This is a genomic window from Candidatus Rickettsia mendelii (genome assembly GCF_057543435.1).
Map to the genome: position 1 here is coordinate 57,672 of NZ_BTGX01000006.1, position 57,103 is coordinate 114,774.

Sequence of the window (57,103 nt, forward strand, 5' to 3'; positions counted from 1 at the left end):
TAATGTTGAACAGGTAAGAGTTAAAGAGAAAATTTGCTCTGATATTTCAGCTAGTATTTGTGAGGCTTTGGCTGATAGTGCCATTAGAGCAGTATTGCAAGCAAATCCTATTGAAAATCTTGATCCTGCACGCTTTAATCATTGGAAGGAAATTAATTTTAACTTTGATCCTAGTAAGTTATAAATTTTGTATAGCTTTTTGTTGTGTGATGTTCATATAAAGTGGAAATAACATAAAAATTGTATTATAACGCTAAAATATTTGTTCACTAGAAATTTTATTTTGAGTGATCTTTTAAAGAAGATTAATAAGATTTTTGAAGGCATAACTACTCCTCATATTCCAAAAAAATTTTATAATTTATAGCAAAAAAGAACTAAAATTAAATTAAGTAGAAAGAGATAAAACATAGAGTATAACAGCATTTTAAAAGTTTTTATGTAACATATAAATCACAAGATCAGGATAGATAGCTTAAGATTTAAACAATTTCTTAAAAGTGAAATATAACAAATAGTCAATATAAAATATTCTACAAAGCAAATCAAAAATTATCATGATATTGAATCTAAATTAGATGTAATTGTGTAAGCTATAAGAAAATGAAAATATGGTTATAACTGAGCAAGACCAAAATGATCCAAGCTTCATTATTATTAATATAAAAGAGGAAAATTAGAAAAAAATAAATTATTGGGAGAAATAGATAAAGATATAAAACAAGAACAGGAATATAGTAATATGATAGAAAAGAAGAGAGGGGGAAAAAAAATAGTATATTATACTTTATGGATTTTAAAATTGGCTACATCATCATAAGAAGAAACCAATAAAATAATTAATATAGTTGGGAGATTTTATGAAAGATATAGATTGTTGGGAAAAAAAATTTAAAAACTGTAAGTATTCTGATAAATTAATTGAAAGACTGTTATTTTTAAATACACAAGTAAAAAAACCTATTGATATTAGGGAAGTTAAGAAAGGCATTTATTATGCTCGCAAATACCATGGGATTCAAATGCGTCAATCAGGCGACCCTTATTATTCTCATCCAATCGCAGTAGCAATTATGGTAGCAGAATTTGTAGCAAAAGAAGCTCCTAAGCTTTTTACTTCTATAATGCTGCAAGCTGCTTTATTGCACGATACTATTGAAGATACTGAGCTTACTGAAGATATGATTAGCAACATTTTTGAAGAAGAAGTAGCAAGACACGTAGAAGGCTTAACGAGAATGAAACCTTATGGAAAAATTAGCGCAGCAAAAAACCTTGACATATTGATTAAGCAAAAAAGATACGACACAGCACTTATAAAACTTTTTGATCGAATACATAATTTACAAACCCTAAGAGTTAAATCGTCTGAAAAAGCTCATAAGATAATTAAAGAGACATTAAAAAACTTTTTAGCTTTAAGTGAAATGCTTGAAATACCTTTAGTTTCTGAGCTTATATATGTTGAATGTTGTAGGAATAATTTTAAGTTTGATATTAATTCTACTTTTAATAAGATTATAAACTCTGATTCCTTTCCATTTTCTCAAAATAAGTTACTCCCATAAAAAAAGTGACACCTACAGGAATAAAAATTAGAAATAATCCCCAATATCCTAAATAATTAGTAATATACACTAAACCAAAAGATGTTATAAGATAAGTAAATAACTTTGCTATTGCACTTAGCATACTAGTATATGTAAACCTCTTAAAAACAGGGAAATATTTATAAAATATAGGCGCTGCTGGCACATGATCAAATACGAACAATGCAGCTAAACATTGAAAAATAAAAATATATACAGGATTAGGGTTATAACTTAACATTATAGGAAAAAAAATGAGAGAGGTAAAAAATAGATATAATTTTACTTTAAGTATTTTTAAAGGATGAATTTTATAACTTATAACCATGAGGCTAATAATACCAAGTAAATCTACTATAGACACCCAAAAATTTTGACTTATAATTTGACTTGGACTAAACTCACATTCTCTTTTTAATACATCACCACAATATATATATACAAAATAAAAACATGGAGGTCTAGCACATTGGACAAAGAAATACCAAATAGAAGTAGAATTAGGAACTTTTTGATCTAGAATATCTTTATCAACTTCTTCAAACGTAATACTATTTTCTTTAAGTCTTAATTTTAATTTTTTTCTTTTATTTGAAAATGCATCTGCTTCTTTTAAACTAGTTCTTGCAATAGTACCAACAAAAGCAATAGTTGCGCCAATAAAAAAAGCTATACGCCAGCTTGATTCATGTCTATAAATATTTTGATTGGTAAAAATCGATGCAATACCGAGTGCTAGTGTAGTCCCTACTGCAGAAAATACAGTTATAATTGCTACCAATGGATACTGCATAGGAGGAGCTGAATTTTCGGTTAAGTATAACTCTGCACCTCGTGCTTCTGCAGTTGCTGACATACCTTGAATTATACGACATATAGTTAGAACCCAAGAAGCTGTTATGCCTATCTCTGCATAGGTTGGTACACTGCCTATAATGACACAAGTAATAGACATTAATAAGGTAGTTAAAACCACTACAATCTTACGTCCAAAATGATCACCTACATACCCGAATATTAATGCTCCAATAGGTCTAAGTAAGTAAGTAGAACAGAAAGAGAAAGCAGTAAGCAATGAAAAAGTAAAATGATCATATTCCGGAAAAAATAAATTATTTAAAAGTGCTGCCATATGCACATAAAGCATAAGATCAAAATATTCAAGAAATGTACCTATAGAAAGTAATCCTACAGCTTGCTTTTGCTCTTTACTTAAACTTCTTTGTTCTTGTTTGTAGCCTAGCATAACTTTCCATCTACAATTAAATTATACAAACAGTTTATACTTTCTTATTTGAAAGTCAACAGTAATATTAAGAATTTGTAATGATAAAGTATATATTCTATTTTTCTCTGAAAGCTTTAAATGCAGTGTCAGTTACAGGATCAAGTAAGTATCTTAGCAACGTTCTTGTACCTGTTACAATTTGTACCTCAGCTTGCATTCCTGGATGTAATTCAAGGTTCTTTGCTTTAGCTATTTTATTAAACTCATCCATATCAATTTCAACTCTTGCGATATAATAATTCTCTTGTTGTGGTTGTTGTCTTTCATCTTGTACTATATCTGGTGATACTCTTACTACTTTACCAGTAAATGTTGGAGTTGTTCTTGATTTAAATGCACTAAAGCGTATTTTTGCAACTAACCCTTCATGTACTGAGTCAATATTTTTTTGTGATACTTTTGCTTCTATTATTAATGGATCATTACTTGGTGAAATTTCCATAATAGCCTGACCTGGGCTAATAACACCACCGATAGTATGATACCTTAAATGATTAATTATGCCGTCCACGGGAGATTTAATGACTACACGATTTAGAGAATCAGTTAAAGCATTGAATTTTTCTTTAAGACTTGCTGTTTGTACTTGAGCATCACGAAGCTCTGTTAAAGTTTTCTCAGTATATTTATTTTGTAAATTAATTATACTAATTTGACTTTCGGTAATAGCATGGCGAGTGGCTGCTATCTCTGTATCAATTGTTGCTACTTCACTTTTTGAGCTAGCAACTTTTGCTTCTTGCTCTAGTAAAGCTGATTTTTGTACAAAGCCTTTTTCTTTTAAGGTTTTTAAAGCTTTAAAACGATCTTGCAAAACTTCGGTTGTCTTAGTCGCAGCAATTTTTTTTGCTTCTAACCCCTCAATTTTTTTTTCGAATTGTGCAATACGTTGTTGCAGAGCACCTTTTTCTGAGTTATATACTTCCTTCTTTGATCTAAATAAGTTTTCTTGAGTATAAATTATTTTAGCTACTTCAGGCAAATTTATATCTTGTATTAGAAAATCTGAAAAATCGATTTGCTCTGAATTATCACGCTCAGCAACTAAGCGATTTTCAGTTGCTAAAGCATTTCGGTACTGGCTTAAAATATTTTCATATTCACTTTTTATTCTAGTTTTTTCAAGCTCTATTAACTTATCACCAGCTTTAACCTTATCACCCTGTGCAACATAAATGGCAGAAATTATTCCACCTTCATGATGCTGAATTATTTTTTTATTAGTATTCGGCATTACTATTCCAACTGCTACTGCACCGCTATCAAGTGGAGCAATAGCTGACCATATGCCACCGATTAATACTAGAAAAATAATAACACTAATGCCAAAAAGTATAGGTGACCTTGCAGCTTGTACTACATTATTACGATCTTTATCAGTTTTTTTGATAATAAAATTAACAAATCTATCAAGCTTAATAAGTAAAAATTCTATTACTTTAGAGGTTTTGTTTAATGTTTTATTGATTAGAGCCTTACGTTTAGAACCTTGACCTTTAAGGTTTAATACTTCCTCTTTTAAAGACAATAATTGTTTCAACTGTTCTGGAGTAATATGAGACTTATTATTTTTTAATTCTTGCATAATATTAAAATTTAATCATTGATGTGAATTGTACCACTTTTTAAAGTTTTAAAGTGGTTTTGAATCTCTTCCTGTGTTCCGTAAACTGCTACTGCACCATCCTGTAATATTAGAATTTTATCAACAACAGATAACACAGAAGGCCTATGCGAAATTACAAGAACTGTTATTCCTTGGATTCTTGCTTGTTTTAAAGCATTAGCTAGAGCTACTTCACCTACTTCATCTAAATTAGAGTTAGGCTCATCTAAAATGATGAGTTTTGGATTGCCGTAAAAAGCTCTAGCAAGTCCAATACGCTGCCTTTGCCCACCTGATAAATTAGAGCCTGCAGGACCAATATCAGAGTCATAACCATCTGGAAATCTTAATATCATTTCATGAGCACCAGCTATTTTAGCTGCTTCAATCACTTTTTGTGGATCAGCATTTTCTTCCATTCTAGCTATATTTTGTTTTATGCTACCGCTAAAAAGTTCTATTCCTTGAGGAAGATAGCCAACATGTTTACCAAAATCTTCTCTATTCCAACGATAAATTTCAGCACTATCTAAGCGTACAGAGCCTGATGACTTTTGCCATATACCAACTATGATTTTAGCTAAAGTTGATTTTCCTGAAGCTGAAGGTCCAATTATTGCAAGAATCTCACCAGGTTGTACTGCAAAACTAACACCTTTTAAGATATATTTGGGCACAAGCGGTTGTGGTAAATGTTTTGGTATAGGATGAGCATAATAAACATTTTCAACGGTAAGATGCCCCTCAACATTTGGAATTGGCATTGCTTCATCTCTAGAAGTATAAGTATTAAATAAACTATTGATGTTTTTATATGATTTGATAGCACCACTCATGCTTTTCCATAGCTCAATAGCATTATCAAAAGGAGCAAGTGCTCTACCAACTATTATAGAACTCATAATCATATTACCAGGTGTCATATCTGCACTGTGAGATTTTACAACAATGTAAGCCCCTACTCCGGTAACAGCCATTTGCATTATGTTACGGATAAATCTTGAAAAGTTAGATATAACACCGTTACGATAGCTAGCAACCGATTGCTTATCAAGTGCTGCTAAATTAAATTTGTGCCAGTTCTTTGTAACATTTTTCATCATGCCCATTGCTTCAACTGTTTCAGCATTTCTGTTAGCAATATCCGCTTGAGTCATGCCTTTAATTGAAAATTCAGTAGCTTCACCTAACGTTTTATTAGTAGCTGCTGCATTAAAGAAAGCTGTTGAAACTATAATTATTGCACCGGAAACTGTAATAAGACCAATATATGGATGAATTGAGAAAATAACTATGATATAGATAATACTCCAAGGTGCATCGAACAAAGTGTTAATTCCTGTACTTGTTAGGAATGTTTTAACGGATTGAAAATCGCGTAATAGTTGACTAGAACCTATACTTGCTCGGGTTGCAGCTGCAGAAATTGATGAAGAAAAAATAATCGGTGCTACTGTCCTATCAAGCCATTCTCCTACTTTTATAAGTGTAAAAGAACGTGCGATTTGCAGCAAACTGTAAACAAAATAAACATAAGCAATTATTATTGATAGATATAATAATGTATATAAATTACCGCTACCAAGAACTCTATCTAAAACCTGCAGAGAATAAAGAGGAGTAATTAACATAAGGAGGTTAATTACAAAAGCAAACCAAAAAATTACCCAAAAAGCTGTTTTGCATTCGCCAAGTGCTATCACTAATGGGGTTTTTTTATTTAGAGTATTATGTTTATTATCCATATTAGTTATATTATTAAGTAAGTGTTAATTAATTCTTCAGCAATTTGAACGCTGTTTAAGGCAGCACCTTTACGGAGATTATCACATGTGATCCATAAATTTATCGCATTAGCTGCACTATTGTCATTCCTAATACGAGAAACATATATGGCATCTTCACCTACCACCTCAATCGGTGAGATATAAGCAAGGTCATTATTATTAGAAATTGCAACAATCCCGTCAGCATCTTTTAGTATTTCTTCAGCTATAGTAGCATCTATTTTGTCGTGTAATTCTATATTAACTGATATAGAATGACCTATAAATACTGGTACTCTGACGGAAGTAACACTAGCTTTAATATGAGCGCCTATAATTTTCTTTAATTCAAAAGTGATTTTTGCTTCTTCGCTTGTGTAGCCATTCTTATTTAAACTGCCTACATGAGGAAATAGATTGAATGCAATTTGTTTTGGAAATATCTTAGAATCATTTTCTCCAAAAACATATTTAGATTTTGTTTGATCATAAAGTTCATCCATTCCGGCTTTACCTGCTCCTGATACTGATTGATAAGTAGATATCACAACTCTTTTAATCTTTATTTCATTATCTATTGGCTTTAATACTACTGCGAGTGGAATTGTAATGCAGTTAGGGTTAGCTATGATATTTTTAGCGCTAAAGCCTTTAAGTGCTGATAAATTAACCTCAGGTACAATTAAAGGTACTTGATTATCGATTCTAAAAAATGATGACTTATCGATAGCTATGCAATTGCTAGCAACAGCTTTGGGTATGAATTCTTGTGATATGTCTGAGCCTGCACAAAAAAATGCAATATCTATATCACTGAAATCTAAATTATTTAAACTAGTAATTCGTATTATTTTATCACCGAAACTTACTTCTCGTCCGATAGAGTTATCCGATGCTATGGCATGAATTTTATTAATAGGAAAATTGCGTTCAGCTAGGATATTTAGAGTTTCGCGCCCAACATTTCCTGTAGCACCGATAATTGCAATATTATATTTTTTAGTCATTTGTATTTATTAATCCAATAAGTTTTTTGCCACCAATAATATGAAAATGAAAATGAAAAATAGTTTGTCCAGATTTTTTACCTTTATTAGTTATTAAGCGATAACCATCTTTATCTAAACCAGCTTCATTTGCTATATCAGAAATTTTAGCAAAAAAATGCTTTATTTCATTTATAGAAGCTTTAGAGATAAAATCAGCATAATCGATATATTCATCTTTAGGTATAACGATAATATGTACAGGTGATACAGGTGCTATATCTTTAAATGCTAAGATTTGTTTGTCTTCGTAAATTATTTCTGCTGGAAGGCTTTTATCGATAATTTTTGCAAAAATATTTTCTTTATTATACATCAAAATGTTATTTATTACGTTCTAAAAATTTTAATTCAGCTTCAATTTTAGAATTTGCAACTACTATATCTTCTAGTCGGTAATTATTTCTTTCTAAGTAGTTTTCTCTAATATCTGAAGCAAAAAAACCGAATATTAACATTATAACTAGCTTAGATACAAGAGCTAATTCTTCAATATTGATTAGTTTTGTTATTATATTTAGGGCTATAATTATAATAACAGCTAACCACATTTTATGGTATAATGCCCAAAATATGCTTAAAAGAGCTGCTATCCATGAAAAACCCTCTTCAATAACAATAAAATTATTATTTTTTTGCTCGTGGTTAATGTATATTGCGTATATATTCATTGTTTAAGTTTAAGTCTTGAAAATTTAAGGAGCAATAATTAAATTGGGTTAGTCAAGAGTTTTATTACATTTACCTTCATATTACTTAATTAACAACTTAATATCAATAAATTTTATTATGTCAGATAACTTAGCCTTACATGGCACAACAATACTTTGTTTAAAAAAGAACAAAGAAATAATTATAGCAGCAGATGGACAAGTTTCACACGGTAATACGATATTAAAGTCTGGAGCACGAAAACTAAGAACTATAGCAAACAATAAAATTATTGCAGGTTTTGCAGGTTCTACAGCTGATGGATTTGCATTATTTGAAAAACTTGAGGCAAAGATAGAAAAATATTCACATAATTTACTTAGAAGTGCTGTTGAACTAGCAAAAGATTGGCGTAGTGATAAATATTTACGTCGTTTGGAAGCAATGATGATTGTTGCTGATCGTAGTCATATATTAATTTTGACTGGTAACGGTGATGTTGTAGAACCTGAAAATAATGTGGCAGCAATAGGGTCAGGAGGATTATTTGCTCTATCTGCTGCACGTGCTTTAATGTCTTATGATAATAATTTAACTGCCGAAGAAATTGCCTTAAAATCTATGAATATAGCGGCAGAACTTTGCGTATTTTCTAACCATAATATTATAACGGAAAAAGTTGTATGAAAGCTATTAAAACTACTTATAAAAAAGATCCTATGGGGCTTACACCTTCTCAAATAGTTAATGAACTTAATAGATTTATCGTAGGTCAAGATAAAGCAAAAAAAGCAGTTGCTATTGCTCTTAGAAATCGTTGCCGCCGTAAAAGAGTTGAGAGTAATTTACGTAATGAAATAGTGCCAAAAAATATTTTGATGATTGGCTCGACTGGAGTTGGTAAAACAGAGATAGCAAGAAGGCTTTCTAAGCTTACCAATTCTCCCTTCTATAAAATAGAAGCTACTAAATTTACCGAAGTAGGGTATGTAGGGCGTGACGTAGAGTCAATAATTCGTGATATTGTAGAAATTGCTGTTAATACCCAAAAGATGGTAGCTAAAAAGGAAGTCGATGTTAATGCACGAGAAAAAGTAATAGATAGAATATTAGATAGTTTAGTAGGTAAGACTTCAAGTATTGACACAAGAGAAAAATTTCGAGAAAAAGTCTTAAATGGTGAGCTTGATGATACAGAAATTGAGATTAATGTTGCAGATACTACTAATCCTTTAAGTGGTGGAAGTTTTGAGATACCAGGTATGCCTGGAGCATCTATGGGTGTTCTTAATCTTGGTGATATGATTGGGCGAGCACTTGGTACTGGTAAAACTAAAGCTAAGAAAATAACAGTTAAAGAAGCGATGATTCTTATTTTACCAGAAGAGTCAGAGAAATTAGTTGATCAAGAAAAAATTATTCAGCAAGCTATCAATTTAGTTGAAAATGATGGCATAGTTTTCATTGATGAAATTGATAAAATAGCTTCAGTGCCTAATGCAGGGACAAAAAATGCCGAAATAAGCAGAGAAGGAGTGCAAAGAGATCTATTGCCTTTGATTGAAGGGACAACAGTTAATACCAAATATGGACCTGTTAAAACTGATCATATATTGTTTATTGCTTCTGGTGCTTTTCATCTTTCAAAACCTTCTGATTTATTACCAGAATTACAAGGCAGATTACCAATTAGAGTGGAATTAAATTCGCTAACCAAAGATGATATGATTAAAATATTGCTTGAGCCTGAAACTAGCTTAATAAAACAATATTCTGCATTAATAGGTACTGAAGATGTACATCTTGAATTTACTTCTGCTGCTATTGAGAAAATTGCGGATTATGCTACTACAGTTAATTTAGAAGTTGAAGATATAGGTGCTAGGAGATTACATACCATACTTGAAAATTTACTTGAGGATATAAGCTTTAGAGCTAGCGAGATGAAAGGAGAAAAAATAATTATTGATGATAAATTCGTCGAAAAACAATTATCAAAAATAATAACTAATCTTGATTTAGCAAAGTTTGTACTATAGCGTTCTTCCTTCAAAGGAAAGACAAAGATATACTATAGTACGATGAAAAAGCAATGCTAACTCATGTAGCAGGCCTAATGTTTTGATATGGCGTACAAGTCACAAATATCAGTGGGTGTTCCTTTCTTGACTTATTCAAAAGAACAAGTTAATGCTGTATTATCTTCAATCTGGTTTGCTCTGGGTACTCACAAGATTTTAATAAATGTCGCTTCGGCAGATTTAGTAAAAGAAGGTAGTGATTTTGATCTTATGATTGCTTGTTCAATACACATCTCAATGAATATTTTTTCAGAACTTGAAATAGCAGATATTTGATAATAGGAAAAGTTAGATAGTTCAATATTTTACCGATAAGTGGTGTTTTGCCTACAGCAATTATTGCATTTGCTTGAGATAAGACCATATTTATTTAAATAAAAATTGCTTGGAAATGTCTTGTCAGGTAATACTACTCTTTAGTAGTAGGAAATTTAATTGAATTAGTGAATCCTTTTAAAGGTTTGCAAGTTAGTTGTAACTTCTATGGAGGCTAAAATGCAAGATGATCGATAAATTATCTAGATTTTATGGATATGAAAGGTCAAAAAATTGCTAAAAGAGCTTTAAAATCAAAGATTCAAGATAACATAGTCTTGTAATGTTTGGTCCTTCTGGTACAGGTAAATTAAGGTTCATCAGATCTTTTCCAGGAATACTTCCTAAAATGTTCGTAAAGGAAGTTTTAGAATATAGTATAATTTTAGTATTGCTGAAAAATTTTTAGACAGTTAGCTTATTAAAGTAAGGCTGTTTAGAGCATCTCATCATTTACTTGCTACTGCTATGATTGGTAGCAGTGTTAGAAAAAAATAAAACCTAGCAAAATTATACTTGCTCATAATGGTGTATTGTTTCTAGATGAATTACCTGAATTTCTACAAAATGTTATTGATCAATTGAAATGACCTATTGAAAATAATGAAATATTAATTTCAAGGCTAAATATTAATAGGTTATGCTTGTGGATGAAAGAAGAGATTTATTAAATGAAGCAGCGAATAAATTGTGTTTATCAATGCATGCAATACTGTAGATACACAATTATTGCTCTTGAAAATGCAAATTAAGTTTTAAAAATGCATATTACTGAAGCTTGAAGTTATAGAAGAATGGAATAATATACGCATAATTAAAGTTTTTATTTTCTGTAACTGCTAATTTTTTTAGCACTTGATTTTTTTAGAAAAATAGACAAAGAAAATAATATAGCAGGAAATTAAGGTAATAAATCATTAGTACTATAATGAGTTGTGATTATGTTACTTAATGTTTATTAAAAGAGAAATAGGATTATGAAATAGTCGAATGGTTCTCTTGGCAGTACTTAAAAGATGCTGGTTATAGATATGGGCTATACTTATGAATAAAGAAGATAATAGCTTAAAATCTAGGTAGTAGATGTAAATGTATATAGTTTATGCTGAAGAGTTAGGTGTGAAAAAGGCAAAGCTGAAAGAAATATAGGAATAGCAAAGAAAATGTTAATTAAAACAAGATCTATAAGAAGAAATTCATGAAATTATAGAATTATTAGTAGAAAAATAGATAAATTGAAAGCAAACGAAGTATCATAGATAAAATAACTAATGATTTACTTAATAATTGATTATTAAAACTATTTTAATAGTAAAATTTTTGAACACAATAGTTAAAATGAATATATGATAAAGATTTATTTTATAGCTGGTGAAATATCTGGTGATTTTATCGGTGGGCACATAATCCAGAACTTAAAAAATAATAAAGAATTAGAGTTTATTGGAGTTGGTGGTAAATATATGGAAGAATCTGGTATTAAAAGTTTATTTCCTATATCTGAAATAAGTCTAATGGGTTTTATAGAAATAATACCTAATATTTTTAGGATTAGGAAATTAATTAATAAGACAATAGAAGATATAATAAGTAGTAAGCCTGTTTTGTTAATTACTATAGATTCACCAGGCTTTACTTATCGTGTTGCACAACGGGTAAAAAAACTTCTACCTAATTTAAAAATGATCCATATTGTTGCTCCGTCAGTGTGGGCATATAAGGAGAAAAGAGCAGGAAAATATGCAAAAATTTATGATTGTTTATTTGCTTTATTACCATTTGAACCACCATATTTCACTAAAGTTGGGCTTGATTGTAGATATATAGGACATCCTGTAATGGAGCAAGAATTTTATAATGATAAAATAGCTTTACGTAAAGAGTTCAAAATAGATGATAATACGAAAATTTTATGTGTTACCCTTGGGAGCAGAAAAGGAGAAATCTTAAGGCATTTATCAGTTTTTATTGCTGCTATTGAAGAAGTATGTAAGAATTATAAGAATCTTAAGGTCATATTTACTCTTGCAAACTCTAATCATGAAGTAATAATAAAACCATTTCTAGCAAATGTTAAGTTTAATTATTTATTTTCAAATGAAAGGCTAAAAAGTTACGCTGTTGCCGATTTAGCGCTAGCAAAGTCTGGTACTAATACTTTAGAAATAGCTGCTTCTAATACGCCTATGATTGTAGCATATAAGGTTAATATTTTAAGCTTCCTTGTTATTAAAGCACTAATGAAAATAAAATATATTACTTTGATAAATATTATAGCTGATAAAGAAATCATTCCAGAATTTGTTCAATTTAATTGCAGAGTTGCGCTTATTAGTAGCAAACTTCAAGAATTACTATTTAATTCTAAAAAAGCTTACAAGCAGTTAATAGAAAGTCAAGAAATCTTACAGAGACTTAAATCCAATCAATTACCTTCTTATATAGCTGCAGAAATTATTAAACAAGAGTTCTTAAAATAAAGTTATTAAAAAGAAAAGACTAGCATTTGAACTGATCTATAGCATTTTTTGAGTTATAATAAGAAAATATATTTCCATATTTTTAATGTTAATTTGTTTAATTACAATTTCTAAATCATTGGAAATTTTTGTATGTTCCTAAGTATTATCAAAACATATTTCTTGTCAAGAATGTTGATAAGTTTGCTAATTTATTTTGTAAAGCTTTTGTGACTTTTCAGTATATTCTTCATTTTTAGATCAGTTTATTATAGTAAATTAATTTGCATTAAGTTAATTTTGTTACTCATTAGTCATATAGTTTCAATATTTAAATTACTAAATATTGAAACCATTGACTTATTCAACAAAAAGTATAAGATCTAAATTCAGCATGTATCTGATCTCAAGCTCAGTTTTAAGTTAATTTAACTATGTGTCGTTTTAGTTCTTAAGAAAACCATATTTCATGGTAATTGTGTTATTAATATTTTCTGAGTGTTTAAAATTGCAATTGTTATGTTAAAAAATCTATTAAAGACTATAATTTTTTTAATTATAATATCTTTAAGTATATTTATTACTTTACTAAATTTCAGCATATTTTATATTTTTGTGCCTGGTAGCCTTACTCAAAATAAAACAATAATTATTGAGCCTAAATTATCTGTAAATCAAATAGTTACAAAACTTTATTTTAATGAGGTAATTAAATATCCATGGTTATTTAAGGTAATTGCTAAAATTTATTCTATAAAGATTCCTCTTAAAAGTGGTGAATATATTTTTACACGCAATATATCGCCACTGCAAACTTTAAGAATATTAGCAAGCGGTAAGTCTATAGTACATAAGATAATTGTACCTGAAGGTACAGTAGTTAGTGAAATTATAAAGAAAATTAATGAAGAAAACCATTTGTTAGGAGAAATAAAAGGTATAATCCCAGAAGGTTTTTTAATGCCGTCGACTTATTTTTTTTCTTATGGAGATCAAAAAGAGCAGATAATTGATCAAATGAGAAATTTAATGTCTGCTAATTTAGATAAAGTAATGCAATATCTTTCACCGGATTCTCCCTTAAAAACTAGGCTTGAGGTATTAACTCTAGCTTCGATAGTTGAAAAAGAAGCTGGCTCAAATGCAGAAAAACCTATTATAGCAGCAGTGTTCATTAATCGTTTAAAGAAGAATATCAAGCTACAAGCCGATCCGACTACTATATATGCTTTGACTGAAGGAAAATTTAAATTAGCAAGACCTTTAACAAAAAAAGATTTATTACAAGCATTACCTTATAATACTTATTATATTAAAGGTTTACCACCAGGCCCGATTTCTTGTCCTTCATTGCAATCCTTAGAAGCAGTAGTAAGGCCTGCTAAGACAGATGCTTTATTTTTTGTAGTTGATGGAAAAGGAGGTCATAATTTTTCGAATAATCTTAATGATCATAATAGATTTGTTAAGAGTTATAGAAAAAGTTTAATTAAAATACCAGAAATTGGTCCTAAGAAACAAAAAGAAAATTATGAACAATACTGAATTTAGTAAAATAGCTGATATGACAATTGCATATATAGCAGACAAGATAGAAGAGCAAGATAAAGATAGTGTTATAGATGTAGACCTACAAGGTGATATACTAAATCTTGATACGAATAAAGGTTTATATGTAATAAATAAACAAAGTGCAGTCAAGGAAATTTGGTTATCATCTCCGATGAGTGGTCCTTATCATTTCTTTTATGAACAAGGAAAATGGAAAAATAGAGTAGGGCTTGAATTAATGGCTATCTTAACTAATGAACTTGAAATTGATTTTAGCTGTAATACCGATTTATAAATAATGTAATAATTACTTTTAGTTTATAATATTTTTATACTAATTATTTAAATAAAAACCATATAACAAATTTACGAGTTGTTAACAGTATAAAGTTTTTGATTTAATACAAAATATACCTGCTGATATGTTAAGATTTCGTGATATTGACTATACCATTATAACTGCTAAAGCAGCATTGTATAATCAAGTGATTTATAGAATTAAGGCAAATAAAAGTAACTATAGTAATTATGAGAAAGTTGTTAGTAATTAGCGATTATAGAGAGAAGCCATGCTAATTAATGAATAATTGGTAGAAATTTTAAATAGTCTTAGAAAAACTTTTTAAGTTTATATGCCGACAAAAATTTAATACTGGAAAATTCATTGATATTCTTTGCTCTTGAGAAATAGTGATATGAAGGACTACAAGTATTAAATATAGAATTTTCTAATAGTAAAAAATTAGAAGCCTATATTATAGAGAAAAATAATCCGTCTGTTTTTTTATAAAGGAATAATAGCCTTTACATATTATAAAGGAAAAACATTATTAAAGTTTTCCAAAGCTTTAAATTCTGCTAGTTAATAATTGTGAAGAGAATTTACAAGATGAGTATGATAGTAATGTTACAGGTATTTTACTTGATAAACTTATTTAGATTAGTATATTTTTAAGTATAGAAGCAGGAAATTGTTCTAAGAATTATAAATTTTGTTCTTGCTCTCACTATAACACTGATGTAGAAAAGAATCTTTCATGCAAATTGAAGAAGTAATTACTGCAACAAAACGTGTTAAAGCTGTTGAGATTTAGAGCTTGATGATTAAGGAAGTAAAAAAGTTAGAACTAGAAATTTAAGTTTTCTTGGTTTATTAAAAAATATCAAGCATTCATAATGAAAGAAGTGTTGTTTTATTTTTTTAATTATAATATTGATTCTTCTAAGGAGTTTTATGATAAAGTCATTATAACATATACTTTTCGGGATATGTTAGAAAATTCTTGCTTTTGATATAAGAGCATATTGGAGGTATTTTAGAATAAATGACGGTCATATTAATATGATTAAACTCTTACAAATCTTGAAGAACCTAATGAGTCAATATAAATAAGCTAATAAAAATTCCTAGTACTCCATTAGAAAATGCAAAAGATATTGATCCTTTTGATTTTGTTAAAGTAATAGCATTAGCAAAAATCATGATTTCTAAATCTTACTATTTGTCTTTCTGTTGGAAGGGAGGCCAAAGTGCCTGGTGAATTACAGACCTTATGTATCATAGCTGGTTTAAGTTTATATAGGCCTGACTGTAGCTAATCAAATGCCTAAAGGATATACAATAATTTATTTTAGAAATTAAGGCTTGTACAAGACATTTAAAATAGATTATTTAAAACTTAGTTAAACGTTTTATTATTTCTGCTCTATCTATCAAAGCTAAAACTCCTGCGATTTCTGGGCCTGATTCTTTACCGGTTAAAGCAAGACGAAGAGGTAAAAATAACTCTTTGCCTTTCCTACCTGTTACATTTGTTATTTTTTTAGTCCATATACCCCAGATATCTTTAGTGTTTTCTTCTTTTGGTAATAATTCTGCTGCTTGTTTTAAATATTCCTTATCTAAATTTAAATCTTGTATTTTTGGAGTTTTATAACAAATTTCCCACCAATCTTTTATATCAGATAGTTTTTGTAAATTTGGTCTTACCAATAACCAAAAATTCTCATTGATATAATCTGCATCAATTTCCTTAAGACGATTTCTTACTTCCTCGAAATCTAAATTTATCAGTAATTGATGATTTAATCTTGTTAAATCTTTCGGTTGATAAATAGTTGGGCTTTTAGAAAAGCTACTTATATCGAATTGCTTTGCTAATTCATCCATTGATTTATAAGGTAAAATTTGTGCTGATGAACCAAGTAAACTAAAAAAGCTGGCAATTGCCATAGATTCTAGCCCAATTTTGTCTCTAAGAGCTGCAATCTCAAATCCTCCCCTTCTTTTAGAGATTTTTTTATCTTTGTTAATAATTAAACTTAAATGCCCAAAAATTGGAGGAAGAGCATTTAATGCTTCAAACATCTGAATTTGAATAGCAGTATTGCTAACATGGTCTTCTCCTCTAATAATATGAGTAATAGCGCAATCAATATCATCAATTACAGAGCAAAGCATATAAGTCATGCTACCATCGGCTCTTATAACTATCGGGTCGCTTAAAGCTTTACCTTCATATTTAACCTTGCCTTTAATCATATCATGCCAAATAATTGATCCGTGATTTACCAAAAATCTATAATGCGGTTTTCTTTCTTGTTCTATGTATTTCTGTACTTGTTCTTTAGTTAAATTTAAACTAGTACGATCATAAATTGGTGGTAATCCTTTAGATAATTGAAATTTACGTTTTAGCTCAAGCTCTTCTGGAGTTTCATAACATGCGTATAATCTATTGTTTTCTAAAAGTAACTTTTTAATTTCATCATATCTATTGAGGCGACTTAATTGGTTAAATGTTTGATCCCAATTAATGTTTAAAAATTTTAAATCTTTCTCAATAGCATCTTTATATTCCTGTTTACTATGTTTTAAATCTGTATCGTCAAACCTTAAAATAAATTGCCCATCATGCTTTTTTGCATATAACCAGTTAAGTAAAGCTGCTCTAATATTACCGATATGTAGCATACCAGTTGGTGATGGAGCAAATCGTGTTATAACTTTTTTCATTATTGCCTTATTTTCTTGTTATTGTTTGTTTCTTTTCCAATTTTATTTTATTTTCTTCAATAAGCTGCATTGCTTCATCTAAAGTTAAATTTAGAAAATCATATTTTTTAGGTATTGCAATAAACTTATCCATATATTTTATGTAAGGACCAAATTTACCATATCCTACAATGATTCCATCATTAGTATCTTTATGAATACCTATTTTTAGCGGTAAACTTAGTAGCTTTAATGCTATATCAAGTGTGATATCACTTTGTTTTAAATTAGGAGGTAGAGGAGCACGTTTCGGTTTTACTTTACCTTCTTGATTGCCATATTGAATATAAGGTCCATAAGGTCCCTTTTTTAGATATATTTCCATTCCTTTTTTATCAGTACCTAAAACTTTATTCTCATTCGTAATATCATTGCCTTCACTTTCAGCTTTATTGTTATCGTTACCGCTAATGATAGATTTTCTAAAAGTACATTCAGGATAGTTGCTACATGCTAAAAATGCGCCAAATTTACTAAGTTTTAAACTAAGCTCACCTGTTGTACATGAAGGACATTTAGAATCTTTATTTTCACCGAATAAATGATAATCTAGTGCGTTTTGTACATAGCTAATAATTTTAGTTATTTTTTGTTCGTTTACCGATTTAATATTATGATTAAAACCATTCCAAAAATTACTTAAAGCAGATCTCCATTCAAGCTTACCTGCTGCTATTTCATCTAATTCATTTTCAAGTTCTGCTGTAAAATCATATTCAACATATTTTTTAAAAAAACCAACCAAAAATACTGTTACTAAACGCCCAAGCTCTTCAGGTATAAAACGCTTTTTCTCAAGTGTTACATATTTGCGTTCTTGAAGTACTGATAAAATAGTAGCATAAGTTGAGGGGCGACCAATCCCAAGCTCTTCAAGTTTCTTAACTAAGCTAGCTTCTGAATACCTTGGTGGCGGTTCAGTAAAATGTTGATTTGGAGTAATTTCTTTAGTTTGTAACTGTTCATTTTCTTTTAAAGGTGGTAGCATTTTATTTTCTTCTTCTGTCTCATCATCTAAGCTTTCACGATAAACTTTATAAAATCCATCAAAAGCTATAGTTGAGCCGTTAGCTTTTGCTAAATATTCTTTATTTTCTGAAGCTAGATTTGCAATGACTAAATCCATTATAACATTTTCCATTTGGCAAGCTATAGTCCTCTTCCAAATTAATTCATAGAGTTTATAATAATCTTTTTCTAGTTTTTCTTTTAGATCATCAGGGGTATAAGTAATATTTGTTGGTCTTATAGCTTCATGAGCTTCTTGAGCATTTTTTACTTTAGATTTATAAATTCTAGGATTATTTGGTAAATATTTATCGCTATAATTTTTACCAATTAATTTACGTATTTCTAATACTGCATCATTTGATAATGTAACACCATCAGTTCTCATATAAGTAATAAGTCCTATTGTTTCCTTACCAATATCTACACCTTCATAAAGCTTTTGTGCTATTAGCATGGTTTTCTTAGCATTGAAACCTAATTTTCTTGCTGCTTCTTGCTGTAAGGAGGAAGTAATAAAAGGCGGTTGCGGTGCACGTTGCTGTTGTTTCTTTTCTATTTTATCAATATAAAACTTTTGAGCTTTTAATTTTTTAGTTAAATCTTTAGCATCTTTTTCATTAGTAATTGAAAATTTTTCTAGCTTTTGGTCGTTTATATGAGTTAATTTAGCAATGAATGATTCATTATTACTATTTTGCATTTTCAGACTAATGTCCCAATATTCTTCTGACTTAAAACGCTCTATCTCATCCTCTCTTTCACATATTAAACGCAAAGCCACCGACTGTACACGTCCTGCTGATTTACATCCTGGAAGTTTACGCCATAAAAGAGGAGATAGTGTAAAACCAACTAAATAATCCAAAGCCCTTCTTGCTTGTTGGGCATTTACTAAATTATTATCGAGTTTTCTAGGGTGCTCAACAGCATAGGTAATTGCTTTTTTAGTGATTTCGTTAAATGCTACTCTTTTAAAAAAATCATCGGATTTAACTTTGTGTTGTTCTTTTATTACTTCAGCAACATGCCATGAGATAGATTCACCTTCACGATCAGGATCAGTCGCAAGATATACTGAATCAGCTTTTTTAGCATCTTTAACTATGATATCAACATATTTAGCTGCTTTGTCTAAAATATCATATTTCATTGCAAAATTTTCATCAGGTAATACTGAACCTTTTTTAGAAGGTAAATCTCTGATATGGCCAAATGATGCAATAACTTTAAACTCGTTACCTAAATATTTATTTATCGTTTTTGCCTTTGCTGGCGATTCTACTATTACTAATTTCATTGATGGTTATTATTCGTTATAAACTAATGAGATCTCATTATCTGGATTGTGTACTACTTGCAAGCTCTAATTTCAATATTATTGTATATGGGTATAATAGGAAGCGGTAATGTTGCTTCTTTTTGTAAATAATCAAAATTAATAGATACTGCTTATAACAATTGAGTAATAGCAGTTCATTCTTTTTCTGATGGTTCTTTTAGATGCTTTATACTTAGTGTTTTAAAATTAGTATCCATTTCAATAAAATCTTTAAATAAGCTATCATCTTTTCTGATAAATTTTTTATATTGCAGTAAATTAGCTACAATGCTGTCTTCTACTTGATCAGCTTCTGCTCTAATTAATTAATTTTCTTAGATCTAAAAGAAAACTAGCGATAGCAAACACTCCTCTATTCTATTCGGGTACAAATCTTGCTTTGACTAGAGAAACAGACTTTAAACTTATTTCGACTGCTACTCTTAAGGTAAAGCCCTGTTATTATTAAACTTCCTGCTACTAAACTTGTAAATTAATTTTGTATTTTCAGATATATAATCAATACATTCTATGATAAACCTAATAGTTTGAGAAAATATTGATGTACAGCACACGTTTTAAAACAGTGATATATATCTTAAACCTATAGCAACCATATGAGCAAATGCTATACCATTTGCTGAAGCATTACCATACACCTACTATTGGACACACCATATTATAATCTAATAACCCCATATCTTTATAATTTAATTTTGATTTCTTTAGGGCATTAATACCTTAAAGATAAATCTTGAATATTATCATGTAGAAACACCAATAAAAAATTTTAGACCTACATTTTTACTTCTAAATATGCCATAAAATATTGATAGTTTCAAGAATATAAGATATTTTAGATTTTTTAACGGAGATTTTTTTTATCATTAATTCAAAGTTATTTTGTACCTATTGTCTATTGTGACTTAATATTATAGTGTAAAAACTTTTATGTCATTCCTGCGAAAGCTAGAATTCAGAAAAAAGAAAAACAAACTAGAGTTTTAAGTGTTAAAACTCTGCATTACTAGCTTAAAAATTAATTCTTGCTTTTGTAGGAATGACATAAGAGCTATAAACTACAACTTGTCAGCATGTGAGCTTAAGTAATGTGAAATCCCTTCATGTGATGGAGTGATTGCTTCTTCACCTTTATGCCAGCCAGCAGGACAAACTTCACCATGTTTTTGATGATGAGCTAATGCATCAATAACTTTTAGCGTATAGTTAATATCACGACCAATAGGCAAATCATTGACTAGCATATGACGTACGATGAAATCTTTGTCAATTAAAAAAGTCCCGCGTAGTGCAACACTGTCTTCATTAAGTACATTATACACCGAAGAAATATTCTTCTTTATATCTGAAACCATAGGGAATTGGACTTGTCCAAGACCACCTTTATTATGCGGGGTATTTTTCCAAGCTAAATGACTAAAATGAGAATCAACACTAACAGCTACTACTTTGGTATCTCTTTCAGTAAATTCACCAAGCTTATTATGAAATGCTATGATCTCTGATGGGCAAACAAAAGTAAAATCGAGAGGATAAAAAAATAATATTAAGTTGGATCCTTTAGCATAGCGACTAAGAGTAAATTCATTTTCTATATTATTATTAGGCATAACAGCTTTAGCTGTAAAATCTGGAGCATTTTCGCCGACAAATACTGGCATATTCTAACCTTTTATTAATTAATAATCTGTCATGATATATAAAACTAATTATTATTACAACAATAAATCTCTGTAAATTTTTACTTATTTAATTTTTTCTCTGGCGAAACTTTTAATTGGTTAAATATACTTAAAGCTTGTGTTATAAAACTACTTGGTTCTGAGAGATTTGCAGGTAAAATTACAGTATTAGTATCCTTAGCTAAGTTACTAAATGCATTAATATATTGCTCAGCTATTTTCAGAGCTACTGCTTCACTACCACCAGTTTTTTGTACTGCTGTAGCTATAATCTCAATACTTTTTGCTGTAGCAGTGGCAACTAAACCTATTGCTTCAGACTCACCTTTCGCTCTATTTACTTGATCAGTATAAGAAGCCTCTGAATTCAGCACAATCTGTGCTTTTTCACCTTCTGCGTGGTTAATTTTTGCTTGTCTATTACCTTCAGATTCTAAGATCTGTGCTCGCTTTTGGCGTTCTGCAGCTACTTGCAATTCCATAGCTTTAAGTATAGATTGTGGTGGCTGAATATCTTTAATTTCATAACGCATACACTGTATGCCCCAATTTATAGCAGCTTGATTAATTGCTGATACTATAGCGATGTTTAATGTTTCACGTTCTTCAAATGTTCTGTCTAAAGGTAACTTACCGATTTCTGATCGCATAGTAGTTTGTGCAAGTTGCGTTATAGCATAATAAGGATTATTAACACCATATGATGCTGCCATCGGATCAATGATTTTAACATATAAAACACCATCAATAGATAGAGTTACGTTATCATTTGAAATTGCTGTTTGTGCTGTAACATCTATTGCCTCTTCTTTTAAAGTATGCTTATATGCTACTCTTTGTATTACTGGGATCAATAAATTTAAACCAGGCTGCAATACTTTATCAAATTTTCCTAGTTTTTCTACTACCCACGCTTGTTGTTGTGGTACAACTTTAACCATTTGTATTATAATTAAAATTACTATGATACTGAAAATTAATAATGCATATTCCATATAATAATACTCTTTTTATTTTCACTTAATCTTATATTATATTTTTGATTGTAAAAAAAGCATTTGACTCAAAAATACCTAAAAATATTTTGACTTCAGTTGTAAAATGCTACGGCACTATATAACAAAATAAATTTAAAAACTAACTATACATTTTATTGGAGAATAGAGTTTCAATTACTTTTATATCTCATTTTAAGCACTATTAAAATCTTTATTTTAATAAATAAGTTTCCACAGTTTTATTTTATCCTAATATTTTAGTAAAATATCTTGTAGAAATCTATAACAATAATCTTCTAAATTTAGGTGTGATCTTAAAATAACTTAATGTTTTATAACAAAATTAGCCAGATTTACATATACTCAAGTTTTTATTGATTACATCGGAATCTATATTTAAACAGTCAAGGATTGAATGAAAAATATAATCATGGCTAATTTCAGTGCTAGCATAGTTTTTAATAGAAGACACCAATTTAGGATGCTTTAATTTAAAATTATTTGATACCCAAACTATAAAAGGTATAGTTATCTGCTGTGCAAGTAATGGTCCGCCGTGACCATAATATCCTTCTTCTCCCAGTGATTCACCATGATCGGATACATACAATAAAAATGCATTTTTATCTTTAAGTAAATCTATTAAGTTATATAAGAAAAAATCTGTATATAAAATCGAGTTATCATAACTGTTAATTAAAGCTAATTTATCACAATCGCTTGCGTCACTTTTAGCTTTAAGATAGCACGTAGGTGTAAAATGTTCAAATGCTTTAGGATATCTTGCTGTATAATTCCAGTGACTACCAGAGGTATGAATTACTAAAAATTGTTTATCCGAATTTATTATTAGCTCCTTTATAAAAGGAAGCATTTTCTCATCATGATCGTTCAAGGAAAATAAAGCAGAACCACCAGGAACTATAGTAAAGTTAATATCATTATAGATGTTACTTAAATCAAAATTTGCAAAACGTCTCATTAAAGTTTGAGTGCCAATCCAAGTAGTCTTAAAGCCTAAATTAGTTAAAACTGATAAAAAACTATTTTCATATCTACTATTCTCTATTTCACTTGCAGGATAACGTGAAAGTAATGATGGTATAGAAAGATAAGTAAGATTAGAAGAAGATTTAGCTTTAAAAGAAATTAGATTTTCAACAGTCTTTAAGTAAGGAGTTGTATCTCTTTCATAACCGTTAATACCGAAATGATCAAATCTTGCTGATTCTCCTATAACTAAAATACCTATAATGTTTGAATCAGAATTATCTACAAAATTATATTGCTTGCTAATATCTATCCGTGCATGATTTTTATCGCTCAAATTTCCTGCAAAGTTAAGATAAGTATTATTTAGATACTGGATAGGAAAATAGTTTTTTAATATTTTGAATGAAGGCGTAATAATATTATATACAAAAATAAGCAAGCAAGCAGCTGATAATAATCTTGTAACAAATAATTTAGTATCAGAAGCGGTAAAAGTTCTAAGAGTATAAAGACAAGTAAATAAACTGAAAACTATCCATATTATTAGTTTAATGCTGGTTAATTCATAAACTTCATTTAAATCTGTTGAAAAAAAACTACCTATCACTTGTTTAGTAGGTTTTATTTTGAAAAAATAAAGATAATAGCTAGCAATAGCAGAAGTTATAAATAAAAAACTTGCTCCAATTTTTAGCACTACCCTATGTATGCTAAGACCAAAAAATGTTATAAAAGAGAATATATAAATATAGAAAAAATCTTTTGATAGCTCTAATATACCTCTAAAAATCACTGCTTTATAATAATCAAATTTATAAATCAATATTGTGGTGTTAAATAACAAACAATAAATAAAAGCTAAAATTATGGATAGTTTTATTAATTTAGTATCTAAATGTTTTTGAATAGTTTTTAGCATATGAAACACTTAATAAAGTCACCTTATTAACTACCATGATTGTAAATAATCTTCAAGAATTTTATCGGCTTTTACTGCCGAATGCTCCGCTGATCGCTATTGATTATGGTAGCAAAAAGTTGGGGGTTGCTATGTCTAATCAAGGGCATAGCATTGCTATGCCCTTAAGTGTTATAGTTGATGTAAAGAGAAAAGTTCAATTTGCATCTTTACTTAGCATATTTGAAAAATATAAAGTTTGTGGCATTATAATAGGGCTGCCTGTTAATATGAATGGAGAGCTTGAAGCACAAGCAGAAATAGTAATGAAATTTGCTGAAGGATTAGCTGCTATTACAAATTTACCAATATATTTACAAGATGAGAGATTTACTACAAGAGCAGCAAATAATTTTCTTAAATCATTAGGTGTTAAGAGAAAAGATCGTAATAATAACGATGATGCTATAGCTGCTAGTATGATCTTAGAGACTGTACTTGCTTCTATTAAGAGATTCTAATCTTCAACATTTTTGTATTATTTAAAAATAATCTAAATTTAAACAGTATTATTGCCTAAATAGATATAGCAGAAACATATAATATATTATTTTCTTGTACTTTTGCTATTAACTCTATTTGAAATGCAGATAATTTTATACTTCTATAGTAGAACATTAAATAGTCAGTATTCAAAATTAAACTTGTTAGATTATCAATTCCAATATTAGTCATTACTTGCTTTCCATGTAGTTGTGTATTATATCATCATTTGTTTTGACTGCTCCTTTTAAAAATTAAAGATCAACATCACTTTTTTAGTTTCTAAAGGTAATATTTTTGCAACTGATGACTCTCTTTCTGCTATAACAAAGGAATTATGTATATTTTGTAATTTTATTAACTATACATTAAAAATATTTTTTAAATTCAATTTTGGATATTTATGTACATTATGTTTTGTAATAAACACTATAAATTATTTATAATATTTAATTACATATAGTTAAAAAATATAGTCATCAAATATAGCTTCAACTAGTAAGATATTGACACTAAATTTTTGCAAGACTCGTTTGTAATCACATATTTATAATGCTTTAGCAAACTCGCTTTGAAGTCTACTGTCAATACCTACTGCATTTAGATATGTTCAATTATCATGTACTCAAAATCTATTGTAATGATGCGTTATTTATGATAGAAGCTATGTGGTAAAAATAAATAAATATAATATGAAAATATTAATTCTTGGTGTTACTGGTATGCTAGGTAACAGCATGTTTAGGTTTTTAAGTAAAGATGAAACACTTGATATTTGGGCTACAGCTCGTAATAATTTAGCTTATTCGCATTTTCCTAAAAATTTATCAAGTAAATTAATTACAAATGTAGATGTTAAAAATTGCGATTCTGTAGTTGAAGTATTTAACAAAATGAAGCCTAATATAGTAATAAATTGTATAGGGCTTGTAAAGCAACTTGCTGATGTGAATGATCCACTAAAAGCATTACCGATCAATAGTTTGCTACCTCACAGGCTTGCTAGTTTGTGTGAACTTGCTGGTAGTAGGTTAATTCATATTAGTACAGATTGTGTATTTTCAGGGAAAAAGGGTAATTACAAGGAAAGTGATTTTCCTGATTGCTATGATCTTTATGGTCGTTCTAAGTTCCTTGGTGAAGTAGATTATCCACATGCTGTTACTTTGCGTACTTCAATTATAGGTCACGAGTTAGCAGGAAATAGAAGTTTAATCAATTGGTTTTTAAGCTCAGAAGGGTCAGTAAAAGGTTTTGCTAAAGCTATTTACTCAGGATTTCCAACTGTAGAGCTTGCAAGAATAATAAAAGATTTTGTATTACCTAATAAAGAGTTGCATGGTCTTTATCATGTTGCATCTAAACCAATTAATAAGTTAGAATTACTAAAATTATTAAAAGCAATATACAATAAAGAAATTGAAATTATTCCATCAGATGAGGTTGTTATAGATAGGTCATTAGATGCTACTCGTTTTAATGAAACAACAGGATATATGCCGCCGGAATGGCATGAGCTTGTAAAGCGTATGTATGAATTTAAGTAATGAGGTGAAAAGGTGTAGTTGCATTAGTCTTGTGCTATTGTTATCTTATAATTAAATCGCAGTACTTAAAATTTAAGTTATTTAGATACTGCAGTCATAGCCTTATGACCGTATTATATATAGTTTTGTATATATTCCTGATCTACACAACGATACCTTGCATGAATAACATCAATCATACAATATCTTTTAGCTGTTCTCAATAACGTTAATTCATAATAATTTAAAGATAGGTATTAAAAAGATAATGTTTGTAGATAAAACTTTAATGATTACGGGAGGTACTGGTTCATTTGGTAATGCAGTGCTTTCTCGCTTGCTTGAAACAGATATTAAAGAAATTCGAATTTTCAGTAGAGATGAAAAAAAACAGGAAGATATGCGCTTAAGTTTAAATAATCCAAAGCTTAAGTTCTATATCGGAGATGTACGTAACTATAAGAGCATTAACGAAGCGATGAAAGGTGTAGATTATGTATTTCATGCTGCTGCTTTAAAGCAAGTGCCGACTTGTGAATTTTATCCCATGGAAGCAATAAATACTAATATTTTAGGTGCTGAAAATGTTTTAAGTTCAGCTATTAATAACAAAGTTGCAAAAGTTATAGTGCTTAGTACTGATAAGGCCGTATATCCAATTAATGCAATGGGTTTATCTAAAGCACTAATGGAGAAATTAATGGTAGCAAAAGCACGTATGTGCTCACCTAATGAGACGATATTTTGTGCTACGAGATATGGCAACGTAATGGCATCACGTGGGTCAGTAATACCTCTATTCATTAATCAAATTAAACAAGGTAAAGAACTAACTATTACTGAACCAGGGATGACACGTTTTCTAATGTCGTTAAGAGATTCGGTAGATTTAGTATTATATGCTTTTGAGTATGGTCGTCAGGGTGATATTTTTATACAAAAAGCTCCTGCAAGTACAATTGAGACATTAGCTAAAGCATTACAGGAAATATTCAGTACTACAAATAAAGTACGTTTTATAGGCACACGTCATGGTGAAAAGCATTATGAATCATTAGTATCATCTGAAGAAATGGCAAAAGCTGAGGATTTAGGAAATTATTACCGAGTTCCTATGGATGCACGTGATCTTAATTACGCAAAATATTTTGTTGAAGGTGAGAAGAAAATAGCACTTTTAGATGATTATACTTCTCATAATACAAGGCGTTTAAATTTAGAAGAAGTTAAAGAACTTTTATTAAATCTTGATTATGTTCAGGAGGAGCTAAATGCTTAAGGTAATGACTGTAGTAGGTACTCGTCCTGAGTTAATTAAGCTATGTTGTGTAATCTCTGAATTTGATAAATATACTAATCATATATTAGTTCATACTGGTCAGAATTATGCATATGAATTAAATCAGGTTTTTTTTGATGATATGGAAATTAGAAAACCTGACTATTTCTTAGAAGTTGCAGCTGATAATACAGCAAAATCTATCGGACTTATTATTGAGAAAGTAGATGAAGTGCTTGAGAAAGAAAAGCCTGATGCAGTCTTGTTTTATGGTGATACTAATTCTTGTTTATCAGCTATTGCAGCTAAACGTCGTAAAATTCCAATTTTTCACATGGAAGCAGGAAATCGTTGCTTTGATCAGCGAGTACCAGAAGAGATTAATCGTAAAATAATAGATCATATAAGTGATGTGAATATTGTCTTAACAGAACATGCTAGACGTTATTTAATTGCTGAAGGTTTACCTGCTGAGCTTGTCTTTAAGTCAGGCTCACATATGCCAGAGGTTCTTGAGCGTTTTATGCCTAAAATATTAAAATCAAATATTTTGGAAGAATTATCATTAAAGGCAAAGCAATATTTTTTAATTAGCTCTCATCGTGAAGAAAATGTAGATATAAAAAATAATTTAAAAGAGTTATTAAATAGTTTACAACTCCTTATTAAAGAGTATAACTTTCCGATAATTTTCTCAACACATCCAAGGACTAGAAAAAGGCTTGAAGATTTAGAAGTGTTTAAGGAACTCGGGGGTAAAATAAGATTTTTAAGGGCTTTTGGTTTTACTGATTACATAAAACTTCAAATGAATGCATTTTGTATATTATCTGATAGCGGTACTCTTACTGAAGAAGCATCAATCCTTAATTTGCCAGCTTTAAATATTAGAGAGGTACATGAGCGTCCTGAAGGTATGGATGTTGGCACATTAATTATGTCTGGCTTTAAGGCTGCAAGGGTACTTCAATCAGTGAAAGTTATTACGGAAGAGCATAAAAATAATAAACGTATGCAGACTATTGCTCCAGATTATGCTGAAGCAGGTTTTGTTTCAAAAAAGATATTGCGTATAGTTTTAAGTTATGTGGACTATGTTAATTGCACTGTGTGGTTTAAATGATAAAAGAAAAAAAGATATTAGAATGGTGTTCAGCAGATATATTTCATACTAAAATAAATGAGTTTATAGTTTCCGCTTCTAATGTTATGGATATTGGGTGTGGCATTCGTCCTCAGCAATATATAATTCCAGATTTCCTTATTTGTATAGAGCCACATCAAGAATATGTTGAGATATTAAAAAAGAACCTTTCAACTACTAATTCAATAATAATTCCTTTCGATGCCAAAACTGCTCTTGCAGCCTTTCCTGATAAATCTGTTGATTCAATATTTTTAATAGATGTTATAGAGCATATGCCTAAAGAAATAGGAAAAGAAATATTGATTGAATGTGAACGTGTAGCTCGAAAACAGGTTATAATATTTACCCCTTTAGGATTTATGCCTCAAGAAGTACATGATAATGATGGCTGGAACTTACATGGAGGGAAGTGGCAAGAACATAAGTCAGGTTGGTATCCAGAAGATTTCCCTGATTGGGACATAATTGGTTGCCAGGATTTACATACTCATGATACTCAAGGTCAAGCTCTTACTACTCCTTATGGGGGCTTTTATGCAATAAAAAATATAATACATACTGAAAACTATTTTAATAATATATATTCTAAAGAAATTTTATTAAATACTACAAGTAATTTAGATTATTTAAACACTAATTTTCCTGAATTCAGAGAGCAGGTAATAAATAGAGAAATTATAAAAAATACTTTAAAATGTGCATTATGGGCATGCCAGCGTACTGCCGTATTATTAATAGAGCAGGGAAAAACAGTGCCATTAAAAGAAATTCTAGAGATAGTTAATAGTGAAAAAATAGATTTTTTTATAAAAATAACACAAGAATATATATTAAAAGTAAAGAAATTTGCTTCTCAATTTGCTGATATAAATAATATACAAGGATTACTAAATTCTGCTAATGAACAAATAAATATTTTACAAGAATTATTAAAATCTACTACCGATCAACTAATTATTAATACTGAAGAAACATTAACTCTCAAGGAGCAATTGAAAATTAAAGAACAAGAATTAGAAATTAGCAATGAAAGTAAATCTATTGTTATAAGAATCTATAGCAAAATAAAGAGAATATTAAATAAGTTGAAAGCAATATGATAGGAATAATATTTTTTAGGATATAGCTTCTTTTTTAGAAGATTACTTAAATAGGATTCTCTCATATATTTTCAACTGCTGTGATTTTATTAATATATTTTATAACAGATATATTTTACGTATTAGATCTTATAGATGTAATTACATTTGTTTGGGTGATGATTGCATACTATATGTGCATAAAAATTATCATAATTATTACTTTTAGAATGAATATTCTCTTTTGGTACTTTTTTTTGAAAGAAATAAATATTTATCGTGGTTTTGCTTACCAAGCAGTCTATCAGCTATTATAAAGCAATTTAATGCAAAATTAGCAAGTGTTTTTCAATATTTTTATTAGTGGTATTTAGTCTATACCATTGTTTTAGAATAGATTTATCTTTAACACAGGAAGCAGAATTAGCAGCTTATTATGCAAGATATATATAGTCATACTATAATGTGAGTTTTGATCTAGCGGGATATCAAAATAAAGTAAAAGCTTTAATTGAAAATAGAATAAAGGAAGGTTCAGAATGTAAAGAAAATAATTTTAGATTATTAGACTGTTTTATTTATAACTATCTTGAAACCTCCAATTCTGATATAAACTTATTATTAAAATGCTTAGCAGGTAGACAAGGGATATTTTAAGAATTTCAAAATCTAAGTTAAATGAAAATATTGCAAATAAATGGTTATGAATCACCGGGACGTAGGTTTCACGGTTTATCTATAACACCACTTTTAAAAAAATATGGTATTGAATCTAAACACTTAGTATGGGATAAAGATACTAAAAATCCTGAGGTGTTAACATTTGAAGGTACTATCACAAGGAAAACAAATCAAATTCTTCGATTAATAGAAGAACAAACTTCTCTGCAGTCTGTGCTGTATCGTAATGTTCCTAAAATGATAAAAATGCCGGCTTTTCAAGAAGCTGATTTAATACATCTTCATATTATACATTCCGGTTATTTTAGTATAGGTGATTTATCAAAGATTACAAATTTAAAGCCAACAGTCTGGACACTTCATGATCCTTGGGCAATGACTGGTCACTGTATTCACCCTTTTGAATGTAAACGTTGGATGATAGGGTGTGGAAATTGTCCAGATCTTACTACTCCTTTTTCTTTAAAAAAAGATAATACTAAATTACTATTCGACTATAAACTCAAAGCTTATAAAGATGCTAAGTTTGAATTGATTGTAGCGTCAAAATGGATGTATAATATGGTTAAATTATCTCCTTTATTTAAGGGGGTACCAGTACATCAAATTCCTTTTGGTTTAGATTTAGATTTTTTTTATCCTTCTACTACACTTAAAGCTCGTGAGAAGTTCGGAATATCTAAAGATATGTTAGTGATATGCTTTCGTGCAGATAATAATTCTTTTAAAGGATTACCATATATAATCAAAGCTTTAGAAAGAATTAAAACTAAACAATCTATTTGTCTTTTAACTTTAGGTAGTAATAATAATTTTTTAAAGAAATTTAAAGATCATTTTAAAATTATTAATTTAGGATGGGTAAATAATGAAGAAACTGTGCGAGATGCACTAGTATCCTCAGATATTTTTTTAATGCCATCCGTTGCGGAGTCGTTTGGGATGATGGCAATTGAGGCATTAGCTTGCGGCAAACCTGTAATTGTTTTTGATAAAACTGCACTATCTGATGTAGTTTATGCACCTGATGTAGGTATATCAGTACCTTTAAACAATAGTGAAGCTTTTTACCAAGCATTACAGTACCTTATTGATCATCCTAATGAACGAATAGAACGTGGTAAAAAAGGGAGGGAAATAGCTGAATTATATTATAATGAGGAAACACAAGCACAGGGTTTAGCTAAATTATATAAAAAATTGTTAACAAATGAAAATTCTACTTTTAACTGATATGCCACCTTGTCAAAATTTTACTGCCGGTTTGGTACTAGGCCGTTTAGTAAAATTTCTACCAACTGAGCAAATTACTATTTGCTCAATTATTAATCCAATTTTAGAGCCGGTAATACCACCAGAATTACAAAAAATTCCTCATTTAGTATTACACAAACCTAAAGAAAATGCTAAAAGGATATTAAAAGGAAAATTAGGAGAATTGTCAGCTTTCTCTTATGAATTATTGAATGCTTGGCATGTGAAATATAATTTATTACCAAAGATTATTGAGTTCGCTCAGCAGCAAAAAGTTGATAAGTTATGGGTAGTACTAGAAGGACAAACAATTATTCGTTTAGCAAAAACACTTTCAAATACATTAGGTTTACCCTTATTTACTCAAATATGGGATCCTTTTGAATGGTGGCTTCGTGATAATAAAATTGATAATTTTACACAAAAGAGACTTTTAAAAAAGTTTAACGAAATAATTAAGCATAGTACTTTTTGTGCTACTGCTTCGTGGACAATGTCTGAGGATTATGAAACTGAATATAACATACCTACTATACCAGTAATTGCTGGATTACCAAGAGAATTTGCTCACATGCCGGCTATATCACCTAATAATAAAGATGAATTTATAATTAGTATTGCTGGACAATTTTATGCGCAAGCTGAGTGGTTAAGTCTTATTAACGCTCTTAATCATACTCACTGGCTTATTGCAGATAAAAACATTAAAGTTCGAGTAATGGGTAGAACTTTTCAAGCATTTACGCAACTGCCTGCTAATGTTGAATATTTAGGGTGGCATTCTCAGGAGGAAACCATTAGATTGCTTGCTGAATCTGATCTTCTTTATATGCCATATTGGTTTTCTGAAGAATTTTATAAAGAATCAAGTACAAGTTTTCCTTCAAAATTAGTAACTTATTTTGCATCTGGTAGACCAGTTTTTTGTCATGCACCTCTTTACTCATCTCCTAGTAAATACATAAAAGCACACAATGCAGGATATATATGTGACTCATTAGATAAAGAAAAAATATTAAATCTTTTAGAAGAAGCGATACTTGATACTACGTCTTATAGTATATTTGCTCAAAATGGATATAATTGTTTTTTACAAGATTTTACTTTAGAACGTATGAAAGAAACATTTTTTAAATTTTTGGGTCTAAATAATTAAGGTTAACAGTTTAGTGCATGAAACAAAATTCATACATACCTTTAGTTTCAATTATTATTCCAGTCTATAATGGTGCTAACTATATGAAAGAAGCTATAGATAGTGCTTTAGCTCAGACTTATAAAAATATTGAAATTATTGTTATTAATGATGGGTCAAAAGATAACAGTAAGACTGAGAGTATAGCATTATCGTATGGTGATAAAATACGTTATTTCTCTAAAGAAAATAGCGGATGTGCTTCAGCTTTAAATATCGGCATAAAAAATATGCATGGAGAGTATTTTTCATGGTTGAGCCATGATGACGTATATTTACCTAGAAAAATTGAGCATCAAGTTAATATATTAAGTAAGTTAGATAATAAAGATACTATTCTTTATTGTGGTTATGAATTAATTGATAAAAAGTCACGTTCTTTATATTTTGTAAAACCTGATCAAAGATATTCAAAAGAACAACTAGATATTCCATTATTTCCTCTTTTACGTGGGTTAATTCATGGTTGTACATTATTGATTCCTAGTAAATATTTTCAAGTAGTTGGGTTATTTAATGAATTATTAAAATATACTCAAGATTATGATTTGTGGTTCAAGCTTTTTCGAGTAGCGCCTCTTTATTTTGATTCTGAAGTACTTATAAGATCTCGTGTGCATTCTGAACAAAGTACTAATACTGCTTTAAATCAGTTAGAGGAATACGAAGCTTTATGGTCAGGTTTTTTAAAGAAATTAACGCAAGAAGAGATGATTAGAGTAGATGGTTCTGTTCATGAATTTTTATCTTGTATTGCTGCTTTTTTAAAGCAGAATGGATATATAGAGTCATATAAATTAGCTCTTTCCATGGCAGGGCAAAAAGTTGTTATAGGGTTTTTGCCTCCTATCATTATAACAATGATATATTCTTTGAGAGACCATGGGATACGTGCAACAATCATAAAAGTATATAGATGGATAAAAAAATGTCTAGCTTAGGAATAGCTTCGAGTAATTTTATATTTTATGCACCTGGCGTTCATACAGGTGGTGGTTTAGTATTATTAAAGGAGGTTCTGAACACTAAATATTTTGTCAATAACTGGAAATATATTTATTTAGATGAAAGAATAAAAACGAAATTAGATTTATCGAAATCTATAAAAAATTTAATTTATATTAAATCACAGTTATTAGGAGAGTGGGAACTAAGAAAAAACAGTAAAATCGATAATATAGTTTTATGCTTTCATGGATTACCTACATTGTTGCCTATAAAAGGTACAATAATTGTATTTTTACAAAATCGTATTTTATTAGAGCCTCTAAAAAATAATAACTATTCAATTTTAATATTACTAAAAAAAATTTGGTTACGCTTAGGTTCTAGATGTAATATAAAATATATAGTACAAACTCCTTCTATGCTTCAGGCTGCTCAAGAATTTTTAGGGAAAGATATTGATATTACTATACTACCTTTTTCACCTAAAAATACTTTAACACAAAAGAAAGATTTAAATTATATTAAGAAATTTGACTTTATCTATCCTGCAAGTGGTGAGCCTCATAAAAACCATATTAATTTATTTAAAGCATGGAAGCTTCTTGCTGATATAGGTATCAAACCATCTTTAGTTTTAACTATAAAAACTAAACTCTACCATAGACTTTCACTAGAATTACAAAAATATATTAATGATTATAACTTAAATATTGTTAACTTAGGAGAAATATCTTCAGCAGAAGTTTTAAGTTTATATACGCAAGTTTCAGCAGTAATTTACCCATCAAAGTCAGAATCATTCGGCTTGCCTTTAATTGAGGCTACTGAATATAAGATACCTATTCTTGCATCTGAATTAGATTATGTAAGAGATGTAGCAAAACCTATAGAAACGTTTGATCCTAATTCTCCTACATCGATAGCAAGAGCAGTCAGAAGGTTTCTAAACAATCATGAAACTTTGGTGAATGTGAATTCAGCAGAAGAATTCTTAAAGAAGTTATTAGATAATGTAATTACTCTTCAATAATATTTACCTTTGCTTCCATCAATTGTAGTCATATAGTTTATAATTACTAAATCGCTGCCTACTTAATATCATCAGAATTATCCCAATTAAACCTTTAGTACGTACACTGTTTTTTTGATATATGATTATTTTTGCTGTATCATTATCTATTTTATAAATAAAATGGAGCTTTTATGAACAGCTAGATTTTTATGCTGCTTTATAAGCATAATATTTATGTAGTATTTTCATACTATTTGCTAAAATAATTTTAGCAGTAATAGTACCAGTTATCTGATAAATAATGTAAGCCCATAGAGATTCTGCTTTTAATCTTCCCTTCAATTAAAACCTAAGTATTAGCTGAAACTTTTCCTCTTAAAAATTCTATTAACTTAATGAAAACACTTTATAAGTTTTCTTTGCTAGTAAGTAGAATGCAGTAATTATCTATTGTGATATTTTTTAAAAGTTTTTAGTAATGAAATTTGGAGTCTTAAAGTTCGCTTTTAATCTTTTATATTCTTGGCTACTTACAAATTTTTTAGCGAATAAAGCTCCTTGTTTTATATTTAATAAAGCCTTTGTTCTAGATTCGGTAGAGTTTCTGTTATATTTCTATCTAATATATCACTTTTTTCACTACTTCTCCTTGATATGCTGAGACTTTAATAATCACAGCTATTATCATTCTAGCATTGCACTACAGCATTAGATATGTCATAAAGTGTAATTTTAGTAGTTTTTACTCATGTAATATTTGTAATTATTCCTTATATTTGCTATAGTAGATAATTAATCAGATAAAAAACTAATATATTTTATAAACATAATCCTGAAGCTCTTTATCTGTTAACCATTTATATTCTTTTTCTAAAATTTCAAATCTAATTTTTTCTAATTGTTCATCAAGGTTAGGTTCAGGAACTATAGTAGAACCCATAAATTCGAATCCTTGATAGTGAATTTTTAACTTACTACAGATTTTTTGTAGAGATATTAAATTTTCTTCTATATCATCAATAAATATTATTGATTTTGGGTAATAATTTAGTTTGTGTAAAATATATTCAAGTACGCTACCTTTATCATATTCTGCGGTATAAATTATTCCATCTTTTAAAGTAGGGTTACCGTAGCCGACATTATAATCTTCGATTATTATTTCATCTTCTAAAGGTGAAAATTCTTGAAAATTTACTTCTAACTTTACTAACTCATGAGTCCGCCATTCTATCATATCTTCAATTATACCGAATTTCCCAGTAGGAAGTTTAGTAAGACCCATTGCAGGTATATTTTTTTCTTTTAGTATCGCAAATATTTTAAAAATATCTGCATTAACAAATCTAGCTTTACGAACTTTGAAAATGATACTGAGCAATAATTCGCACTCTTTTTTAGTAAGTCTTTTTTCAATATTGTTTACTAATTCTTTTCTGTAATTATGTGTCAATCTATACTCATCACTGTCCATTATGATCACTTCATCAATATCAAAAAGTACTAAGCTATTACTATCTGCTTGTTCTATACTTTTTATAACTTCTTTAAAATCATGAACTTTATTTATTTTACTATACATATTTCATTAATTGTTTATTTAGTTGTATTTATTATTTCGTCTAAGGAATTCATTATTATCTTAAGATCTTCTTCTCTAGATAAATTATGATGCCCGTCCTTAATCAACTTTGTTACTATTTGTGAGCTAGTTATTTTTTCTAATAATTTAAGTGAAACACTATATTGTACATCTTCATCTAACATTCCATGAATTAGATGTATTGGAATATTTATGTTAATCTTATTTTTTGTTAATAGTAAATAATTCTTTGCATCTTCTATCAATTTATAACTAATTGGATATTTATGCTCACAATCCCGTCCATTTATTTCTAATATTCCTTCTTTCTGCATTTTAATTTGATCTTCTTGTGACATATTATGCCAGATATCTTCAGTAAAATCAGGAGACGGAGCTAAACAGATTAGTCCTTTGATTTTAGCTGGGAATGTTAAAGCTGCAAGAAGTGCTAGCCAACCACCCATGCTTGAACCAACTAATATTGCTTGAGTATCAGTTAATTTGTCTAAAACTAGTGAAACTCCTTCTAACCAGTCACTAATTGTTTGCTCTGTGAATTGCCCTGATGCATTTCCATGACCAAAATTATCAAAAACAGTAAAATTATAATTGTGTTTTTTACAATAATCTATTAAATAAAGAGCTTTAGTCGATTGCATGCTAGACATCAAGCCGTGTAAAAAAATTACAGATGGAATATTTGTATTAATTATTCTATAATTATTATAGACAATAAATTTATCTTGTGTTCTATTATAAAGCTTGTTCATTTTAAATAATTATTTTAATAAATTGAGATTTAATGCTTTCATTAAAGTCAAGTAAACGATACAATAAATATACTATTTTGCAAGTAGTTCCTGTCCTAGTTTCAGGAGGTGTTGAAAGAGGTACTATAGAAGTTGCAAAATATCTTAAAATTCTTGGTCATACTCCAATTATCATTTCAGCCGGCGGAACTCTAGTTAAAGAGCTAGATAAAGAAGATATATTACATATTCAAATGAATAGTGCCAGTAAAAATCCTTTTGTAATTCTAAATAATGCAAGGTTAATAGCGCAAATAATTAGAAAATACAATGTTGATATAGTTCATACTAGGTCACGAGCACCGGCATGGAGTGCATACCTAGCAACGAAATGGACAAATGCTAAATTTTTAACAACTTTTCATGGTATTTATAATATTCAAAATAGTTTAAAAAAATACTATAATAATGTAATGCTAAAAGGTAAGAAAGTTATTGCTGTTTCTAATTTCGTAAAACAGCATCTGCTTAAAAATTATAAGATTAATGAAGATAAAATAGTAGTAATTGAACGTGGAGTAAATTATGATTATTTTGATCCAGCAAATTTAACATCAGACAAGCTTAAAAAATGTCGTGATAAATATGATGCCCCAAGCAATGTGCCGATAATATTAATGCCTTCTAGAATGACAAACTGGAAAGGGCATCTTGTGTTAGTAGAAGCATTAAGTAAGTTAAAACATAGAGATTTTTATTGTTTAATGGTTGGTGATTTATCTAGACATCCTAATTTTACTAATAGAGTAAAAGAGCTTATCGCTGCCTTAAAACTTCAAAATAAAATTCAGATTTTTGGTAATGACTCAGATATAATAAATCTTTACGGTATTTCGGATATTATTGTTTCGGCTTCAATCGAGCCTGAAGCTTTTGGTCGAACTATTATAGAAGGACAGGCTATGGAAAAGCTTGTTATTGCAACTAATATTGGTGGGGCAGTAGAAACTATCAATAATAATATAACCGGTTTTCACGTAGAACCAAATAATGCTGAAGCGCTAGCACAGAAAATTGATTATTGTTTCTCGATTTTGGGTACTGATACTGCTAAGAAAATTCAAGAGGCAGCAAGGCACACAGTAATTAATAATTTTTCTCTTGATCTAATGTTACAAAAAAGTTTTGAAGTCTATAAAGAAATCTTAAAAGATTCTTATAATTAGAAATTGATAATAGGCTCCTTTCGAAATTCTACCTCTAGAGTTAATTTATACATTGTTGATCTGGTGCTCAAATCATTACATATTTGTGTGTATGATGCAGTTTGCGCCTCAGTGCTGCTTTTGCAAATTCTATCTAAATTTGAAACCTAATGGGAAATTTTTTATTTTTCCTCTGCATCATTGGTTATATTATTTCTGTAAAACGTTAGTACTATTCTAGGCTTAGAAGAATTAAAGTGTCATATCATGATTTAATCAGCCTTGTTGCATGGGCTATAAAACACACTTGATTCATTTATACGACAGTGGAAATCCAAGAAGAAATATAAAGAAATAGATTTTTTATATTTCTATTTTTTATAAAATTGTGATTGCTTACACTAAATTAAATACTTTTACTTTGGAACCAGCTTTTAGTTAGGGTGACACCTTAGAGATTTTCTAAGCTATAAAATAAAGCTTTATCTTTCAGAAATAAATAATTAACGAGAATACAGCTCAGTCACTAAATGAGCTTCTAGTGTAAAAGGATATGGCACATCGGAAATTATTGGCACTCTTAAAAACTTACCGGTTAATGAAGCTAGATCAAATGACAAATAGCTTGGTGTTGTTTGGCCTTGCTTTGAAAGTGATTCTTGAATAATAGCTATTTGCTTAGAAGATTCTTTAATTTCTACAATATCTCCTTCTTTAAGGCGCATACTTGCTATATTCGCTTTTTTACCATTGACTTTGATATGTCCATGTGAAACTAATTGTCTTGCTGTAAAGATAGTTGGGCCTATATTCATTCTATAAACTATTGCATCGAGTCTGCTTTCAAGTAATCCAATAAAATTTTCACCGATATTACCTTTCATTTTTTGAGCAAGTGAAAAAATATTTCTGAATTGTTTTTCTGTGATACGACCGTAGTGACATTTTAATCTTTGCTTAGCTTTTAAATGTAAACCATAATCTGAAGTCTTAATCATGGTATTTTGCCCATGCTGTCCAGGACGATAATTTCGTATATTAAAAGCATCTTTACTATCACCCCACAGACTAACCCCAAGTCTTCTACTAGCCTTATATTTAGAACGAACAATTTTTGTCACTGATAATAATCCTTAATTGTTAAATTAGTTACATAAGTATATACATTTCTTAAATTAAAGTCAATCGTTGATTTGTAACCTAGAACTTTTTATATTTAAGAAAAAGTGTTTTATATGAATTATATTAAGACAAACAATCAATTTAGATAAAGTGAATCATTCCAGGAGCACAGTTAAAAACTATATCTTACTTATGAAACAGAGTGTAATGTCGTTTGTAATTTTTATAGGTTTTTCAGGAATGTGCCTTACTTCCTCTAAGATGCACCACTTTATAGTTGCTCTAATTTGTATAGCACTTGGTGCAAGTAGTAGGCGTAGCAATTAATATGTGGTATGATAGAGATATGGGTGCTTTAATGAAATGCACTGAAAAAAAGGCCTATAGAGTCCAGAGTGCTATGAGCTTGATGAAAGCTTTATCTTTTTGCTTAATAACAGCATTTTTTCAGTACTTTTTATGGCTTTATGTGTTATCTACTTCAGCTTTATTATTATTAATTTACTATTTTTTATTATATCTGCATTGATGCTATTTTGTTCAAACGTCGTTCTATATACAGTGTTGTTATTGGCGGAGTATCTGGTGCACTTCTACCTATGATAGGTTGTGCTTCGGTAGGTAATACTATATCGACTCAGTTTTTTATATTATTTTTATTTGGACACCACAACATTCATAGGCTCTTGCTTTATTTTATAGTGAAGATTATAAAAATTGTAAAGTACCAATGATGCCTACAGTAAAAGGTATTTTACATACTAAGAAACAAATTCTAATTTATAGTATTCTTTTATTTTTATTACTATTACCTAGTGCCTTTTTGTGTTCATGTGACCTTTATCACTGCTGGAATGCTTAGCTTAGTGTTTATTTATGATTCTGTGCCTTTATTTTATGATAGCCATGATAATAAAACAAGTCAAAAAGCTTCAATAATCTTATTTCTTGATTTCTATCAAGTATAAATAGTTTTAGGCCCTAAATAGGACCTAAGTTCTAAGTTTTTATCTTCCTATACTTATTTGATTTTTTTGCTGATGATTTTTTGGTGGGGTAGCAGAAGATGGAGCAGATACATGTGGTTTGACAGCGCTTTTTATCTTATCTAAACTTGTTAAAGTATTTATATTAGCATTTTTTACCCCATCCATATAAAGGGATATATTATCTTTTTCTTTTGTAAAAGCCTGCATATCGCCTACAATTAAATGTGCAACAGCTTTCAAGCTATGTTTTATAACTTTTACAACATTTTTAAAAATTTGAGAATTATCTTTCTCTACGGTCTCTTCACACCATTTATTTAGCTCTGTTAATTTGTCTTTTATTATAGATAAATGACTTGAGCTAGGGGTTAATTTACTAGTATTATAAGTATCAATAATATTATTTACTTTTTCTTTAAACTCTTTATAATGACTGCTTTGTTTTAGACTATTTGTAATGGTAGTATCTTCCAATAACTCTTTAAGAGTATTGATAATTGTTTCTTCTGGTATTTCTTTTTTAGGAGTATGATTTTTGTTAATTTGAGTAAATCTTTCTTGATGACTATGTCCTTCTACTAATTGATTCATTAGAGAAAAAAATCCTTCTTTGTGATTTCCTAATTTACTTTCCAACCTCCCTAATGTTTGATCATAAGCTCTAATAATACTCTCAAGACGAGGATTTTCTTTATGGTTATTAGTTAATGCTATATAGCGGCTAAGTTCTGGTATTAAAGCATCTGTAAGATCTATATTATGATTATGCTCTTCAAAGAAATTTTTTATTTTTTCTTCAATAACTTTACTATTAGGATTAAAAGATGTGGTCATTATAATACTCTCTCTACTTTATTAACATTCTCAATTTTTTTATTGGAAATTAATTTTCATAAATTAATTTCCTACGCTAGGTATACTATAAATAAATACTTTTGAAAAGTATTTATTTTAATGTTTTATATGATTTTTACAGTATAGAGGTATCAGTAGTAAAAAATCGTATAATAAAGCAGTTACTTGATTTTAAATAATTTCTTGAGACTTTTTTGTAGAAGCTTGTTTACAGGATCGTTAAGTTGGTTTGCCGGTTGTGAATTATTCTGTTCATCTGTATGAGTATTCTTTTTTTTCCTAAAACCTAAAGCATCTTTAATTATATTTTCTGGTTTTTTTGCGCCACTTTTAAAGTCTTTAATAATACTATTAAATACATTATTAACTAAATAAGTTTGAAGGGCCTGAATATCTAATTTATGCTGCGGGTTGTTTATGAGTCCATATAATTTGATAGTTATAGGTGGCAAATCAGAAATAGTAATGCTTGCACTAATATCCATTATATGTTGTGGTAAGTTAATTTGTCCATTTGTATTTGCTTTAGCAGGAGAAGCATCTAAGGTGCATTCACTTAACTTAACTATACCGCGTTCTATATTTCCGCTTACAATGAAATTATTGAAAGATGTAGCTCCGCCGCTAAAGGAACTATTAATAATGTGTAAAAATCCTTCAGTATTTTTAGCATTATTTATTGTATCAACGATGTGATTTAAATCAAATCCACTTATTTTCCCGTAGTGGCTATTTATATTAAATTGTCCATTTAGATTATGAATATATGTATAAATGCTATTACCGCTAGAGTTAAGATCAGCTTTAAAGCTTAACTGTCCATCAGTTATTTTGATTTTACCTCTTTGTGGTGTTAAGTTCTTTAGATAAGCATTTTTAAAATCAATTTTAATTGCTGCGTTTTGATCTTTTCCGGAGCTTATATAACCATTTGCCCTAAGTTCACCATTGTAAATATTTGCATTAACTGAGTTAATATTTAATTTATCTCCAGTAATGGTTAATTTTGCTTTTAAATTATTTATTATTAATGAGTTGTTAGTTAGTTTGTCAATATCTGCAGATAATTGCCCTTCGATTGTGCTTAAAAAAGACAAATTAATAGGATTATTTGACCAAGGAGAGTTATTTGAGAGCACAGAAACATTATGATTAGCTGCAGTATGAGCGTTATTTGAGGTAGAAGTATAACGGTGGCTTGAGATAATTTTCTCTAAATTAATTAATGGGCTATACAAATTAAGATCAAAGCTTGGTTTTTGTCCAGCTAAATTAATCTGACCTTTGGTCAATATATTATTATTAAAAATTGATATTTTGTTATTTATATGGAATATCTCTTTAGCTTTTTGTATTTCGCCGTTTAGTTGTAATATGCTAATATGGTCTATATTATTGATTCCAAGTAGAGCTATAAATGATGTAAAGTTATTAATTTTTAAATTATAAGAAATAGTAATATCTTGCATTGGGTTTTTAAGTTCAACACTTCCAGTGACATTACTATTTGCAGCCGATAAATTAATATTTTGCATAGTTATTACTTGTGAATTATAAATTACATTAGAAGTAAGCATAAGCTTTTGATCAATAATAGGTGGTAATTTATCGGTTTTTAGATTTAGAGCATTAAATAGAGGTTTTAAATTATCTGCGTGTAGTTTAACTTTGCCATTAAAAATATTTGCTTTATCCAGATTAAAGCTAATTTCAGTGATTATATTTCCTGGATTTGCAATAATATTTGATTTTAGATTATTATGTTTTATATCATAATTTAAATTTGCAAGTAGTTCTATATTTGTATAATGAAATTTACCATCTTTGATGGTGAAATTTGTATTATCAGCAGTAATGGAGGCGGTTAGCTCATAATCATTTTGTAACTCAGTTGAAATACCTAAATTTTTAGTATTACCTTTAACATTTGCATTACCTATAAAAGAATTATTTTCGCTATCAAATTTTCCTTCGATTTTAATTTTTTCACTGGCCAGATTAATATTAATATTTAGTGGAATTGTTTTACCGATTTCTTCAATATTACCATCTATATTAATTTTTTGTTCTAGAGCATCTAATGCTAAAGTAAAATATATTGGTCCTTTAAGGCTTTTAATTTTAGTATCTAGATTAATATTATTGAATATTGTTTTATTGCCGCTTTTTATATACAGTATTTTACCTTTTACTATTTTTAAATGATTGATCAAAATAGGCAGTTCTAAAACTTTATCATTCGATGCTACTTGTGTGCTTATCTTATTGTTTGTTTTATTACTATTAGCTGTAGTAAATTGCCAATTTTTTTGTCCGTTACTTAAAAATTCTAGATTTATGATCGGTTTTTGTAATTCTATAGTTGCTATTTCAATTATACCATTTAAGAGAGGTAAAAATCTTAAAGAAGCTTTGGCATTTTCAATATAAACTAAATATGGCTCTTTTGTACCTTTTATTGAAGATAATTTGATTTCAGTTATTGATATAGCAGGATTTGGTAATAAAGATAATTTTATATCGCCATTAATTATTAAATCCCTATTCGTTGCTTCTTTGATCTTATTAATTATTATTCCTTTATAATTATTTAAAGGAATAAAAAATGGAATTACGATCAATAATAATATTATACTTATTAGTGTAATAAGTGAATATTTAAAAGCTTTAGGCATATGGCTTAACCTTTATCATGAAATAATTTAACTATTATATATAAATGCAAATTTAGCTTTGATTGTCAAATTTATATAATTTCTTTACCTTTGATTATAAAAATCTATATATTTAGATATACTTAATAATAAAAAATTTTGTATTGTGCATTTTATTGATAGTAAATAATTTTTTGTTTAAAAAACCTAAGCATGATGAAATTATGCGTAGTGCATCTGAAAATGCTTTAGTTGCTAAAGTATTTTTTCAAATACATTTACCACTACATATAAAATCTTTTTTTCTTAAAGTTCTTAAAATAGAAAAAGTATAGACAATCTATATTTATTTTATTTTCTGCTAAATTTAATAATGAAGATGGTTACTTATTTTCCTCTTGGAACATCAAAGTATTCCTGATCATTAATATAGCTTTTTGCTTATTTTATGTTGGATAGCACTATGTAGAAAGTAATAAATAATATACATTATTAGTATTTTATAATCGCATATAACAATAATACTGATCCTTGGAGTTTTGGGGAGTTATTTGAAAATAGTTGGCTTGTAAAATAGACTAACAACTTGATGTAACAGTTAAGTCAACAGGTTAAAAAAATAAGACATCAAGAATTTAAAGTAAATATGATTATGTTTCTCTTTTATAATTTAAAATCACATAATCATGAGTGATTATTGGAAAAAATTCCTTATTGAAAGGTAGTAATTCTGTTACCTGATCTAAAAATTCTACTTCAATTATATCACCAGCACCAAAATTCAAAATATTCTTAATTTTACCGATTTCTTTATAAGCTTGATCAAGTATCGGTAGATTATTTAAATCTGCTATGTAAAATTCATCTTTGTCTAATTCCGGCAAACTTGATCTTAAACAAAATAGTTTGTAGCCTTTTAAATTTTCTGCTTCATTTCTATTAGATATATCATTAAATGTGCAAATTAATTCTCCTTTAGTATTTTTTCTAATTAGCTTAATATTTATATTTTCTCCTGATTCATTTACTAAATTTCTTTCAAATATTTTTGTAGCAGGTGAGGTAAAAGATTTTAAGATTACATGACCTTTAATTCCATGACATAATTTTATTACACCGACTAAAATTAAATTTTCTAAAAAATTCATTAATTTGCCTTTAAATTTTGATAGTTATATATAATAATATATTTAAGAAGTTTTTTAACAGATTTTTAGGCATGATAAAAAAAATAGTTACCGGCACCATAGTTTGTTTTTCATTACTGTTATTTATAATTTGGTGTGCATTGTCTCTTGTTAATTATAATTCGGTTACTGATAATTTTATTAGTTATTTGGGTATTGCAAAAGAAAATACCAAAAAAACAAAGATGAATAAGTTTCCCTTGCCTTATTTAATTATTGAATCAATAAAAGAAGATGGAAAGCTAGAGTTAGAGCAGATTAAAATTCATTTCTCAATATGGTCGCTTATAAAATTTAATCCTAAAATTAATAAAATAGAAATATTAGATGCTAAATTTTATTCAAATTCTATATTAAATGTTTATAACCATGAAGATTTAATAAAGAATTTCTTTAAATTTAAATTACAAAATATAAATTTGAATGTTACTAATTTAAGTATTATCAATACACAAGATTACTCCATTTTAAGCTTTAGTAATTGCTTATTAGAAAAAGAAAATGCCTTATCATCTAATTATATATTAAAGGCTACAAGTAACTATATAGGCAAAATTTCAGCTTTAATTAATAAGCATGACGATATAGTAAATCTTAGCTTTAACATCTATAATAATGATTATAGTTTTAAGTTATCACAAGTTTATAAAGATTTTAAGCTTAGTAGCGGTAGTGGGGAATGTCAAATTAGAAGTCTAGCGTCGCTAATGTATAGTATATTACCAGACTTAAGTCATATTTTTAACAAAATTAATCAAAATGAGCCTATAAATATTAAATTTAATATTTTGAATACTGAAAATGAAATACAGTTAAGAGATATAATTATAGCATCATCTTTTATTACTGGTAACGGCTTTATTAATATTGCCAAGAATGATTATGTTAACAATACTGTTAAATTAAATTTTCCTCAAATAGATTTGAGCCAACTACCTTTTACAAATACTTCAGTAACATTTGATACTACACCTTCAAATATTAGGTTTATTTTTGCTGATAAATTACTAAAAGTAGACATTACAATTGATGAAATAATTCTAAATAATAATGAGGCGTTAGAAAAAATAGTTTTTGCTTCTAATTTACTCAAAGGTACTTTAAAAATAAATAAGTTTTCAGGTAATATTAAATCAGGTGGAGAATTTAAGCTTGTTGGCGATGTAACACAGAATTCTGTTAGAAGTATGTTTGATGGATATGTATACTTAAAATATTATGATATAAATTCATTACTTAATATCTTAGGATTTAATGATGTTGCCGTTAAAGAATCCACTCCATTTACTTTATCATCGGAGTTAAAACTAACTTTAATAGATTTATTATTTAGGAATTTGTTACTAAAAACAGATAATTTAAATTTATCAGGCAATTTTTCTAGTAAGTTTATTGCTTCAACACCTCGTTTAAATGCTACGTTTAATATATCCTCGCTTGACTTAAACAGTCAAAAATATCCAATAATTTCGCCACTTATTGAATTTATAGAAAATTTAACTAAAGATATGAAAAGTCTAGATTATCTAAGTAAATTCATTCCTATTAGAACAATAGGGTATTTAGCTAATTTAGATATTTTGGTAGATAGTGTTAAGTATAATGATCATATATTTGATAAAATGAATTTGTTAGTCAAAATTATGCCAGCTAATATAAAAATTAGTAATTTAGATTTTAAAACTAATGATAATTATTTATCTACTAGTTGGAACTTAGATACATCTAGTGTACTACCATCTTTAATCATAGAAGTTAAAGATGGTAATCTTACTACTGATTTATTATCGCCTGCTGGAATACTCATCTTAAGGAATAAGTTAGTAAATAATTATAGTTTAGGTAAAGCTACATTGCAGCTTTATGGCCAATTATCAACATTATCACAAAATGATTTAGTATTGAAAAATGTTAAATTTTATGTAGCAAATAATAATAATCTATTGCAATTCAATAATATTGAAGCAGAATTATTAGGCGGCAAATTTCAAGGAAGTGGTAATATTTTATTAGAACCTTATTCTATCAATTTCGTATATGCTTTGAATACGATAGGTTTAGATAAAGTTTCAAAACTTTTTCCTAAAATATTTCCTACTTTAGACGGAGAAGCAAGTATAAACGGTAATTTAGGCACTAATGGTAATACTTTGCAAAGTCAATTATATAATCTTACTACAAAATCACAATTTGCTATAAATAATATAAATGTTAATAATTTCGCAATTGATTCTTTTATAGAGAAAATTAATGCACATGATTATAAAGTGCAAAATCTTGATTATGATATAAATCATGCTATAACAATAGGGCAAGGGAATATTAGAGGGGTAAGAGGTGATATTGAACTACAGAAAGGTATTGCCCTGTTAAAGAATATAAAGTTTGCAACACAATATAGCGCTGGTACAGCATCTTTTGCAATTAATATATATAATTTTGATATGGATGCATCTAGTATTTTATCATTTTATGTGCCTGTAGCGCTTGTTAAGTCAAATGTTCCAAATATGTCAAATCTGAGTTCAGGCCAAGATACTCTGGCACATCTTAATATAAAAATGCAAGGGAGTGTTTTCGCTCCTAAGAAAACTTTTGATAGTAGTGAGCTAAAACAATTGTTTATGCTACAAACAGAGGAAAATACTAATTCTCCTAACCATTAAAGAGCAAAAAACATATGAATACAACAAAAACTTTAGAAAAAAATATTAGTTTTGAAGAAGCTTTAAGTGAACTTGAGGATATTGTAAAGAAAATAGATAATGGACAAGAGAGCTTAGAAGATGCTGTGAATAGTTTTGAAAGAGGCATTTTACTTAAAAATTACTGTGAAAAAAAACTACGGGAAGCTCGGTTAAAAATCGAAAAAATTACTAAGAGTGCAGATTCTAGCATAGCTTTAGCAGAAACAGAGATATAATGTTTAAAGCATACATTATATATTATTTTAGGATGATAGATTTAATGATAACTTTTCTGCTAGGAAAAATCGTAAATTAATAAATGAATGGTAAGTTTTGAAGAAATAATTTCAACAATAGAAAATAATTATATAGGGCAGGATTTTTCTAAAGATGATCATGGTAAGCTGGAAAGCTACTTAAGAATATCTAAAAACATTAATAGGTTTTTATGAAAACATTGAATGGTAAAGAATTAAAAATTTTGAGCAAGAGAAATATATAGCATGAGGTGCAGCAACTAATTATCTAAAGAAAGATATTTGAATAAATGTTTTAATTGCTAGCATAGCATATGCCATAAATATTCAGCAGAGCATGTAGTAATATTTAAATGTAACATAGCTGAAAATATTAATTATTTAATAACTTTAATTTACAGGTATGCTCGTATGTGTGAGCATATAATTGATTTTGTTTATCGTGCTCCTAAGGTTGTTTTATTCCTCATAATAAATATTGTTTTGATGAGTTTTTGTGTTAGGTATTTAAAAAATATATTATTCCTAATAATTAAAAAAATAAGCACTTAGAAGCTTTAGTGAATTTTTATTAGGGATAGTTGGAAGTATGTGCATATTATCTACAGATTTTGTATTGATCTATTGGTCTATATTGTGAATGATGCTTGCAGATAGTGTAAGTTGGCTTGCAGTGAAGGGTTAAGATCTAAAATTTATTTGGATATTTTAAATTATATGTAAGGTTGTAGCATAGCATGAATGACAATTAATGAGAGAAGGAAAGAACAATTATAAACCTAGTTTCTATAAGGTTATTACTTTGGCGTATTAAGCCTTTATAGGTAAGCAATCAAATGTAATTATTTATTAGTTAGTACTAAACTTTTCTAAATAAAATTTCATGTAGGTTTAGTATGACCATTTATAATCTTGTTTATATTAGATAAAATATTTCTGTAGTCCATTTACCTTACAGCTGCTAATATTGAGAAACTATATTAATTTTATTTTTGTTAAATCAATTGGATTGGTAATCACATAACGCCATAATTTATCAAGACCTTTAGTAATACCTATACGTGTAGTAGTAGAGTATACAGGTCTTAAGTTAGTATCGCTAACAAAAAATTCAGTATTATTAGTTATATCGCATTTATTATGAGAAATATTAATTCCTAGATATTTGCATAATTTACCTGGACCATTCAGATTCCGGTTTTCAGGAGAAATAACATGCACTCCTCTTATTAAAGTTGCAGCTGGGTAACCTTCCATTTCAGTTATAAAATTTAAACAATAATACATACCGTAGATTAAATAAACATAGCTAAAGCCTGCTGGACCAAACATTACATCTGTTCTTTTTGTTTTACCTCTTGCAGCATGACAAGCTGGATCGTCTTGTCCTATATAGCTTTCCGTTTCAGTAATAATTGCTATTTTACTTTGAAAATATAGTATTTTGCCCAGTAATTCAGTACTTACTATGTTAGTTTCTCGAGAAAAAAATTCACGAGATAATGGAATTAAACTCATTATTATAAATATTTGTTTTAGTCACCCCTAACCAAGGAAATAGAGATTTTGATCATGCTGCATTTTATCAATAGGATAATGATAATTAGAAATATCACCAACAGGTTAACTCTAATGTATAGCATTATATAATTCTATTAATCCATTAATTTTAAGTATTATCTTTTTATTTTGCTTTTTCTAAAAGATTTTATTGAGTAACTCCTCTATTATTAAAAAAGTTTTAAATAGATATATTATATTCTAATAATAGTGTTACTACATTCTAGATATTGTTATTTTACTTTATATGAAATATTAAAATTAATATTTAGAGTTTATATGGTAATTCGTCGCTTAATTAACTAGACTATTTATTCTTTTATTGGAATAAGTTTTGCTGTTATCATTTTAAATATAATATAAAAATTTATCTTTATTTGTTAGACAAGCCGTACTAATTATAATTTTCAAAAGCTTAATGGGTGTTTTATTCCTGCTAGAGCTTTAATATGCTTTGTCAAAAATCACTGCGGGAGTGTCCATAATTGAGAAGTATTTTTTCTCATAAATTCTTTCTTTGTTTAGTTTTTATCTTACACATATTTAATAATAATTAAAATGTAAAGAAACTCTTGTGAATTTTGTGATCTTAGAAAACACAAGATTTTATATTATTTATAGTTTTGACTCGGAACTGCATCATATCCTCCATTACAAAATGGTTGGCATCTGATTATTCTCTTGAAAGTAAGCCATAATCCTTTAGCAATACCGTACAATGCTATTGCCTCTTTAGCGTATTCAGAACAGGTAGGATGGAAACGGCAATTATTACCGAGTAGTGGAGAAATAAAATATTGGTAAAACTTAATTAGTAGTAACAAGATTTTAGTCATTTTGAAGTTTATCTATTATATTTACCATTTTTTCTTCAGTGAGATCTTCATAATAATCATCGTTGATCTGTACTACTGGCGCATTCACACATGCTCCTAGACATTCGATCTCAATTAAGCTAAATTGCTTATTGGAAGTTAATTCACCATCTTTTATACCAAGTTTTTTTCTACAAATTTTCATTATATCGTCACTGCCACGAAGCCAACAAGGGGTAGTAGTGCATACTTGTATATGGTATTTACCAACAGGTTTTAAGTTAAACATAGTATAAAAAGTTGCAATCTCGTAAGCCCGGATATAAGGCATTTCAAGCATAATAGCTACATATTCGATAGCAGGAATAGAAAGCCAGCCACCATTTTGACGTTGTGCTAAATCAAGAAGTGGTAATATAGCACTTCTTTTGCCTTCCGTTGGATATTTTTTTATAATTTCTGCTGCTAAACTTAAATTTTCCTTATTAAAGATAAAATCTGTAATTTTTGTACTCATATACTCCTAATAAATGAAGAGTAATAATTTTATTATAAAATAAAAACATATTCTAACAAAGATAGAAGCCTTTATTACCCATTGTTTACTTCTTTGAATAGTACTGCGTAATATTATTCAAAGAAAAGTATTATACTCATCGATCAATCTCTCCAAACACAATATCAAGTGTAGCTATTATAGTAATAACATCTGCCATTAAATGACCTTTCGACATAAAATTAAGTCCTTGCAAGTGAGCAAAGCCTGGGGCTTTAATACGGCATCTATAAGGCTTATTATTTCCTATAGAATATAAATACACGCCGAATTCTCCTTTGGGAGCTTCTACGGCTTTATATGTTTCACCAGCTGGAACCTCATAACCTTCTGTATAAAGTTTAAAATGATGTATCATTGCTTCCATTGATTCTTTCATTTTAGCTCGAGTTGGTGGTGTTACTTTGGGATCATCAGTTTTAACTGCACCTTGTGGCATTTTTTCTATACATTGCTTGATTATCTTAATAGATTCATACATTTCAAGCACACGTACTAAATATCTATCATAACAATCACCGTTTTTGCCTATTGGGACCTCAAAATCTATTTCATTATATATATCATAAGGGTTTGACTTACGTAAATCCCAAGCTATCCCTGATCCTCTAAGCATTGGGCCTGAAAATCCCCAGTCCATCGCATCCTTTTGAGAAACGACACCAATATCTACTAAACGCTGTTTCCACAACCTATTTTCATTTAATAAATTTTCTATATCTTGAAGTTTAGGGGGAAATTGCTGGATAAACTTATCTATATCTTCAAGTAAGCCATAAGGTAAATCTTCAGCCACCCCACCAGGTCTAAAATAATTTGAGTGCATGCGAGAGCCAGAAACACGCTCATAAAATTCCATGATTTTTTCACGCTCTTCAAATAGCCACAATAAAGGAGTAGTCGCACCAATATCTAAAGCTTGACTACCTATATTTAAAGTATGATTCAAAATTCTTGTTAATTCTGAGAATAATACCCTGATAAACTGTGCTCTGCGTGGTACTTTGCATTCTAATAGAGATTCAACAGCTAAAGCAAAAGCATGTTCCTGGCACATAGGTGAGACATAATCAAGACGATCAAAATATGGTATAGCTTGCAAATATGTTTTATGTTCGATAAGTTTTTCGGTACCACGATGAAGTAACCCTATATGAGGATCAGCATTATTAACTACTTCTCCATCCATTTCAAGGATTAGGCGCAATACGCCATGAGTTGCTGGATGCTGCGGACCAAGATTTAATGTGATACTTTTAGTATTATTTGGCATAATATTTAGTTGTTACTATGTATTTTTTTATTCTATAAAATTTGTAGTTTTGTATATTACATTAAATATTTTTACTCTGGATCCAAGCTCTTGGTTCGAATAACATTAACAGCTTTCTCATCACCTGGTAAAACATAAGATGGGCTGTGCCAGTGCGAGCTAAAATCAAACTCACGATATTCTATATCTAAATTAACCGGTTCATAAGCTACCTTCTTTAATTTTTCATTATATTTAACTTGCGTGTAACCAACTAATGGAAAATCTTTACGTAGAGGATGTCCTTCAAATTCATAGTCAGTAAGTATACGCCTCTTATCATCATTATCATCAAATTTTATTCCATACATATCATAAATTTCACGTTCATACCAGCAAGCAGCACTAAAGATGCGCATTGCTGAAGGTATGCTTTCTTTTTCAGATATATGTACTTTTATCATAAGACGCTTATTTAATTTTAAACTGAGTAAATTATAAACTACTTCAAATCTTTTATGTCTTTTAGGAAAGTCAGCGCCAAATAAATCTGTTAATATCGTAAAGCGTAAATCTTCTGACTCTTTTAAAATTTTTAAAAATTGTAATAAGAAACTTTGCTCAATTGTATAAGCTGAATAATCTTTAACTGTTGTAGGTGTTATTAAAATACTAGATTTGGCTGCAAACTGTTCAATGATTTTATCCATGCTTAAAACCTGTAGTACGTTTAATTTTTTTTTGTAACTGCATAAGACCATAAATTAATGCTTCAGCTGTAGGAGGACAGCCAGGGACATATATGTCAACTGGTACAATACGGTCACAACCACGCACTACTGAATAAGAGAAATGATAATAACCGCCGCCATTAGCACAACTTCCCATTGAAATTACCCATTTTGGTTCAGGCATTTGATCATATACTTTACGCAGTGCAGGTGCCATTTTATTGGTTAATGTACCAGCAACTATCATAAGATCTGATTGACGAGGACTTGCTCTAAATAACATACCAAAACGATCCATGTCATATCTACTTGCTGCTGCTTGCATCATCTCAACAGCGCAACAAGCAAGCCCAAAAGTCATTGGCCATAAAGAATTCGCACGTGCCCAGCCAATCACATCATCAATTTTAGTCAGCAAAAAACCTCGGTTTGAAGGTTCATTATTTAATAGCTCATCTTTCCTATAAAAATTACTTTTCATATTAATCTAAATCTAAAGCTCCTTTTTTCCATTCATATACAAACCCAATAATAAGTACTAATAAGAAAAATATCATTGAGAAAAAACCTGTTTTGCCTATTGTATTAAGACTAATAGCCCAAGGAACTAAGAATGTAATTTCAAGGTCAAAAATAATAAATAAAATAGCAACTAAATAAAAACGTATATCAAATTTTGATCTTGCATTGCTAAAAGGCTCAAAGCCACATTCATAAGGTTCTAGCTTATCTTTATTATATTTTTTGGTTGATAACAGGTTCGGCAGAATCATTATGAAGCTCGAAACTAATACCGCAATACCGAAAAATACAGCAATTGGTAAATATTCTTGTAAAAATTTGGCTCCTTGTAGCATATACTTTTTTATTTGTTATATTTCATCTGTAATTTACATCAAATAGTGTCAATTATCAATAGAGTTCTTTTGAAACTCTACTTATGGGTAATTTTGTATGTCGATCCTGTGTTCTAATCTTCACATACTTATTCATCGTTCTGTGTTCTATGTGTTTCATTAAGACTCTTTCCTATAAGCGAGTTTAAAAAGAACTCATTATCAGTAATTTATATCTGCCTTAACTAATAACTTAATTAAAATTAGTACCCAAATACCGCTTGATATCCACCATATTTGCCAAATATTATATGAAATCATACCTATAACATAATAATTTATAAAGCATGCATAAGATGCTGCACTATAATTATCATTTTTTATATTATCAATTTGTTTTAGATATTTATAAATGAGAGTTAAAAATAATATTAACCCTATTATGCCAAGTTCAAGAGTAATTTGTAATATGTTATTGTGGGGATGTAAAGGGAGTGGATGCCATTTTTCACCTTTGTAATTGATAATTTCACTACCTTCAACTGCTATGTATTTAGAAGAAGCAAAACCATAACCTAAAAACGGCTTCTTAGCTATTTTGTTTGCTACAAAATGCCAAATAAATAGACGATGTGCAGCTGAATTATGAGTTGCTAAATATTTTTCTGATAAATATTCTGGATTTATTTGTTTAGCTATAATAGGAAATAGTAATGAGCCAGTTATTAAACCAAGCGTAACTAACTTGAAAAATATTGGTTTTATGAATTTAGCTGAAATAAATACTATTCCGCCAATAATAAATCCTAAAAAACTTGCTAAGCTATCAGAAGTATTTAGTAAATAAAGCACTAATATATAGAGTATGAGTGCATGATGCCCTTTGTGGATAGCAATTAAAATTATAATTGCTATCCAAGTAGTAATTGATAGTAAAGCGCAACCTCGATCTAACATATATAGGTTAAAATTAGGCTTGAATATTTTAACTAAAAAGCCCTTAGAAGAATATTCTATAAAGAATAATAACATTGCCATGAGAATACCGAGTATTAGAGAAATTTTAAGACGCTGACGGTCTTGCAACGGAGGAAAATTACTAACCATAATCCCAAGAAATAATATAATAAAAACCTGAGTAAAAGTAATTAAGCTAGTAAGTGAACAAGATAGTAAACACCAAATAGTAAATAATAATTCTCTCTTGTAATTAGTAAAAAATTTTTTATCAAATAAATATTGTCTATTTTGTAAGATATTACATAACAGAAAAATTGCTACTGTAGCTGATACCGATAAGCCAGCAAGCATACCTAGACTAGGGATTATAAATATTAAACTTGGAATTAAATATTGCATCTAAAAACAATCTTTAGCAAAAATTTCATATATTGGATGTTCGAATGTTGAAAGTGAAATGCTAGCAGAAGTCATCCATCCTTGGAAAAGTAATTTAGGGTCTTCGTCAATCTTATATTCAGTTACAGTCATTAATAGGTAATTATCTTCATTATAAGGATCAAGATTTTTTATACATTTATGTAATTTAATTTTTATGTTACCAAAATATTTTTCTTCTCCAATTTTAAAAGTAATCTCTTGAGAGGTAGCTGTAATTTTATTTAAAGCAATAATTTTACCGTTCTTATAGTTTTTAAATTTTGAAATATTGTTAATAGGATTATTGATATTTAACACTGGAATATTATTGTTAACAATTGTAAATACATCATTCTCAATATTTTCTGTTATAGTATCAGCATTTTTAGCAAATATAGAAAAATTAATGCTGCCTGTAATAATGATAAAAATAATTTGTAATAACTTCATAGGTATAAATATTTTTTTAAAAATTATATACTGTGAGGTATTAATCACAACTAAGTTTTGTGGTAGTTTGTGATAATATGTTATACTATAACTTGATTTACCTTGCCAGGATAGCTTAGAAAATCAACTTGTCATAATGTGATTTAATCATTATATGATATTTTATCTCTAGTAACAAATGAAACATGGTTTATTCAAAAGAGTTATTAAGTTCGATTTTAAGACAAAATTTGCACAGTTTTATAATTAAGGTATTTAATATTATTAATCCATGGAGTATTACCTGAGTATATGGTTAGTGATTATTTAAGTGCAATATTAAGAATGTGATATAATAATTGATATACCTCCAAGGAGTTTAAAATATATTTGTGTTAGCGTAGCTTGGTCTGCTTTTCTTGGAATTGATCTAAAAGAATTATGACTTCTAAAGCTATTTATAGATACTTAGCATAAATACTTAATTAGAGGGGGTGTTTTATTTTAAATTTTGATTGGTATGATGATAGTTTTGATTAGAGCTCATAACCAAAAAAGTAAATTTTTAACTACTGTTAATAATTTTAGATTTCTAACTTATTGTTAGATACTCAGCAATAGAAGAGGGATGAGATATATTCATTATTGATGATCATCACACTTAGTAATAGTAACTTATGGTATAATTTAAAATTACGACTATTGATGTTCAAGATCACTTTTTTAAGTTAATGACTTCAAGGTAAGGAATAGCAATATTTTGGAGATGAAGTGCTGATAAAATGAGAGCAAGAAATAGGCAGCTATAATTATGGTGATCAAGTACAAGAAACTATAACGATCTTTTACATAATAAAACTATGTCTTCTATATCTAACAAATGATTTTCATTTTTTCTGTATTTCCTGTAAATAAAGGTAACTCATGAGAATATAAGTTATTAAATTAATCTTTGGATATATATCTTTTATCATCAAAGATTTTGTTTTGTAATTCAGTTATTATATCACCTATTGTTGATAAATTAGTACTATTAGCTTTAGTAATTTAATTGTCATAATTATTTCTTTATGATTAATTACAAGATGTAATGAATACTCTATAGATTCCCTATAACTGCTTATTGCTATTTTAACAAGATTACCAAATATTTAATTATTACTTGTAAGTTTTGTGTAGTATATAGATAGTTTAGTTGAATCAATAAAGTAAGCAGCAGTATCTTTCTCTCTAAATAGTTGCGACATCATAACAAGCGGTAG

Annotated in this window: 52 protein-coding genes and 1 pseudogene (1 of these 53 running past the window's edge); 25 read left to right on the forward strand and 28 right to left on the reverse strand. The window is 28.8% G+C overall.

Annotated elements, in window-relative coordinates:
- Together AC27F4_RS00895 and AC27F4_RS00900 are read left to right on the forward strand one after the other, a co-directional pair.
- A protein-coding gene (locus tag AC27F4_RS00895) for an energy transducer TonB (protein WP_487061159.1) crosses the window boundary here: on the forward strand, positions 1–184 show its end. Its footprint begins 809 nt before the window's first position; the window shows 184 of its 993 coding nt (coding positions 810–993); its start codon lies beyond the left edge, outside the window; the stop codon is at positions 182–184.
- A gap of 676 nt (positions 185–860) precedes the next feature.
- Positions 861–1,568 carry an HD domain-containing protein gene (locus AC27F4_RS00900; protein ID WP_487061161.1) on the forward strand — a complete coding sequence of 236 codons (708 nt, stop codon included), beginning with the start codon at positions 861–863 and terminating at the stop codon, positions 1,566–1,568.
- On the opposite strand, the gene AC27F4_RS00905 is transcribed toward AC27F4_RS00900, so the two are convergent.
- From AC27F4_RS00905 to AC27F4_RS00930, 6 genes are all read right to left on the reverse strand, one after another.
- Entirely contained in the window at positions 1,519–2,835 is a 1,317-nt protein-coding gene (locus AC27F4_RS00905) for an MFS transporter (RefSeq protein ID WP_487061163.1), read from the reverse strand. The two genes, AC27F4_RS00900 and AC27F4_RS00905, sit on opposite strands and share 50 nt — an antisense overlap.
- A 97-nt stretch (positions 2,836–2,932) precedes the next feature.
- Positions 2,933–4,462: an HlyD family type I secretion periplasmic adaptor subunit gene (locus tag AC27F4_RS00910; RefSeq protein WP_487061165.1), complete on the reverse strand. Its 1,530-nt coding sequence runs from the start codon at positions 4,460–4,462 to the stop codon at positions 2,933–2,935.
- Between the two features lie 11 nt (positions 4,463–4,473).
- Positions 4,474–6,228, reverse strand: coding sequence for a type I secretion system permease/ATPase (locus AC27F4_RS00915; protein WP_487061167.1), 1,755 nt, complete (start codon positions 6,226–6,228; stop codon positions 4,474–4,476).
- 5 nt (positions 6,229–6,233) lie between these two features.
- Positions 6,234–7,256 (reverse strand): aspartate-semialdehyde dehydrogenase, encoded by a 1,023-nt coding sequence (asd, locus tag AC27F4_RS00920; protein WP_487061169.1) that lies wholly within the window; start codon positions 7,254–7,256, stop codon positions 6,234–6,236.
- A complete protein-coding gene (locus AC27F4_RS00925; protein WP_487061263.1) occupies positions 7,249–7,611 on the reverse strand; it encodes an HIT domain-containing protein in 363 nt (120 codons plus the stop codon). Before AC27F4_RS00925 ends, asd begins: the two co-directional genes overlap by 8 nt.
- A gap of 7 nt (positions 7,612–7,618) precedes the next feature.
- The gene (locus AC27F4_RS00930) at positions 7,619–7,966 is read right to left on the reverse strand and encodes a DUF2628 domain-containing protein (protein ID WP_487061171.1); all 348 of its coding nucleotides are present in this window, start codon (positions 7,964–7,966) and stop codon (positions 7,619–7,621) included.
- A 118-nt stretch (positions 7,967–8,084) separates the two neighbouring features.
- Between AC27F4_RS00930 and hslV the strand changes: the two genes are divergently transcribed.
- From hslV to AC27F4_RS00975, 9 genes are all read left to right on the forward strand, one after another.
- On the forward strand, positions 8,085–8,633 hold the full coding sequence (hslV, locus tag AC27F4_RS00935) for an ATP-dependent protease subunit HslV (RefSeq protein ID WP_487061173.1): 549 nt from the start codon (positions 8,085–8,087) through the stop codon (positions 8,631–8,633).
- Positions 8,630–9,985, forward strand: a complete 1,356-nt coding sequence (gene hslU, locus AC27F4_RS00940) for an ATP-dependent protease ATPase subunit HslU (protein WP_487061175.1) — start codon at positions 8,630–8,632, stop codon at positions 9,983–9,985. Before hslV ends, hslU begins: the two co-directional genes overlap by 4 nt.
- A gap of 87 nt (positions 9,986–10,072) precedes the next feature.
- Positions 10,073–10,303 carry a magnesium chelatase domain-containing protein gene (locus AC27F4_RS00945; RefSeq protein WP_487061177.1) on the forward strand — a complete coding sequence of 77 codons (231 nt, stop codon included), beginning with the start codon at positions 10,073–10,075 and terminating at the stop codon, positions 10,301–10,303.
- A 322-nt stretch (positions 10,304–10,625) separates the two neighbouring features.
- Positions 10,626–10,751 carry an ATP-binding protein gene (locus AC27F4_RS00950; RefSeq protein WP_487061179.1) on the forward strand — a complete coding sequence of 42 codons (126 nt, stop codon included), beginning with the start codon at positions 10,626–10,628 and terminating at the stop codon, positions 10,749–10,751.
- A 124-nt stretch (positions 10,752–10,875) separates the two neighbouring features.
- Entirely contained in the window at positions 10,876–10,932 is a 57-nt protein-coding gene (locus AC27F4_RS00955) for a hypothetical protein (protein ID WP_487061265.1), read from the forward strand.
- Between the two features lie 756 nt (positions 10,933–11,688).
- On the forward strand, positions 11,689–12,822 hold the full coding sequence (gene lpxB / locus AC27F4_RS00960) for a lipid-A-disaccharide synthase (protein ID WP_487061181.1): 1,134 nt from the start codon (positions 11,689–11,691) through the stop codon (positions 12,820–12,822).
- Between the two features lie 498 nt (positions 12,823–13,320).
- On the forward strand, positions 13,321–14,346 hold the full coding sequence (mltG, locus tag AC27F4_RS00965) for an endolytic transglycosylase MltG (protein WP_487061183.1): 1,026 nt from the start codon (positions 13,321–13,323) through the stop codon (positions 14,344–14,346).
- The gene (cyaY, locus tag AC27F4_RS00970; protein WP_487061185.1) at positions 14,333–14,647 is read left to right on the forward strand and encodes an iron donor protein CyaY; all 315 of its coding nucleotides are present in this window, start codon (positions 14,333–14,335) and stop codon (positions 14,645–14,647) included. Before mltG ends, cyaY begins: the two co-directional genes overlap by 14 nt.
- Before the next feature lie 1,108 nt (positions 14,648–15,755).
- Positions 15,756–15,893: a hypothetical protein gene (locus AC27F4_RS00975; RefSeq protein WP_487061267.1), complete on the forward strand. Its 138-nt coding sequence runs from the start codon at positions 15,756–15,758 to the stop codon at positions 15,891–15,893.
- A 131-nt stretch (positions 15,894–16,024) separates the two neighbouring features.
- On the opposite strand, the gene gltX is transcribed toward AC27F4_RS00975, so the two are convergent.
- From gltX to AC27F4_RS01000, 5 genes are all read right to left on the reverse strand, one after another.
- Complete coding sequence (gene gltX / locus AC27F4_RS00980; RefSeq protein ID WP_487061187.1) at positions 16,025–17,368, reverse strand: glutamate--tRNA ligase; 1,344 nt, start codon at positions 17,366–17,368, stop codon at positions 16,025–16,027.
- Positions 17,369–17,375: 7 nt separating this feature from the next.
- Complete coding sequence (gene topA / locus AC27F4_RS00985) at positions 17,376–19,715, reverse strand: type I DNA topoisomerase (protein WP_487061189.1); 2,340 nt, start codon at positions 19,713–19,715, stop codon at positions 17,376–17,378.
- A 1,100-nt stretch (positions 19,716–20,815) separates the two neighbouring features.
- Positions 20,816–21,418 (reverse strand): peroxiredoxin, encoded by a 603-nt coding sequence (locus tag AC27F4_RS00990; protein ID WP_487061191.1) that lies wholly within the window; start codon positions 21,416–21,418, stop codon positions 20,816–20,818.
- A gap of 80 nt (positions 21,419–21,498) precedes the next feature.
- Positions 21,499–22,434, reverse strand: coding sequence for an SPFH domain-containing protein (locus AC27F4_RS00995; RefSeq protein ID WP_487061193.1), 936 nt, complete (start codon positions 22,432–22,434; stop codon positions 21,499–21,501).
- Positions 22,435–22,780: 346 nt separating this feature from the next.
- Positions 22,781–24,349, reverse strand: coding sequence for a phosphoethanolamine transferase (locus AC27F4_RS01000; RefSeq protein ID WP_487061195.1), 1,569 nt, complete (start codon positions 24,347–24,349; stop codon positions 22,781–22,783).
- Between the two features lie 35 nt (positions 24,350–24,384).
- Here AC27F4_RS01000 and ruvX point away from each other — a divergent pair, with 35 nt between their 5' ends.
- On the forward strand, positions 24,385–24,849 hold the full coding sequence (ruvX, locus tag AC27F4_RS01005) for a Holliday junction resolvase RuvX (RefSeq protein ID WP_487061197.1): 465 nt from the start codon (positions 24,385–24,387) through the stop codon (positions 24,847–24,849).
- A 55-nt stretch (positions 24,850–24,904) separates the two neighbouring features.
- Here the strand turns inward: ruvX and AC27F4_RS01010 are convergent, their stop codons facing one another.
- Positions 24,905–25,063 (reverse strand): hypothetical protein, encoded by a 159-nt coding sequence (locus AC27F4_RS01010; RefSeq protein ID WP_487061199.1) that lies wholly within the window; start codon positions 25,061–25,063, stop codon positions 24,905–24,907.
- A 500-nt stretch (positions 25,064–25,563) separates the two neighbouring features.
- Between AC27F4_RS01010 and AC27F4_RS01015 the strand changes: the two genes are divergently transcribed.
- The 8 genes from AC27F4_RS01015 to AC27F4_RS01050 all read left to right on the forward strand — a co-directional run bounded on the left by AC27F4_RS01015 (position 25,564) and on the right by AC27F4_RS01050 (position 35,010).
- Complete coding sequence (locus tag AC27F4_RS01015) at positions 25,564–26,418, forward strand: dTDP-4-dehydrorhamnose reductase family protein (RefSeq protein ID WP_487061201.1); 855 nt, start codon at positions 25,564–25,566, stop codon at positions 26,416–26,418.
- A gap of 247 nt (positions 26,419–26,665) precedes the next feature.
- Positions 26,666–27,676: a polysaccharide biosynthesis protein gene (locus AC27F4_RS01020; RefSeq protein ID WP_487061203.1), complete on the forward strand. Its 1,011-nt coding sequence runs from the start codon at positions 26,666–26,668 to the stop codon at positions 27,674–27,676.
- Positions 27,669–28,799: a non-hydrolyzing UDP-N-acetylglucosamine 2-epimerase gene (gene wecB / locus AC27F4_RS01025; protein ID WP_487061205.1), complete on the forward strand. Its 1,131-nt coding sequence runs from the start codon at positions 27,669–27,671 to the stop codon at positions 28,797–28,799. The genes AC27F4_RS01020 and wecB overlap by 8 nt, the downstream gene beginning before the upstream one ends.
- The gene (locus AC27F4_RS01030) at positions 28,796–29,923 is read left to right on the forward strand and encodes a methyltransferase domain-containing protein (protein WP_487061207.1); all 1,128 of its coding nucleotides are present in this window, start codon (positions 28,796–28,798) and stop codon (positions 29,921–29,923) included. Before wecB ends, AC27F4_RS01030 begins: the two co-directional genes overlap by 4 nt.
- Before the next feature lie 657 nt (positions 29,924–30,580).
- Complete coding sequence (locus tag AC27F4_RS01035) at positions 30,581–31,816, forward strand: glycosyltransferase family 4 protein (protein ID WP_487061209.1); 1,236 nt, start codon at positions 30,581–30,583, stop codon at positions 31,814–31,816.
- Positions 31,794–32,993 carry a glycosyltransferase gene (locus AC27F4_RS01040; protein WP_487061211.1) on the forward strand — a complete coding sequence of 400 codons (1,200 nt, stop codon included), beginning with the start codon at positions 31,794–31,796 and terminating at the stop codon, positions 32,991–32,993. The genes AC27F4_RS01035 and AC27F4_RS01040 overlap by 23 nt, the downstream gene beginning before the upstream one ends.
- Positions 32,994–33,010: 17 nt before the next feature.
- Complete coding sequence (locus AC27F4_RS01045) at positions 33,011–33,973, forward strand: glycosyltransferase (protein ID WP_487061213.1); 963 nt, start codon at positions 33,011–33,013, stop codon at positions 33,971–33,973.
- Positions 33,949–35,010, forward strand: a complete 1,062-nt coding sequence (locus tag AC27F4_RS01050; protein WP_487061215.1) for a glycosyltransferase — start codon at positions 33,949–33,951, stop codon at positions 35,008–35,010. Before AC27F4_RS01045 ends, AC27F4_RS01050 begins: the two co-directional genes overlap by 25 nt.
- A gap of 189 nt (positions 35,011–35,199) precedes the next feature.
- Here AC27F4_RS01050 and AC27F4_RS01055 read toward each other — a convergent pair whose 3' ends face one another.
- The 3 genes from AC27F4_RS01055 to AC27F4_RS01065 form a co-directional block, all read right to left on the reverse strand.
- Positions 35,200–35,334, reverse strand: a complete 135-nt coding sequence (locus AC27F4_RS01055) for a hypothetical protein (protein ID WP_487061217.1) — start codon at positions 35,332–35,334, stop codon at positions 35,200–35,202.
- 466 nt (positions 35,335–35,800) lie between these two features.
- Positions 35,801–36,574: a DUF2608 domain-containing protein gene (locus tag AC27F4_RS01060; RefSeq protein WP_487061219.1), complete on the reverse strand. Its 774-nt coding sequence runs from the start codon at positions 36,572–36,574 to the stop codon at positions 35,801–35,803.
- Between the two features lie 14 nt (positions 36,575–36,588).
- Complete coding sequence (locus tag AC27F4_RS01065) at positions 36,589–37,347, reverse strand: alpha/beta hydrolase (protein WP_487061221.1); 759 nt, start codon at positions 37,345–37,347, stop codon at positions 36,589–36,591.
- 32 nt (positions 37,348–37,379) lie between these two features.
- Here AC27F4_RS01065 and AC27F4_RS01070 point away from each other — a divergent pair, with 32 nt between their 5' ends.
- Positions 37,380–38,552, forward strand: a complete 1,173-nt coding sequence (locus AC27F4_RS01070) for a glycosyltransferase family 4 protein (protein ID WP_487061223.1) — start codon at positions 37,380–37,382, stop codon at positions 38,550–38,552.
- Positions 38,553–39,034: 482 nt separating this feature from the next.
- On the opposite strand, the gene rpsD is transcribed toward AC27F4_RS01070, so the two are convergent.
- Positions 39,035–39,652 (reverse strand): 30S ribosomal protein S4, encoded by a 618-nt coding sequence (gene rpsD, locus AC27F4_RS01075; RefSeq protein ID WP_487061225.1) that lies wholly within the window; start codon positions 39,650–39,652, stop codon positions 39,035–39,037.
- 118 nt (positions 39,653–39,770) lie between these two features.
- Between rpsD and AC27F4_RS01080 the strand changes: the two are divergent.
- Positions 39,771–40,621 (forward strand): annotated as a pseudogene (locus AC27F4_RS01080) (UbiA family prenyltransferase).
- A gap of 39 nt (positions 40,622–40,660) precedes the next feature.
- Here AC27F4_RS01080 and AC27F4_RS01085 read toward each other — a convergent pair.
- Together AC27F4_RS01085 and AC27F4_RS01090 are read right to left on the reverse strand one after the other, a co-directional pair.
- Complete coding sequence (locus tag AC27F4_RS01085; RefSeq protein WP_487061227.1) at positions 40,661–41,476, reverse strand: hypothetical protein; 816 nt, start codon at positions 41,474–41,476, stop codon at positions 40,661–40,663.
- A 182-nt stretch (positions 41,477–41,658) separates the two neighbouring features.
- A complete protein-coding gene (locus tag AC27F4_RS01090; RefSeq protein WP_487061229.1) occupies positions 41,659–44,172 on the reverse strand; it encodes an AsmA family protein in 2,514 nt (837 codons plus the stop codon).
- Positions 44,173–44,345: 173 nt separating this feature from the next.
- Here AC27F4_RS01090 and AC27F4_RS01095 point away from each other — a divergent pair, with 173 nt between their 5' ends.
- A complete protein-coding gene (locus AC27F4_RS01095; RefSeq protein WP_487061231.1) occupies positions 44,346–44,486 on the forward strand; it encodes a hypothetical protein in 141 nt (46 codons plus the stop codon).
- A 315-nt stretch (positions 44,487–44,801) separates the two neighbouring features.
- Here AC27F4_RS01095 and rimM read toward each other — a convergent pair whose 3' ends face one another.
- Positions 44,802–45,299, reverse strand: coding sequence for a ribosome maturation factor RimM (gene rimM, locus AC27F4_RS01100; protein WP_487061233.1), 498 nt, complete (start codon positions 45,297–45,299; stop codon positions 44,802–44,804).
- A gap of 71 nt (positions 45,300–45,370) precedes the next feature.
- Between rimM and AC27F4_RS01105 the strand changes: the two genes are divergently transcribed.
- A complete protein-coding gene (locus AC27F4_RS01105) occupies positions 45,371–48,004 on the forward strand; it encodes an exodeoxyribonuclease 7 small subunit (RefSeq protein WP_487061235.1) in 2,634 nt (877 codons plus the stop codon).
- Between the two features lie 14 nt (positions 48,005–48,018).
- Positions 48,019–48,261, forward strand: a complete 243-nt coding sequence (locus AC27F4_RS01110) for an exodeoxyribonuclease VII small subunit (protein WP_487061237.1) — start codon at positions 48,019–48,021, stop codon at positions 48,259–48,261.
- Positions 48,262–49,257: 996 nt separating this feature from the next.
- Here the strand turns inward: AC27F4_RS01110 and AC27F4_RS01115 are convergent.
- From AC27F4_RS01115 to AC27F4_RS01155, 9 genes are all read right to left on the reverse strand, one after another.
- Positions 49,258–49,800, reverse strand: a complete 543-nt coding sequence (locus AC27F4_RS01115) for a DNA-3-methyladenine glycosylase (RefSeq protein ID WP_487061239.1) — start codon at positions 49,798–49,800, stop codon at positions 49,258–49,260.
- 653 nt (positions 49,801–50,453) lie between these two features.
- Positions 50,454–50,678, reverse strand: a complete 225-nt coding sequence (yidD, locus tag AC27F4_RS01120) for a membrane protein insertion efficiency factor YidD (protein ID WP_487061241.1) — start codon at positions 50,676–50,678, stop codon at positions 50,454–50,456.
- On the reverse strand, positions 50,671–51,174 hold the full coding sequence (gene nuoE, locus AC27F4_RS01125) for an NADH-quinone oxidoreductase subunit NuoE (protein ID WP_487061243.1): 504 nt from the start codon (positions 51,172–51,174) through the stop codon (positions 50,671–50,673). Before nuoE ends, yidD begins: the two co-directional genes overlap by 8 nt.
- Positions 51,175–51,310: 136 nt before the next feature.
- A complete protein-coding gene (nuoD, locus tag AC27F4_RS01130; protein ID WP_487061245.1) occupies positions 51,311–52,486 on the reverse strand; it encodes an NADH dehydrogenase (quinone) subunit D in 1,176 nt (391 codons plus the stop codon).
- A 71-nt stretch (positions 52,487–52,557) separates the two neighbouring features.
- Positions 52,558–53,175, reverse strand: a complete 618-nt coding sequence (locus AC27F4_RS01135) for an NADH-quinone oxidoreductase subunit C (RefSeq protein WP_487061247.1) — start codon at positions 53,173–53,175, stop codon at positions 52,558–52,560.
- Positions 53,168–53,677 carry a NuoB/complex I 20 kDa subunit family protein gene (locus tag AC27F4_RS01140; RefSeq protein WP_487061249.1) on the reverse strand — a complete coding sequence of 170 codons (510 nt, stop codon included), beginning with the start codon at positions 53,675–53,677 and terminating at the stop codon, positions 53,168–53,170. The genes AC27F4_RS01135 and AC27F4_RS01140 overlap by 8 nt, the downstream gene beginning before the upstream one ends.
- A gap of 1 nt (position 53,678) precedes the next feature.
- Entirely contained in the window at positions 53,679–54,053 is a 375-nt protein-coding gene (locus AC27F4_RS01145; protein WP_487061251.1) for an NADH-quinone oxidoreductase subunit A, read from the reverse strand.
- A 201-nt stretch (positions 54,054–54,254) separates the two neighbouring features.
- The gene (locus tag AC27F4_RS01150; RefSeq protein ID WP_487061253.1) at positions 54,255–55,391 is read right to left on the reverse strand and encodes an O-antigen ligase family protein; all 1,137 of its coding nucleotides are present in this window, start codon (positions 55,389–55,391) and stop codon (positions 54,255–54,257) included.
- Positions 55,392–55,862: a DUF2155 domain-containing protein gene (locus tag AC27F4_RS01155; protein WP_487061255.1), complete on the reverse strand. Its 471-nt coding sequence runs from the start codon at positions 55,860–55,862 to the stop codon at positions 55,392–55,394.
- Between the last annotated feature and the right edge of the window lie 1,241 nt (positions 55,863–57,103).

Coding starts and splice junctions, on each gene's coding strand:
- AC27F4_RS01070 (WP_487061223.1), top strand. CDS start 37,380: ATGCTTTCATTAAAGTCAAGTAAACGATACAATAAATATACTATTTTG.
- AC27F4_RS01115 (WP_487061239.1), bottom strand. CDS start 49,800: ATGAGTTTAATTCCATTATCTCGTGAATTTTTTTCTCGAGAAACTAAC.
- AC27F4_RS01010 (WP_487061199.1), bottom strand. CDS start 25,063: ATGACTAATATTGGAATTGATAATCTAACAAGTTTAATTTTGAATACT.
- AC27F4_RS00900 (WP_487061161.1), top strand. CDS start 861: ATGAAAGATATAGATTGTTGGGAAAAAAAATTTAAAAACTGTAAGTAT.
- nuoE (WP_487061243.1), bottom strand. CDS start 51,174: ATGAGTACAAAAATTACAGATTTTATCTTTAATAAGGAAAATTTAAGT.
- rimM (WP_487061233.1), bottom strand. CDS start 45,299: ATGAATTTTTTAGAAAATTTAATTTTAGTCGGTGTAATAAAATTATGT.
- AC27F4_RS01035 (WP_487061209.1), top strand. CDS start 30,581: ATGAAAATATTGCAAATAAATGGTTATGAATCACCGGGACGTAGGTTT.
- nuoD (WP_487061245.1), bottom strand. CDS start 52,486: ATGCCAAATAATACTAAAAGTATCACATTAAATCTTGGTCCGCAGCAT.
- AC27F4_RS00995 (WP_487061193.1), bottom strand. CDS start 22,434: ATGGAATATGCATTATTAATTTTCAGTATCATAGTAATTTTAATTATA.
- AC27F4_RS01040 (WP_487061211.1), top strand. CDS start 31,794: ATGAAAATTCTACTTTTAACTGATATGCCACCTTGTCAAAATTTTACT.
- AC27F4_RS01065 (WP_487061221.1), bottom strand. CDS start 37,347: ATGAACAAGCTTTATAATAGAACACAAGATAAATTTATTGTCTATAAT.
- topA (WP_487061189.1), bottom strand. CDS start 19,715: ATGAAATTAGTAATAGTAGAATCGCCAGCAAAGGCAAAAACGATAAAT.
- ruvX (WP_487061197.1), top strand. CDS start 24,385: ATGATTGTAAATAATCTTCAAGAATTTTATCGGCTTTTACTGCCGAAT.
- AC27F4_RS00925 (WP_487061263.1), bottom strand. CDS start 7,611: ATGTATAATAAAGAAAATATTTTTGCAAAAATTATCGATAAAAGCCTT.
- mltG (WP_487061183.1), top strand. CDS start 13,321: ATGTTAAAAAATCTATTAAAGACTATAATTTTTTTAATTATAATATCT.
- AC27F4_RS01135 (WP_487061247.1), bottom strand. CDS start 53,175: ATGGATAAAATCATTGAACAGTTTGCAGCCAAATCTAGTATTTTAATA.
- AC27F4_RS01060 (WP_487061219.1), bottom strand. CDS start 36,574: ATGTATAGTAAAATAAATAAAGTTCATGATTTTAAAGAAGTTATAAAA.
- AC27F4_RS01045 (WP_487061213.1), top strand. CDS start 33,011: ATGAAACAAAATTCATACATACCTTTAGTTTCAATTATTATTCCAGTC.
- wecB (WP_487061205.1), top strand. CDS start 27,669: ATGCTTAAGGTAATGACTGTAGTAGGTACTCGTCCTGAGTTAATTAAG.
- AC27F4_RS01105 (WP_487061235.1), top strand. CDS start 45,371: ATGATAAAAAAAATAGTTACCGGCACCATAGTTTGTTTTTCATTACTG.
- AC27F4_RS00950 (WP_487061179.1), top strand. CDS start 10,626: ATGTTTGGTCCTTCTGGTACAGGTAAATTAAGGTTCATCAGATCTTTT.
- AC27F4_RS01140 (WP_487061249.1), bottom strand. CDS start 53,677: ATGAAAAGTAATTTTTATAGGAAAGATGAGCTATTAAATAATGAACCT.
- AC27F4_RS01155 (WP_487061255.1), bottom strand. CDS start 55,862: ATGAAGTTATTACAAATTATTTTTATCATTATTACAGGCAGCATTAAT.
- AC27F4_RS01150 (WP_487061253.1), bottom strand. CDS start 55,391: ATGCAATATTTAATTCCAAGTTTAATATTTATAATCCCTAGTCTAGGT.
- AC27F4_RS00990 (WP_487061191.1), bottom strand. CDS start 21,418: ATGCCAGTATTTGTCGGCGAAAATGCTCCAGATTTTACAGCTAAAGCT.
- hslU (WP_487061175.1), top strand. CDS start 8,630: ATGAAAGCTATTAAAACTACTTATAAAAAAGATCCTATGGGGCTTACA.
- AC27F4_RS00915 (WP_487061167.1), bottom strand. CDS start 6,228: ATGGATAATAAACATAATACTCTAAATAAAAAAACCCCATTAGTGATA.
- AC27F4_RS01020 (WP_487061203.1), top strand. CDS start 26,666: ATGTTTGTAGATAAAACTTTAATGATTACGGGAGGTACTGGTTCATTT.
- AC27F4_RS01030 (WP_487061207.1), top strand. CDS start 28,796: ATGATAAAAGAAAAAAAGATATTAGAATGGTGTTCAGCAGATATATTT.
- AC27F4_RS01015 (WP_487061201.1), top strand. CDS start 25,564: ATGAAAATATTAATTCTTGGTGTTACTGGTATGCTAGGTAACAGCATG.
- gltX (WP_487061187.1), bottom strand. CDS start 17,368: ATGAAAAAAGTTATAACACGATTTGCTCCATCACCAACTGGTATGCTA.
- hslV (WP_487061173.1), top strand. CDS start 8,085: ATGTCAGATAACTTAGCCTTACATGGCACAACAATACTTTGTTTAAAA.
- AC27F4_RS00905 (WP_487061163.1), bottom strand. CDS start 2,835: ATGCTAGGCTACAAACAAGAACAAAGAAGTTTAAGTAAAGAGCAAAAG.
- lpxB (WP_487061181.1), top strand. CDS start 11,689: ATGATAAAGATTTATTTTATAGCTGGTGAAATATCTGGTGATTTTATC.
- AC27F4_RS00910 (WP_487061165.1), bottom strand. CDS start 4,462: ATGCAAGAATTAAAAAATAATAAGTCTCATATTACTCCAGAACAGTTG.
- AC27F4_RS01085 (WP_487061227.1), bottom strand. CDS start 41,476: ATGACCACATCTTTTAATCCTAATAGTAAAGTTATTGAAGAAAAAATA.
- AC27F4_RS01090 (WP_487061229.1), bottom strand. CDS start 44,172: ATGCCTAAAGCTTTTAAATATTCACTTATTACACTAATAAGTATAATA.
- cyaY (WP_487061185.1), top strand. CDS start 14,333: ATGAACAATACTGAATTTAGTAAAATAGCTGATATGACAATTGCATAT.
- AC27F4_RS01110 (WP_487061237.1), top strand. CDS start 48,019: ATGAATACAACAAAAACTTTAGAAAAAAATATTAGTTTTGAAGAAGCT.
- asd (WP_487061169.1), bottom strand. CDS start 7,256: ATGACTAAAAAATATAATATTGCAATTATCGGTGCTACAGGAAATGTT.
- AC27F4_RS00930 (WP_487061171.1), bottom strand. CDS start 7,966: ATGAATATATACGCAATATACATTAACCACGAGCAAAAAAATAATAAT.
- AC27F4_RS01050 (WP_487061215.1), top strand. CDS start 33,949: ATGGATAAAAAAATGTCTAGCTTAGGAATAGCTTCGAGTAATTTTATA.
- AC27F4_RS01000 (WP_487061195.1), bottom strand. CDS start 24,349: ATGCTAAAAACTATTCAAAAACATTTAGATACTAAATTAATAAAACTA.
- AC27F4_RS00945 (WP_487061177.1), top strand. CDS start 10,073: ATGGCGTACAAGTCACAAATATCAGTGGGTGTTCCTTTCTTGACTTAT.
- AC27F4_RS01145 (WP_487061251.1), bottom strand. CDS start 54,053: ATGCTACAAGGAGCCAAATTTTTACAAGAATATTTACCAATTGCTGTA.
- yidD (WP_487061241.1), bottom strand. CDS start 50,678: ATGACTAAAATCTTGTTACTACTAATTAAGTTTTACCAATATTTTATT.